Raw genomic sequence first — 56,689 nt, 5'->3', positions numbered from 1 at the left:
GCCCAGGCGCGTGGGGTGGTCGTAGCCATTGACCACGCCGGCCTCCTCGGCCGATGGCACGACCCAGCGCGCCGGCACGTCCCACAGCTCCATCTGCTCGGCCACGCGGCGCTTGGCCGCATCGCCCGCCACCACGCAGCCCAGCATGTGCTGGGGCGCGGGCAAGCCCGCCCAGGCGCCTTCGGCCAGGCGCTCGATATGGTCCAGGAATTCAACGCCATGGGCGCGCACCGCTGCACCGGGCTGCGCTGCGTCGAACAACGCCCACTTGAGACGTGTGTTGCCCACGTCGATGGCCAGGAAAGTCATGGCGTGAATTATCCCGAGTTTTGCCGCGGGCACCCGGCGCTCGCGCAAATGCGACAAATTGTCAATGATGGTGTCGAATGCCCCGTCCGCCATGCAGCACGGGGTCGCAGCCGCTACAGTCGGCCGCTGGATCAACCGTTTCTTGCAACCAGAAGGAGAAAGCCATGGGTCTGTTCAGTTTCATCAAGGAAGCCGGCGAAAAGCTGTTCGGCGGCAAGGAGGCCCAGGCCTCGACCGCAGCGGCTCCCACGCAGGCCGAGCTCAACGCCAAGGCGGGCCAGGCCATCGAGGCCTACATCGCCACGCAGAACCTGGGCGTGAGCGGGCTGCAGGTGAACTTCGAGGGGCCCGAGGGCAAGGTCACGGTCCAGGGCGTGGCCCCCACGCAGGCGGCCAAGGAGAAGGTGACCCTGTGCTGCGGCAACGTGGCCAGCGTGACCAGCGTGGACAACCAGATGTCCGTCACCCACCCCGAGCCCGAGGCCCAGTACCACGACGTGGTGCGCGGCGACACGCTGTCGGCCATCGCCAAGAAGTTCTATGGCAATGCCAACAAGTACCCGGTGATCTTCGAGGCCAACAAGCCCATGCTGAGCCACCCCGACAAGATCTACCCCGGCCAGAAGCTGCGCATTCCTCCGCTGGCCGAGTAAACCGGCGGCATCAGTAGCCAAAACGGCTGCCAGCGCTTGACACACAAGCGCTGGCAGCTATTTTTTTGGTAGCTTATTGCGACTCAGCCCTGGCGCCAGGGCAGGCCGTGGAAGCGCCAGCCGCCACAGCGGTTGCGCTGGCCGTTCTCGTCGGGGGCGCCCTCGAAGCCTTCGAGGATGTTGTAGGCCGCGATGCCCAGTTCGGTCGCGCGCCGGGCGGCCGCCACCGAACGCACGCCGCTGCGGCACAGCAGCACCACCTTGCCGCCGGGCGGCACGGCCGCGCGGATCTGCGCGTCGAAGTCCGGGTTCAGCGCCATGCCCGGCCACTGCTTCCAGGCCACGGCCACGGCGCCGGGCACGAAGCCCACCCAGTCGCGCTCGGCATCGGTGCGCACATCCACCAGCACGGCCTCGCCGGCCTGCATCCATTGCCAGGCCAGCTGCGGGCTCACGTCGCCCGCGTAGCCGTCCGCGGGGTAAGGGGTCATGGTCATCATGGCCGCATTGTCCGCTGCCGCGGGAGCCTGGTGCAACCCGATCCCGCGACGACCACGCCGGGGGTGGGCCCCGCCCCTAGTCCCAGGGCGGCGCGGGCTGCTCGCGCAGGCTGCGGCGCAGCGCGGCGTAGTCGGGCACCACGCTGCCCACCGTGTCCCAAAAGCGCGGGCTGTGGTCCATCACGCGCAGGTGGGACAGCTCGTGCGCCACCACGTAGTCAATGATGGCCGGGCGGTAATGCATGAGGCGCCAGTTCAGGCAGATGGAGCCGTCGGCGCGCGCGCTGCCCCAGCGCGTGGCGGCGCTGGACAGGCGCAGCCGCGTCCAGCGCACGCCCAGCAGCGGCGCGAAGTGGTCCAGCCGCGCGGTGAAGCGCCGGCGCGCGTCGCGCATCAGCCAGGCCTGCACGGCGTCGCGCACCTGGGCGGGCGTGGCGCTGCGCGCCAGGGCAATGTGCAGCTCGCGCCCCTGCGGCTGTTCCACCAGCGCGCCGCCGCCCACGAAGCGGTGCGCGGGGTCCAGCACCACCGTCAGCGGCTCGCCCAGGTAGGGCAGCACGGCCCGGTCGCCCCAGGCGATGCGCGCCGCCTCCAGCCGGTCGCGGCGCGCGCCCTGCTCGCCCAGCTTGCGCACGATCCAGTCGGCCTTGTCCTGCAGCGCGGCGTCCACCGCGCCCAGCGTGACCCAGGCGGGCGCGCGCACGGCCAGGCCGTCCGGCCCCACGGTGAAGCCGATGCTGCGCCGGCGCGCGCGCTGCAGCACATAGGCCACCCGCGCATCCCCCAGCAGCGCTTCGCGGTTGGCCTGCGGGTGGCGGAAGATGGCGGGCGCCAGCAGATCGCCCAGGGGCACTGGTTTTGCTATTTTTTTAGTAGCTACTGGCGCTTGATGGACGGGCGCCACTGGCTGTTTTGGCCGAATATCGGCGGCGGGCGCGGACCCTCCGCCCAGAAAGTCCAGCGCCAGCTGCACCAGCCGCTGCATGCTCAGTGCGACGTGGCCGCGTCCGCCGCCGGCGGGGCGGCGGGGTAGGCGTCGGGGTCGAGCCGGCGCATCTCGCCCTCGATCCAGGCCTCGACCTCGCGCATCAGCTCGTCGGGCTTGCGCCCCTCGGTGGGGATGGGCCGGCCGACGGATACATGCACCACCCCCGGGCGCTTGATGAAGGCCTTGCGCGGCCAGACCGTGGCCGAGGTGACGGCGATGGGCACCACGGGCACGCCGCCGTCGATGGCCAGGCGCGTGCCGCCGCTCTTGTAGTCGCCCTTCTCGCCGCGCGCGGTGCGCGTGCCCTCGGGGAACATGATGACCCAGGTGCCCTTGGCCAGCAGACGGCGGCCCTGCTGCAGCACCTTGGCGAACGCGCGCGCGCGCTGGCCGCGGTCGATGTGGATCATGTCCAGGCTGCCGATGGACCAGCCGAAGAAGGGCACGCGCAGCAGCTCCTTCTTGAACACGTAGGCCAGGGGGTGGGGCATGATGGCCGGCATGAGAAAGGTCTCGTAGGTGGACTGGTGCTTGACCAGCAGCACCGCGCCCTGCCGCTCGCCCTGGGGCAGATGCTCCATGCCCGTGATCTGCGTGCGGATGCCCAGCAGCCAGCGCGCGGAGTCGATGCACAGCGCCAGCCAGGCGCGCGCCACGCGGTAGCGCGCCGCGGGGCTGCCGCCCAGCAGGCGCACCAGCAGGATGGCGCAGGTGTAGGGGATGACGGTGACGAACATCACCAGCAGATGGAGGATGGAGCGGATCAGGGCCATGTACGGATCGGTCTCAAGTGTTTTATGCCGCCTGCGCCCTATGGTAAAGCGCCAACAGCTATTAATTAAATAGCAAACTGCGCTCTCACAGCGCCACGGGCAGCCCCGCCCCGTCCTGCGGCGCCACGGCATCGGCCAGCGCGCCCAGGCTGGCGTGCGCGCGCGTGCCCGGCGGCCAGCCCGGCGGCAGGGGCTGGCGCGCATCCAGGTGCGCCGAGCGGCCCGTGCAGACCATGTGGAGCTGCGCGCCCAGTTCGCTGGCGGCCTGCAGGTGGGCCGGGCAGCTGCCGACCACCAGGATCTCGTCGCCCTCCGCGCCGTAGCGGTCGCGGATCTGCTCCATGAGCCCCGGGGCCGGCATGCGGCAGTTGCACTGCTCGCCCTCGGCGTGCGGGCAGTAGAACACCGCGTCGATGCGCCCGCCGAGCGTGGCCAGCTGGCGGTGCATCTTGGCGTGGATGGCCACCAGCGTCTGCGCGTCGAACAGGCCGCGGCCCAGGCCCGGCTGGTTGGTGGCCACCACCACATGCCAGCCCGCATGGTTCAGGCGCGCCACGGCCTCCAGCGCGCCGGGCAGCGGCACCCAGTCGGCCGGCGAGGCGATGAAGCCGTCGCCCAGGGCGTTGAGGGTTCCGTCGCGGTCCAGGATGGCGAGTTTCATGGCGGCGATTATCGAAGCAAAGGGCCGGCGGCCTCGACCGTCTCCCAGCCCGTGACGAAGCGCCCGCCCAGCCGCCCCTGCGCCCAGTGCAGGCGCAGCTGCTGGCCGGCGTGCAGCCGGGCCGCCGCGGGGTCGTCGATCAGCACCTGCTGCGGCGCCGCCGCCGGCCCCGCCGCGCCCAGGCGCAGCACCAGCAGCGTGCCGCCGGGCCCGCGCGCCGTGGGCGGCTGAAAGCGGCTGCCCAGCACCTCGGCCGCCACGGGTGGCTGCGGCTGCAGCGCGCGCAGATTCAGGTGGCGCCCCAGCAGCGCGGCGCAGGCCGTCAGGCACAGCAGCACCCAGGCCGCGGCCAGCGCGCGCCGCACGGGACGGGCGCCGAAGCGCCGCCGCACCAGCCAGCCCAGGGCCAGCAGCACCAGCAGGCCCGCCGTGCCCCAGCCCAGGGGGCGCAGCCAGCCCAGCGGGTCCTGCACGCCCTCGAAGGGCGCCAGCGGCCAGGCCGGCGGCGCCGCGGCGCGGTCCGCCAACCAGGTCAGCACACAGCGCAGGCCGACGACGGCCGCCAGCGGCGCGAACAGCAGCCAGGCCGTGCGCTGCCGCTGCACCCCGGGGGCTGCGGGCAAGGTCATGGGGTTGCGGCGCGCCCGCTCAGACGGCCAGGCGCGAGAGGTCCGCCACGCGGTTCATGGCCAGGTGCAGGGTCTTGAGCAGGCCCTGGCGGTTCAGGCGCAGGTCCAGCTCCTCGGCGTTGACCATCACGTCGTCGAAGAACGCGTCCACGGGCGCGCGCAGCACGGCCAGGGTCTGCAGGCTGGCGGTGTAGTCGCCGCGCTCGAACTGGGCGTTGGCCTCGGGCACGAAGCGCTGCAGCGCGGCGTACAGGTCCTTCTCGGCCTGCTCGCGCAGCAGCCCCTCGTTCACATGCGCGTCCACCTCGCCCGCCTTCTTCAGGATGTTGGTCACGCGCTTGTTGGCCGCGGCCAGGGCCGGTGCCTCTTCCAGCGTGGCGAAGGCGCGCACGGCCTCCAGCTGGCGAGGCACCAGGGCCAGGCGCTGCGGGCGCAGGGCGATGACGGCATCCACCTCCTGGGCGCTGTAGCCCTGCTCGCGCAGGGAACCGGCCAGGCGGTCGTAGATGAAGTCGGCGAGCTGGGCGCTGGCGTCCTCGATCTTGTCGCCGAAGGCCGGCACGGCGCTGGCGAGCATCGCCTCCAGGTCCAGCGGCAGCTCCTTCTCGACCAGCATACGGATCACGCCCAGCGCGTGGCGGCGCAGCGCGAAGGGGTCACGGTCGCCCGTGGGCAGGTTGCCGATGCCGAACATGCCCACCAGGGTTTCCAGCTTGTCGGCCAGGGCCACGACCACGCCCACGTTCTCGCGCGGCAGCGCGTCGCCGGCGAAGCGCGGCTTGTAGTGGTCCTCGATGGCGTGGGCCACCTCGTCGGGCAGGCCGTCGTTGACGGCGTAGTAGCCGCCCATGATGCCCTGCAGCTCGGGGAACTCGCCCACCATGTCGGTCACCAGGTCGGTCTTGGCCAGCAGCGCGGCGTTGTCCACGCAGGTCAGCAGGTAGTCCTGGGCGATCTCGCCGTCGTGCGAGTCCAGCGCCGGGTTGTCCTGGGCAATGGCGTTAAACAGCGGGGTGGCAATGGCCTTGGCGATGGCGCGCACGCGCTCCACGCGCTCGCCCTGCGTGCCCAGCTTGTTGTGGTAGACCACCTTGGCCAGCTGCTCCACACGGCTGACCAGGGTCTTCTTGCGGTCCTGGTCGAAGAAGAACTTGGCGTCGGCCAGGCGCGGGCGCACCACGCGCTCGTTGCCCTGGGTGACGGCGCTCGCGTCCTGCGGGCTGATGTTGCTGACCACCAGGAACTGGTGGGTGAGCTTGCCCTCGGCGTCCAGCAGCGGGAAGTACTTCTGGTTGGCCTTCATGGTCAGGATCAGGCATTCCTGCGGCACGGCGAGGAACTCCTTCTCGAATTCGCAGACCAGCACGTTGGGGCGCTCGACCAGGGCCGTCACCTCGTCCAGCAGGGCCTCATCCTCGATCGGCCGCACGCCGCCGCCCACCCGGTCGGCCGCCGCCTGCAGCTGGCGCGCGATCTCGGCGCGGCGCTCTGCGAAGCTGGCGATCACCGCGCCCTCCTGGCGCAGCTGGTCGGCATAGCTGTCGGCGCTCTGGAGCAGCACCGGGTCCACGCTGGCTTCGAAACGGTGGCCGTGCGTGGTGTTGCCGGCCGTCAGGCCCAGGGCCTGCACGCCGACCAGCACCTGCGTGCCATGCAGCGCCACCAGGCCATGGGCGGGGCGCACGAAGTGCACGCTGGTCCAGCCGTCCTGCAGCTGGTAGCGCATCACCTTGGGGATGGGCAGCAGGCGGATCGCCTCGTCCAGGGCCTTTTGCAGGCCATCGGCCAGCTGCGCTCCCTTGGCCGTGCTCTCGTAGAACAGCACCTCGGCCTTGCCGTCGTTCACGCGCTGCAGGCCCGCCACGGCCGACGCATCGGCGCCCAGCGCGGCCAGCTTCTTGAGCAGCGCCGGCGTGGCCTGGCCGCTCGCGTCCAGGCCCACGGCCACGGGCATGAGCTTTTGCGACACGGCCTTGTCGGCGGCCGCGGGCAGCACCTCGGTGATGTGCGCGGCCAGGCGGCGCGGCGAGGCATAGGCCGTGAGGCGCGCGCCCGGCGACGCCAGGCCCTGGGCCTGGAGCTGCTCCAGCAGCACGCCGGCGAAGGCATCGCCCAGTTTCTGCAGCGCCTTAGGCGGCAGTTCTTCCACAAACAGTTCAACCAGCAGGTTGGAGGATGGTGCGGTCATGGTGTTCTCTCGCCTGCTCAGGCAGCCTTTTTGTTCTGTTGTTCCGCCGCCTTGGCCAGCTCGGCCAGCACTTCGTCGGCGTGCGCCTTGGGCGCCATGGGAAAGCCCAGGCGTGCACGGCTGTCCAGGTAGCTCTTGCCCACGGCACGCGCCAGGTTGCGGATGCGGCCGATGTAGGCGGCGCGCTCGGTCACCGAGATGGCGCCGCGCGCATCCAGCAGGTTGAAGGTGTGCGCGGCCTTGAGCACCTGCTCGTAGGCCGGCAGCGCCAGCTGCTCGGCCATCAGGTGTTGGGCCTGCTTCTCGTGCGCACCGAAAGCGGTGAACAAGAAGTCGGCGTCGGAATGCTCGAAGTTGTAGGTGGACTGCTCCACCTCGTTCTGGTGGTACACGTCGCCGTAGCTCAGGCCGTCGGTCCAGGTCAGGTTGTAGACGTTGTCCACGCCCTGCAGGTACATGGCCAGGCGCTCCAGGCCGTAGGTGATCTCGCCCGTGGCGGGCTTGCAGTCGATGCCGGCCACCTGCTGGAAGTAGGTGAACTGCGTCACCTCCATGCCGTTGAGCCAGACCTCCCAGCCCAGGCCCCAGGCGCCGAGCGTGGGGTTCTCCCAGTCGTCCTCGACGAAGCGGATGTCGTTCTTCTTCAGGTCGAAGCCCAGCGCCTCCAGGCTGCCCAGATACAGCTCCAGGATGTTGTCCGGCGCCGGCTTGAGCACCACCTGGTACTGGTAGTAGTGCTGCAGGCGGTTGGGGTTGTTGCCGTAGCGGCCGTCCTTGGGACGGCGGCTGGGCTGCACATAGGCGGCCTTCCAGGGCTCGGGGCCCAGCGCTCTCAAAAACGTAGCTGTATGCGACGTACCGGCGCCCACTTCCATGTCATAGGGCTGCAGTAGCGCGCAGCCCTGGTCGGCCCAGTAGGACTGCAGTTTGAGGATGATTTGTTGAAAAGTCAGCATGGCGGGAGATCCGTTGGGGCGGGCGGCAACGCGCGCGCGAACCGGACATTCTAGGTGCTGCTTCCGCCGGAGGCGGCCGTGCGGCCGCTGCGAGGGCCGCGCCCCGTCCCACAGCGCGGCGCTGCGGGACGGGGTGTTCCTCCCTCTGTCAGATATGCAGCGCCTGCCCCAACGCACGCAGCGCGGCCTCCTGCACCGCCTCGCCCAGCGTGGGGTGGGCGTGGATGGTGTGGGCCACGTCCTCCAGCCGCGCGCCCATCTCGATGGACTGGCCGAAGGCGGCCGCCAGCTCGGCCACGCCCTGGCCCACGGCCTGCCAGCCGAGGATCAGGTGGTTGTCCTTGCGCGCGACCACGCGCACGAAGCCGCCGGCGGCCTCCAGCGTCATGGCGCGGCCGTTGGCGGCGAAGGGGAAGGCGGCGTCGATGCACTCCAGCCCGGCGGCGCGCGCCTCAGCCGGCGTACGGCCGACGACCACGACCTCGGGGTCGGTGAAGCACACGGCGGGGATCGCCATGGGTTCGAAGCGGCGGTTGTGGCCCGCGACCTGCTCGGCCACGCATTCGCCCTGGGCCATGGCGCGGTGCGCCAGCATGGGCTCGCCGGTCACATCGCCAATCGCCCAGACATTGCGCATCGAGGTGCGGCAGTGCGCGTCGATGGCCACGTGACGCCCGGCCATGTCCAGTTGCAGCGATTCCAGGCCAAAGCCGCCGGTGCGCGGGCGGCGGCCCACGGCCACCAGCACGCGGTCGGCCGGCAGGGCGAACTCGTCGGCGCGGGCGTTGCGCACGTGCACGCCTTGGCTGCCGTCCCAGCCCTGCACGCTGCAGCCCAGGTGCAGCACCACGCCGCTTTTCTTGAGCGATTCGAGCACCGGCTGCGTCAGCTCCTCGTCGTAGCTGGGCAGCACGCGCTGCGCGGCCTCGACCACGGTGACCTCCACACCCAGCTTGCGGTAGGCGATGCCCAGCTCCAGCCCGATGTAGCCGGCGCCCACCACCACCAGGCGGCGCGGCAGCACGTCGGGCGAGAGCGCGTCGGTGGACGACCAGATGGCGCCGCCGAACGGCATGCTGGGCAGCGCCACGGGCTCGGAGCCCGTGGCCAGCAGCAGATGCTCGCAGCGCACGCGCACGGCCTCGCTGCCCTCGCCCGCCCGCACGGTGACGGTCTTGCCGTCCTCGATCTGCGCCCAGCCCTTGAGCACCTGCACGCCCGCCTTGCGCAGCAGGCCGCCGACGCCGCCCGTCAGGCGCTGGACGATGCCGTCCTTCCAGCGCACGGTCTGGGCAATGTCGATGGCCGGGTTTTGCACGCGGATGCCGGTGGCCGAGCCGCCTGCCTGCTGGCGGGCGCGCTCGAACTCCTGGGCCGCGTGGATCAGCGCCTTGGAGGGAATGCAGCCGATGTTCAGGCAGGTGCCGCCCAGGCTGCCCCCTTCGACCAGCACGGTGGGAATGCCCAGTTGCCCCGCGCGGATGGCGGCCACGTAGCCGCCCGGGCCGCCGCCGATGACCAGCAGCTTTGTTGAGAGTTCTTTCATATCAGTTGCTCTATCGCGCTGTGCGCCGCCCGCAGACCGTAAACCGCAAAGGAGCCAATGGCCGCGGAGCAGGCCAGGCCAGCGGACGCCGTGGAGCGGGCTTTGCCCGGCCACTGGCGTCGTTCCCCTTGAGGGGGAAGGCGCCGAAGGCGACTCAGGGGGTGTTTCATGTCATTCACTCCACGAACAGCAGGGCCGGGGTTTCGAGCAGGGCGCGCATGGCCTGGATGAAGCGCGCCGCGTCCATGCCGTCCACCACGCGGTGGTCGAAGGACGAGGACAGGTTCATGAGCTGGCGCGCCACCACCTGCCCGTTGCTGAACATGGGCCGCTCCACCATGCGGTTGACGCCGACGATGGCGACCTCCGGGTGGTTGATGACCGGCGTGCTGGCGATGCCGCCGAGCGCCCCGAGGCTGGTCAGCGTGATGGTGGAGCCGGAGAGTTCCTCGCGCGCCGCCTTGCCGGTGCGCGCCCCATCGGCCACGCGGGCGATGGCCGCGGCGCAGCCCCACAGGTCCAGCCCCTCGGCGTGGCGCAGCACGGGCACCATCAGGCCGGCGTCGGTCTGCGTGGCCACGCCCAGGTGCACGGCCTCGTAGCGCGTGACGGTGCCGGCCTCGTCGTCGTAGCGGGCGTTGATCTGCGGGAAGTCGCGCAGGGCCAGCACCATGGCGCGGACCAGGAAGGGCAGCAGCGTGAGCTTGCCGCGCGTGGCGCCGTGCAGTTGGTTCAGGCGCTGGCGCAACTGCTCCAGCTCGGTCACGTCGATTTCCTCGACGTAGCTGAGGTGCGGGATGCGGCGCTTGGCCTCCTGCATCTTCTGCGCGATCTTGCGGCGCAGGCCGATGACGGGGATCTGCTCCTCGCCGTGACGCTCCACGTACTGCGAGCCGCCCGGGGCCCCCGGCTGGCCGGCGCCGGCCGCGTAGGCGTCCAGGTCCTCGTGGCGGATCTGCCCGGCCGGGCCGCTGCCGTGCACGAAGCGCAGGTCGATGCCCCGGTCCTGCGCCAGGCGGCGCACGGCGGGCGAGGCCAGCGGGCGCTCGCCCGGGCTGCGCGCCACAGCGGCGCGGGTCGCGGCGGCGCGGACCGGCGCGGAGAGCGGCGGCGCTGCCTGCACGGGCACGGCAGGCGCAGATACAGGCACCGCTGCAGTTGGCACTTTTGCTACCGATTCGATAGCTGCTGGCGCTTGACTGGCGGTCTCAGGAGCCTGATTTTCCTTCCAATTTCCTTCGCCCTCGACCTCCAGCCGCACCAGCTCGGCGCCCACGGCCAGCACCTGTCCCACGGCGCCGCCCAGGGCCAGCACCTTGCCGTGCACGTGCGCGGGGATCTCCACCGTGGCCTTGTCGGTCATCACGTCGGCGATCGGCTGGTCTTCGGCCACCACGTCGCCCGGCTGTACATGCCAGGCCACCAGTTCCACCTCGGCAATGCCCTCACCGATGTCGGGCATGCGGATCACGTAAATACCCATGTCATGCCTCCTTGCCGACAGCGCGCTTCAAGGCCGCACCCACGCGGGCGGGGCCGGGGAAGTAGTCCCATTCCTGGGCGTGCGGATAGGGCGTGTCCCAGCCCGTCACGCGCTCGATGGGCGCCTCCAGGTGCCAGAAGCAGTGCTCCTGCACCAGCGCCACCAGCTCGGCGCCGAAGCCGCTGGTGCGCGTGGCCTCGTGCACCACGACGCAGCGGCCGGTCTTCTTGACCGAGTTGACGATGGTCTCCAGGTCCAGCGGCCAGATGGAGCGCAGGTCGATGACCTCGGCGTCCACGCCGGCCTCGCGCGCGGCGCACTCGGCCACCCAGACCATGGTGCCGTAGGTCAGCACCGTGACCTCCTTGCCGGGGCGAAAGACCGCCGCGCTGTCCAGCGGCACGCGGTAGTAGCCCTCGGGCACCCGCCCCAGCTCATGCTTGGACCAGGGCACGACCGGGCGGTCGTGGTGGCCGTCGAACGGGCCGTTGTACAGGCGCTTGGGCTCCAGGAAGATGACCGGGTCCTCGCACTCGATGGAGGCGATCAGCAGGCCCTTGGCGTCGTAGGGGTTGCTGGGCATCACCGTGCGCAGGCCGCAGACGTGGGTGAAGAACGCCTCGGGGCTCTGGCTGTGCGTCTGCCCGCCGTAGATGCCGCCGCCGCAGGGCATGCGGATGGTCATGGGCGCGGTGAAGTCGCCGTTGGAGCGGTGCCGCATGCGCGCCGCCTCGGACACGATCTGGTCCGTGGCCGGATAGAAGTAGTCGGCGAACTGGATCTCGACCACGGGCTTCAGGCCATAGGCCGCCATGCCGATGGCCGTGCCGACGATGCCGCCCTCGGAGATCGGCGCGTCGAAGCAGCGGGTCTTGCCGTACTTGGCCTGCAGGCCTTCGGTGACGCGGAACACGCCGCCGAAGTAGCCCACGTCCTGGCCGTAGACGATGACGTTGTCGTCGCGCGCCATCATCACGTCCATGCCCGAGCGCAGGGCCTGGATCATGGTCATGGGCACACTGCCCTCGGGGGCCTGCGCGGCCTGGGCGACGGTGGTAGGAATTGCGGTGTTTGCCATGGCCCTTACACCCCCATCTGCTGGCGCTGCCGGCGCAGGTGCTCCGGCATCTCGTGATAGACCCCCTCGAAGATGGTCGCGGCACTGGCGGCGCGGCCCTCCAGCAAGGTGCCGTGGCGCTCGGCCTCGCGCTCGGCGGCCAGCACCTCGGCCTCCAGTTCCTTGTGCGCGGCGGCGTGCTGCTCCTCGGTCCATTCGCCGATGGCGATCAGGTGCTGTTTCAGGCGCGCTATCGGGTCGCCCAGGGGGAAGCGCTGCCAGTCGTCGGCCGGGCGGTACTTGCTCGGGTCGTCCGAGGTGGAGTGCGGGCCGGCGCGGTAGGTCTCCCACTCGATCAGCGTCGGGCCGTTATTGGCGCGGGCGCGCTCGGCCGCCCAGCGCGAGGCGGCGTACACGGCCAGGAAGTCGTTGCCGTCCACGCGCAGCGAGGCGACGCCCACGCCCACGCCGCGCTGTGCGAAGGTCGTGCCCTCGCCGCCGGCAATCGACTGGAAGGTGGAAATCGCCCACTGGTTGTTGACCACGTTGATGATCACCGGCGCGCGGTACACATGGGCGAAGGTCAGCGCGGTGTGGAAGTCGGCCTCGGCCGTGGCGCCATCGCCGATCCAGGCGGAGGCGATCTTCGTGTCGCCCTTGATCGCGCTGGCCATGGCCCAGCCCACGGCCTGGATGACCTGCGTGGCCAGGTTGCCCGAGATGGAGAAGAAGCCCGCGCGCTTGTACGAGTACATGACGGGCAGCTGCCGGCCCTTGAGCGGGTCGCCCTCGTTGCTCATCAGCTGGCAGATCAGTTCGGACATGGGCACGTCGTCGCGCGACAGCAGCAGGCCCTGCTGGCGGTAGGTGGGAAAGCACATGTCGCCCTCGGCCAGCGCCTGCGCGTGCGCCACGGCGATCGCCTCCTCGCCCAGGCATTGCATATAGAACGACAGCTTCTTCTTGCGCTGCGCCATCAGCATGCGGGCGTCGAAGATGCGCGTCTTCATCATGGCGCGCAGGCCGCGGCGCAGCCGCTCGGGGTGGATGGCCGGCGCCCAGGGGCCCACGGCGCGGCCCTCTTCGTCCAGCACGCGCACCAGGCTGGTCGCCAGGTCGGCCGTGTCGGCGGCGGGGGTGTCGGTGGGGGGTCTGCGCACCTCGCCGGCAGGCGAGACGGAGAGATAGGAAAAGTCGGTGCTGCAGCCCGGCCGCCCAGTGGGCTCGGGCACATGCAGCCGCAAGGGGGCTGTGTGCGGGGTGGTCATCCACGGTCTCCTGGCGCGCGATTGTGTCGCGCGATCGTTGGGGAACAAGGACTGGAAGAAGCGCCAGATCGTGGCACCCCAGTCCCTTGAGCGCATTGGCGCTCGGAGGATTCTAGGAGGACGCGGCGTGGATGGGACTGAGGGGTTGCCCTGCGGCAGGCAGTGCGAATTTTGGATGTTTTTGGCCTCTACGCCTTACCCAACAAGCGCCAGAAGCTATCTTTTTTGAGTAACCCAATCGAAATCCCCCCATTGAGGGACAAAAAAAGAGCCCCTGGGCAGGGGCTCTTTAGCGGGCAAGGGCCGATCAGCCGCGCCAGCGCCGCAGCACCAGCGACGCATTCGTGCCGCCGAAGCCGAAGCTGTTGGACAGCACGGTGGTGAGCTGCGCGTCGCGCGTTTGCGTGACCAGGGGCATATTGCCCAGGGCCGGGTCGGGCGTTTCCACGTTGACCGAGCCGGCGATGAAGCCCTTGTTCAGCATGATCATGCAGTAGATCGCCTCCTGCACGCCCGTGGCGCCCAGCGAGTGGCCGGTCAGCGACTTGGTGCTGGAAAACGGCGGCACGGCGTCGCCGAACAGCGCCTTCATGGCGCGCACTTCCTGCATGTCGCCCACGGGCGTGGAGGTGCCATGGGTGTTGATGTAGTCGATGGGGGCGTCGAGCCCTTCCATGGCCTGCTGCATGCAGGCGATGGCGCCGTCGCCCGAGGGGGCCACCATGTCCTCGCCGTCGCTGGTGGCGCCAAAGCCCACCACTTCGGCCAGGATGGTGGCGCCGCGGGCCTGGGCATGCTCCAGGCTCTCCAGCACCACGGCACCGCCGCCGCCGGCGATCACGAAGCCGTCGCGGTTGGCGTCGTAGGCGCGCGAGGCCTTCTCGGGCGTCTCGTTGTACTTGCTGGACATGGCGCCCATGCCGTCGAACAGCAGCGACATGCCCCAGGACAGCTCCTCGCCGCCGCCGGCGAACATCACGTCCTGCATGCCCCAGGCGATCTGCTGCGCGGCCGCGCCGATGCAGTGGGCCGAGGTGGAGCAGGCCGAGGTGATGGAGTAGTTGATGCCCTTGACCTTGAAGTTGGTCGCCAGGCAGGCGGAGACGGTGGAGCTCATGCAGCGCGTGACCTGGTACGGCCCCACGCGGCGGATGCCCTTTTCGCGCAGCGTGTCGGCCGCCTCGATCTGGTTGGCCGGCGAGCCGCCGCCCGAGCCCATGATCAGGCCGGTGCGCGGGTGGCTCACCTGTTCCGGCGTCAGGCCCGACTGCGCGATGGCGTCTTCCAGCGCGATCTGGGCGTAGGCCGCGGCGTCGCCCATGAAGCGCAGCTGCTTGCGGTCGATGCGTGCCTCGATGTCGATCTCGGGCGCGCCACCCACCTGGCTGCGCAGGCCCAGCTCGGTGAACTTCGGCACGGCCTTGATGCCCGAGCGGCCCTCGCGCAGCGAGGCCTCCACGGTCTGCAGATCGTTGCCGATGCACGAGACGATGCCCGCGCCCGTGATCACCACCCGTCTCTTGGTCATGCTGCGCTTCCCTGTCCGTCGCCCTCGCGCAGGAACAGCCCCACGCGCAGGTCGTTGGCCACGTAGATTTCCTTGCCGTCGGCCAGCAGGCGCGCGTCGCCAATGGCCATGTTGAGCTTGCGCTTGATCACGCGCTTGATGTCGATCTCGTAGGTCACAAGCTTGACATCCGGCCCCACCTCGCCGGTGAACTTGACCTCGCCCGCGCCCAGGGCGCGGCCGCGACCGGGCAGGCGCAGCCAGGTCAGGTAAAAGCCGATGAGCTGCCACATGGCGTCCAGCCCCAGGCAGCCGGGCATGACCGGATCGCCCTGGAAATGGCAGGCGAAGAACCACAGGTCGGGCTTGACGTCGAGTTCGGCCACGATCTTTCCGAGCCCATGCGCACCGCCATCGCTGTCGATGTGGGTGATGCGGTCGAACATCAGCATGGGGGGCAGGGGCAGGCGCCCGCTGTCCGGCGTGAACAACCGGCCCTCGCCGGAGGCGATCAGTTGTTCGTACGAAAAGGAATCAGCCATTGTCAGTCGTGCTCCAGACGGCGCGTGCCGTCGCGGTGGTTTGTCGTCGTTGATGCTAAAACTGCGTGCGACCCGTGGCAACGGGCGGCAAAGGGTGCCTATTATCCCAGGGTCGGAGCCGGCCTATCACGCAACAGGGCCAAGGGAAAGCCCGCTGCCCACGGCGCGGGAATGACGTGGATCAACACTTTCCCCCGCATCACCCCTCCCGCCCAGGGCGCCGGCGCCGCAGCAGCCAGGCTCCGCCCACTATGGCCAGGCCCAGCCCCCACAGCGGCCACAGCCCCCAGCGCGCCACCCACCAGGCGTAGGGCGTGACGGCGCCGCTGCGGCCCTGCACCTCGGCGCGCAGCACGCCGCGCTGGTGCGGGGCCATGCGGTGCGTGACCTGCCCGCGGTGGTCGATGACGGCCGTGGCCCCGGTGTTGGTGGCCCGCACCATGGGGCGCTCGAACTCCAGGGCGCGCAGCCGGCTGATGGCCAGGTGCTGGTCGATGGCCACCGTGTCGCCGAACCAGCCGATGTTGCTCATGTTCACCATGATGGTGGGCGCGCTGCCCGCATCCAGGAAACGCGCGCCCAGCTCCTCGCCGAACAGATCCTCGTAGCAGATGTTGGGCGCCACGCGCTGCCCGGCCCAGGCCATGGACGGCTGCCCCACCGCACCGCGGTTGAAGTCGCCCAGGGGGATGTTCATCATCTCCGTGAACCAGCGGAAGAACGGCGGGATGAACTCGCCAAACGGCACCAGATGGTGCTTGTCGTACTGGTAGGGCCGCTGGCCGCCCGGCGAGAAGCCCAGCACCGAATTGGTATAGCCCCGCTCCAGGCTGCCCAGCGGTATGCCCAGCAGCAGCGCCTGGCCGCCGGTGGCGTAGCGCTCGGCAATACTCTCCAGGTAGCCGGGCGCGAGCTGCTGCGGCAGCAGCGGGATCGCCGTCTCGGGCGCCACCACCAGGTCGGCCCGGGCCGCGCGCAGCTGATCGTGGTACCACTGCAGCGCCAGCGGCACGCCGCTGCCCGGCTGGAATTTCTCGTCCTGCGGAATATTGCCCTGCAGCAGGGCCAGCGACAGCGGCGCACCTGCCTGCGCCGGGGCCCCGCAGCCCTCGACGGCGCAATGCCGCTGCACCGCCAGCCCCGCCCACACCGCCAGGACCAGCGCCAGCCCGGCCCACCAGCGCGGGCGCCGCAGATCCGCCGGGCGCCACAGCGCCAGCCCCATGGCGATGGCCGCGGCCGCGAAACCCAGGCCGTACACGCCCACGGTGCGCGCCAGCACGGCCAGCGGGCCGTCGGCATGCGCATAGCCGCCCGCGCCCCAGGGGAAGCCCGTCCACCAGATACCGCGCGCCAGCTCCGCCAGCAGCCACAGCCCCGCAAAAACGATAGCTGCCAACGCTTTATGGACGGGCGCTAGAGCCCAAAAACATGCCGAAGCCACCGCATAGTAGCTGCCCAGGAACGCCGCCAGCCCCAGCACGGCCAGCACGGCCAGCGGCGCGGCCAGGCCGCCATAGACATGCATGGAGATGAACAGCCACCAGAAGGTGCCCGCCAGCCAGGCCGTGGCGAACAGCCAGCCCAGCAGCCCCGCGCGGCGCGCGCCGGGCGCGGCCAGCAGCACCCGCGCCAGCAGCGCCAGCGACAGGATCTGCAGCCACCACAGGGGCTGGCCGCCCCCGCCGCCCGGCCCGGGCCAGGCCAGCGACGCGGCCTGCGCCAGGCCGGCGCACAAGGCCAGCAGCCAGGGCGCCATGCCCTGGCGCAGCGCCATGGGGGCCGGGTGACGGACGGCCGACGGCATCAGCGCGGCGGCTCGGCCTGGGAAGCGTCGGACGGCACCGGCGTGACCTTGAACCAGCGCACCGCCCCGCCCTTGGTGTGCAGCACCACGAACTGCAGGCCGCCCAGCGCCACGCTTTCGCCCTTGCGCGGCATGCGGCCGAGTTCGTGCGCGATCAGCCCGCCGATGGTGTCGAAGCTCTCGTCGGGGTCGCTGCCCTGCAGCGCCACGTCGAAGGCCTCGGCCACGCGCTCCACGGGCGTGTCGCCGCTCACGCGGAAGGTGCGGTCGGCCAGGCCGAAGATGTCGCCCTCGTCCTCGGGAATGTCGAATTCGTCCTCGATCTCGCCCACGATCTGCTCGATCACGTCCTCGAAGGTCACCAGGCCGGCGATGCGGCCGAACTCGTCGATGACGATGGCCATGTGGTTGCGCGTGCTGCGGAACTCGCGTCCCAGGTCGTTCAGCCCCTTGCTCTCGGGCACGAACAGCGCCGGGCGCACCAGGGTACGCACGCTCAGCCCCGGCGAGCGCCAGAGCTTGAGCAGGTCCTTGGCCAGCAGGATGCCGATGATGTTGTCACGCCCGCCCTGGTACACCGGGAAGCGCGAGTGCGCCGTGTGCAGCACCTGGTGCATGAGCTCTTCGAGGGGGGCGTCGATGTCCAGCAGGTCCATGCGCGTCGCGGGCACCAGCACGTCGTTGGCCGTCATCTCCGACATGCGCAGCACGCGCTCGAGCATCACGCGCGCGTCGGCATTGATGACCTCGTTGTCTTCGGCTTCCGCCAGGGTGGCGATGAGTTCGGCGGTCGAGTCCGGCCCGGGGTTGATGAACTCGATGAGGCGCTGCAGAAACGTGCGCTTGTCCTCCTTCTCGGAGGAGCGCGCAGGGTGGGGATCGGACACGGTCGCGGTGCAGGACGTGCAGAAAGTAAAACAGGCCCCAAGGATAGCGGATCGCCCCGGCGGCCCGATGACAGGCCGCGGGGGCCACGGCCCGTGGCCGGCGCGGCCTTTTATTCGGCGGCCTGATGGCGGCCTTCGCGCACGCCCTGGCGGATTTCCTGCAGGTCGGCCAGGAAGCTCCAGAACTGCCGCGCCTGCTTCTTGAGGTGGTAGTCCACCTCGGCGAAATGCTCGGCCATGATCTCGGACACGCGCGTGTCCAGGCCCGCGGGCGGCAGCTGCAGATAAGCCTCGGACTCGGAACCGTCGCGGCGCACGGTGGCGCCGGCGTTGCGGGCGATCTTCAGCATGGCCGTGTTTTCGGTCAGCGCGTGGATGAACATCATGCTCACGCCCCGGTTGCGCGCCAGCATCACGGCGCGCTCGAACAGCCGCGCGCCGTAGCCGCGCCCGCGCGCGCTGGACGCGACGGACACGCCGAACTCGGCGCAGCTCTGGTATTCCTGCGACGGGGCGAAGGCCACATGGGCCATGGCGATGAGTTCCAGCCGGCGGTTGAAGATGCCGAAGACCTCGTCGCGCTCGAAATCGAGCAGCTCCGCATAGCGCCGCACCTGGTCGTCGTTGGCGGCATAGCCGAAGCGCAGGTAGCGGTCGTGCGCCTCCAGGCGCAGCAGGTGCGTGACGACGCGCTCGCGGTGCTGCGCTCCCAGGGCGCGGATGGGCACCAGCCCAGTGTTCATGGCGAAACCCCGGTGGACGCGCCGCCCCGCGGGGCGCAGCATCTGTCGCCCAGCGTCCCAGGAAGCGCGAAGCCAATTCTTGGTGGATAGCATGATGCCGCCGATTCTAGGGTTTTCCCTAGGAATCCGCAGCGGTTATGTTGCAATGCAGCAAATTCGTAGGGGCTTTGACCATTGAAGCCAAAACCCCGTTCAGCGCCCGTGGAATAAGCGTAATAAGCTATATTTATCATAGCAAACCTCTTCGCATGGCGACGCGCCGGGCTCATACCGGGATGGCCGTGGTGGCCTTGACCCGGTCCAGCACGAAGCTGGTCTTGCAGTCCTGCACGCTGGGGTGCTTGAGCAGCGTGTCCATGATGAAGCGGCTGTAGTGCGCCATGTCGGCCACCACCACGCGCAGCAGGTAGTCCATCTCGCCGGTCAGCGCCGCGCATTCCACCACCTCGGGCCAGGCCTGCACGCTGGCGCGGAACAGGTCCATGGGATTGCGCTTGTGGCTCTCGGTGTGCTTTTCCAGGCGCACGTTCAGGTAGGCGGTCAGCCCCAGGCCCACGCGCTCGGGGCGCACCAGCGCCACGTAGCGGTCGATGATGCCGTCCTCCTCCAGCCGCTTGGCGCGGCGCAGCACGGCGCTGGGCGACAGGCCCACCTGTTCGCCGATCAGGTCGTAGGTTTCGCGGCCGTTGTCCTGCAGGCGGCGCAGGATGGCCCGGTCCAGTTTGTCGAGTGCGATGGTGCGTTCGCTCATGGCGGCGGATTCTAGGCAGGCGCCACCACATGCGCACCCGCATGTTCCCTAACGCCAGATGACTGCACACCGCATTGACTGCGCGCAACATTCCTGCATATCTACGGTCAAACCGAGATGCATTCGCCAGAAACATGAGGCCCCTGCCCCCTACAGTGGAGCGTTGCATCCCCCAGAACACCCGGAGACACCACCATGACCGCCGCCCTGCCCACGCCGACCGCCCAAGAAACCGCCGCCTGGGAGAACCCCATGGGCCTGATGGGCTTCGAGTTCGTCGAATTCACCTCGCCCACGCCGGGCGTGCTGGAGGCCGTGTTCGAGAAGCTGGGCTTCACGCTGGTGGCCAAGCACCGCTCCAAGGACGTGCTGCTGTACCGCCAGAACCAGATCAACTTCATCCTCAACCGCGAGCCCCGCAGCGAGGCCGCCTACTTCGGCGCCGAGCACGGCCCCTCGGCCTGCGGCCTGGCGTTTCGCGTGAAGGATTCGCACAAGGCCTACCAGCGCGCGCTGGAGCTGGGCGCCCAGCCCATCGAGATCCGCACCGGCCCCATGGAGCTGCGCCTGCCCGCCATCAAGGGCATCGGCGGCGCGCCGCTGTACCTCATCGACCGTTTCGAGGACGGCAAGTCCATCTACGACATCGACTTCGAGTTCATCGAGGGCGTGGACCGCCGTCCCGTGGGCCATGGCCTGAACGAGATCGACCACCTCACGCACAACGTGTACCGCGGCCGCATGGGCTTCTGGGCCAACTTCTACGAGAAGCTGTTCGGTTTCCGCGAGATCCGCTACTTCGACATCCAGGGCGAGTACACCGGCCTGACCTCCAAGGCCATGACCGCGCCCGACGGCAAGATCCGCATCCCGCTGAACGAAGAGTCCAAGCAGGGCGGAGGCCAGATCGAAGAGTTCCTGATGCAGTTCAACGGCGAGGGCATCCAGCACATCGCGCTGATCTGCGACAACCTGCTGGAGGTCGTGGACAAGCTGGGCCTGGCCGGCGTGCCGCTGGCCACCGCGCCCAACGACGTCTATTACGAGATGCTGGACACCCGCCTGCCGGGCCATGGCCAGCCCGTGCCCGAGCTGCAGGCGCGCGGCATCCTGCTGGACGGCACCACGGCCGACGGCACGCCGCGCCTGCTGCTGCAGATCTTCTCCACGCCCATGCTGGGCCCGGTGTTCTTCGAGTTCATCCAGCGCGAAGGCGACTACCGCGACGGCTTTGGCGAGGGCAACTTCAAGGCGCTGTTCGAGTCGCTGGAGCGCGACCAGATCCGCCGCGGCGTGCTGGACACCAAGCCGGCCTGAGCCGCCGGCATCGACATCCCGACTCCAATGGTGCGGCGCAACAATCGGTTCCTATACTGAGCGCCCTTTCAAGAGATCCGGGAGATTTTCAATGTTGCTTCGCCGTCACCTGGTGGGTTCGTTCGCGCTGTGCATGGCCTTCGCCGTCCATGCACAGAACGCCTCGGCCCCCCTGTCCCTCATCGTGCCCTACCCCGCCGGCGGCCCGCTCGACAAGAGCGCGCGCATCCTGGCGGACGGCGCGCGCGCCCAGCTGGGCGCCATCCAGGTGCAGAACAAGCCCGGGGCGGGCGGCAACCTGGGTGCGGACATGGTGGCCAAGGCCCCCAAGAGCGCCAACCTGCTGGTGATGGGCGCCGTGGCCACGCACGCGGTGAATCCGTGGCTGTACAAGAACTTCCCCTACGACCCGATCAAGGACTTCACGCCCATCGTGCTCGTGGCCCGCACTCCCAATGTGCTGGTCATGAGCGCGGACAAGGCCAAGGCGCTGAACATCGTCACCACCACCGACCTGGTGAAGTACGTGAAGGCCCACCCCGACCAGCTCCCGTACGGCTCGGGCGGCAACGGCAGCATCGGCCACATCGCCGGCGAGATGTTCAAGTCGCTCACCAACACGCGCATGCCGCACGCCCCCTTCCAGGGCGCGGGGCCGGCGCTCAAGGCCTTGCAGGAGGGCCGCGTGGCGGTGCTGTTCGACAACCTGGCCTCGTCGCTGCCGCTGATCCAGTCCGGCAAGCTCAAGGCGCTGGGCGTGACCTCGCTCGCCAGCGACGAGGCGCTGCCCGGCGTGCCCAGCATCAACAGCGAGGTGCCCGGCTTCAATGTCTCCACCTGGTTCGGCCTGTTCGCGCCGGCCTCGCTGCCCGCCGCCGATGCGCAGAAGTACGCGGCCGCATTCAGCGCCGCCATGCAGTCGCCGGCCGGCAAGGAACAGTTCAAGAAGATGGGGCTGACCCCGGAAGAGCTCACGCTCGGCGGCTTCGGCAGCTTCGTGCGCTCGGAGCATGGCAAGTACGAGTTCCTGATCAAGGCCGCCAAGATCAGGATCGAATAGGCGCCGTCCTGCACCTCCCAAGCCGCCATTTCCCCACAAGGGCAGAGCGGCGCAGACGACGGCATGGTTCACCAAAGGAGACTCATCATGGGACAGACCCCCGTCGTCTACGGACAATCCAGCCGCCCGCCGCGCGGCGACTATTCCCGCGCGGCCGACGACTACACCTGCGCGCAGAACTTCGCGGCCTACACCGAGGCCGACCACGACACCTACCACCGCCTGTACCAGCGCCAGTCGGCCCAGCTGCAGGGCCTGGCCAGCGAGGCCTTCATCGCCGCCCTGCCCTCGCTGGGCGCCAAGGAGCGCATCCCGCGCTTCGATGACGTCAACGAGCGCCTGCACCGCGCCACGGGCTGGGAGCTTGTGGCCGTGCCGGGGCTGATCCCCGAGGTGCCGTTCTTCACGCTGCTGGCCAACCGCAAGTTCCCCGTGACGGACTGGATCCGCACGCCCGAGGAATTCGACTACATCGTCGAGCCCGACGTGTTCCACGACCTGTTCGGCCATGTGCCGCTGCTGTTCAACCCAGTGTTCGCCGACTATGTGCAGCGCTACGGCGAGGGCGGCCTGAAGGCCGCGCGGCTGGGCGCCTGCGAAATGCTGTCGCGCCTGTACTGGTACACCATCGAGTTCGGCCTGATCCGCGAGGCCGGGGGCCTGCGCGCCTATGGCGCGGGCATCCTGAGCTCGCGCGGCGAACTGCCCTACGCCGTGCGCAGCCCCGAGCCGCAGCGCCTGCCGCTCTCGCTGGAGCGCACCATGCGCACGCGCTACAAGATCGACACCTACCAGCAGACCTACTTCATCATCGACAGCTTCGAGCAGCTGTTCGATCTCACGGCGCAGGACTTCGAGCCGATCTACGCGCGCCTGCGCGGCCTGCCCGAATTCGCGGCCGACGAGCGCGAGCCCCGGGTGGCCTGAGCCGCCGGGCCGGCGCGGCCCCGTCAGCCCGCGGGGCCGTCCTGCAGCAGCTCCAGGCAGGCATGCACCACCCGCGGGTGGAAGGCCATCTCCACATGGGCCACCCCCTCGATGAAGCGGTTGTCCGCCCCGTCCAGCATGGCCGTGGCGGGCGGGTAGACCACGTTGTCGCAGTTCGAGTACCAGCACACGAAGCCCGCCGCGCGGCCCGCCGGCTCCTGCGCGCGCAGCGCCCGCACCCAGGGGCCGTCCAGCCGCATCTGCCGGCCGTTGGTGCTGCGGCTGCCACACGCGGGCCAGGTGCCGCCATGGGGCGAGCCCAGCGTGACGACGCGGTGCACGCGCGCGGCGCCGTCCGGCATGGCGCGCAGCCAGGCCCGCGCCGCCAGCCCGCCCATGCTGTGGCCCACGATCACCGGCGCGCGACCCGTGGCCTGTTCAACCTGGCGCACGGCCGCGTCGATGGCGCCGCAGTAGTCGTCGATGGAGCCGAAGGCCGGCTCCAGCGTCACGGCCACGAAGGCATGGCCGCGCGCGCGCAGCAGCGGCAGCCAGGGCGTCCAGAAGCCCCGGTTGCACAGAAAGCCGTGCACCAGCACCACGCCGCGCGGACCGGGCGCGCCGGCGGCGCGCTGTGGCAGCCAGTCGGCCACGGCACTGTGGCGAAAGGGCTGCCACCAGCCGAAGACCAGCCCGGCCCAGCGCGATTCGGCCCACCAAGCGCGCGCCAGCTGCGCCAGGCGCGGGCGCGGCGCGGGGTCGCGGCGGCTGACCCGGGCCATGAGCAGGAACTGCGGCGCCATGCCCAGCCGGAACAGCAGCGGCACCGCCACCACGCCCGCCAGGGCCAGCCATGGCGACCGCTCCCAGAACCAGGCCATCCAGCCCGCGATCAGCAGCAGGTGGGCGGCCACCAGCCAGCGTTGCCAGCGTGCATTGGTCACGATTCGCTTCTTCCTTTCATGGTGGGTGGCGTGCGCCCCGTCATGTCTCCTGGGCGACCAGTTCGGCGCCCGGGCTAGGACAAGCCCGGTATTGCGTGCGCGGGGCCGCTTCCACAATCGCGGCCATCTTGCACACCCTACCGCAGAGGAAACCGCATGGACCGCATCTGGCTCAAGAACTACCCCCCCGGCGTGCCCCATGACGTGGACCCCGACCAGTATCCCTCGGTGGCGCAAATGCTCGAGGAGTCGTTCCGCCGCCATGGCGACGCACCGTTTTCCGTGTGCATGGAGCGCTGGATGAGCTACCGGCAGCTGGACCAGCTCTCCGCCCGGCTCGGCGCCTGGCTGCAGGGCCTGGGGCTGGCGCCCGGCGCGCGCGTGGCCATCATGCTGCCCAACGTGCCGCAGTTCGCCGTCACCATGGCGGCCGTGCTGCGCGCGGGCTACACCTGCGTGAACGTGAACCCGCTGTACACCGCGCGCGAGCTGGAGCACCAGCTCAAGGACTCGGGTGCCAGCGCCATCGTGATCCTGGAGAACTTCGCCCGCACGCTGGCCGAGGTGATCGACCACACCGCGGTGCAGCATGTGGTGATCGCCTCCATGGGCGACCTGCTCGGCCCCTGGTACGGGCGCTGGATCACCTTCGCCGTGCGCCACCTGGCCAAGATGGTGCCAGCCTACGAGCTGCCGCTCACCCACGGCCGCCAGGTGGTCAGCTTCAAGCGCGCCCTGGCCCTGGGCGCGCGCCGCACGCTCAGCCCCGCGCGCGTCACGCCCGACACGCCCGCCTTCCTGCAGTACACGGGCGGCACCACCGGCCTGTCCAAGGGTGCGGTGCTGACGCAGCGCAACATCGTGGCCGCCACGCTGCAGGCCGAGGCCTGGTTCACCCCCGCGCTCGCCAAGGTGGGCGACCTGCGCAGCGCCAACAGCATCGCGGCGCTGCCGCTGTACCACATCTTCGCGCTCACGCTGTGCCTGCTGGCCATCCGCCAGGGCGCGCGCCTGACGCTGATTCCGAACCCGCGCGACATCCCGAAGTTTGTCGAGGTACTCAAGAAGCGGCCCTTCCACATGCTGCCCGCCGTGAACACGCTGTTCAACGCCCTGTTGCAGAACGCGCAGTTCCGCCGGCTCGACTTTTCGCGCCTGTGCGTGTCGCAGGCGGGCGGCATGGCGGCCACGGAGGCCACGGCCCAGCAATGGCAAAAGACCACGGGCAGCACCATGATTGAGGGCTGGGGCATGAGCGAGACCTGCGCCATCGGCACCAACAACCCGGTGAACAACCCGGCGTTCACCGGCAGCATCGGCCTGCCGCTGCCGGGCATCGACATCGCCATCAAGGACGACGCGGGCCAGAGCCTGCCCGTGGGCACGCCGGGCGAGCTCTGCATCAAGGGCCCGAACGTGATGCCCGGCTACTACAACCAGCCCGCGGAAAACGCCCGCACCTTCACGCCGGACGGCTTCATGCGCACGGGCGACATCGGCGTCATGGACGAGGACGGCTACACCCGCATCATCGACCGCAAGAAGGACATGATCCTGGTGAGCGGCTTCAACGTCTTCCCCAACGAGCTGGAGCAGGTGATCACCCTGTGCCCCGGCGTGCTGGAATGCGCCGCCGTGGGCGTGGCCGACGACAAGCAGGGCGAGGCCATCAAGGCCTTCATCGTGCGCAGCGACCCCTCGCTCTCCGAGGACGACGTGGCGCGCCACTGCAACGAACACCTCACGGGCTACAAGCGGCCAAAATACATCGAGTTCCGCGACGAGCTGCCCAAGACCAATGTGGGCAAGATCCTGCGGCGCGAGCTGCGCGACGGCAAGTGACGCGGCGCACCCTACACCTCAAATTTGATAGCTGATGACGCTTATCCCACCTGCCCTACCGCCCGAAATCACTGTTTTTGAACGCGGCTGGCTGTCGGCCAACAACGCGCTGTTCATCGGGCGCGACGCCACGGCCCTGGTGGACAGCGGCTACTGCAGCCATGCGGCCCAGACGGTGGAACTGGTGGAGTCGGCCCTCGGCGGGCGGGCGCTGGGCCGGCTGCTCAACACCCACCTGCACAGCGACCACTGCGGCGGCAACGCCGCGCTGCAGGCCCGCTGGCCGGGGCTTGTCACGCAGATTCCGCCGGGGCAATGGGCCCAGGTGCGCGACTGGGACCCGGTGGCGCTGAGCTACGTGCCCACGGGCCAGGACTGCCCGGCCTTTCGCGCCGACGGAGTGCTCACGCCGGGCGCTGATGTGGTGCTGGGCGACCGCGCCTGGCAGGTGCACGCCGCGCCGGGCCACGACACCCATGCGGTGATGCTGTTCGAGCCCACGCTGCGCCTGCTGATCTCCGGCGACGCGCTGTGGGAAAACGGCTTCGGCGTGGTCTTCCCCGAGCTGGACGGCGAGCATGCCTTCGCCGACGTGGGCGCCACGCTGGACCTGATCGAAACGCTGGCGCCGCTCACCGTGATTCCGGGCCACGGCGGCGTCTTCGGCGACGTGCCGGCCGCGCTGGCGCGCGCGCGGCGCAGGCTGGCCGGCTTCGAGGCCGACCCGGTCAAGCACGCGCGCCACGCCGCCAAGGTGCTGCTCAAGTACAAGCTGCTCGAATGGCAGCAGGCCCCCCTGGCGCAGGTGCAGGCCTGGCTGGCGGCCACCCCCTACTTCGGCCAGTTGCACCTGCGCCACTTCGCCGACCGGCCCGCCGACCAGTGGGCCGCCGAGCTGGTGCAGGAACTGGTGAACGGCGGCGCCGCCCGGCGCGAGGGCGACACGCTGCACAACGCCTGACGGCGGCCCCGGGCCACGGCCGCCGCTGGGCGCCACCATCGCGCATCGGTGGCGCATCTGTTGCCAGCAGACAACAGATCGGACGCGCCCCCCCCTTCTTTACACGCCAAAAGAAGGAGTTTGCGGGACATTGATGCAAACAAGATTGATTCGCAACAATAATCCATGTGAACTCAATCCTGTCCCAAAGCATGTCTGTCTCTCCCTCCCTCAAGAAACCCAAGAGCCTGCGCCTGGTCGACGGCCTCGCCGCCGCCGCCCTGCTGCCCCTGAGTGCCATGGCCCAGACGCCGGCCACCCCGGCCCCGGCCCACACCCTGCCCACCGTGACGGTGCAGGAGCAGGCCATCGACCCCAACCCCAACGCCGAGGTGGGCGCGCCCTACAAGGCCAAGACCTCGGCCGACACGCGCCACACGCGCCCGATTGCCGAGACGCCGACCACCATGTCGGTGATCACCAAGTCGGCCATCGACGACTCGGGCCAGACCGACCTGAAGCAGATCCTGCAGGCCCAGCCCGGCATCACCCTGGGCACGGGCGAGAACGGCAACGCCTTCGGCGACCGCTACATCATCCGCGGCCAGGAGGCGCGCTCCGACGTGTTCGTGGACGGCCTGCGCGACCCCGGCATGACCACGCGCGAGAGCTTCGCCCTGGAGCAGCTGGAGATCACCAAGGGCCCGAACTCCTCGTTCGCGGGCCGCGGCTCCGCGGGCGGCGCCATCAACGGCGTGACCAAGCAGGCCACCATGGACTACAGCTTCACGCGCCTGTCCGGCGCCGTGGGCTCGGACGACCACTACCGCGTCACCGGCGACGCCAACAAGGTGTTCAGCGAGACCTTCGCACTGCGCGTCAACGGCCTGCTGGCCGGCGAGGACGTGCCCGGCCGCAGCCCCGCCGAGCGCCAGCGCCGCGGCCTGGCCCTGTCGGGCCTGTGGAACGTGAACGAGGACCTGGCGGTCACGATCGACTACTACGGCCTGCGCGCCAAGGACCAGCGCGCCGACCTGGGCGGCTACCTGGTGGGCACGGGCGCGGACCGCCGGCCCGCGCGCAACGTGCCCGTCTACGCGCAAAACAACGACTTCATCCAGTCCGACGTGGACACCCTCACGGCCCGCATCGCCTACCGCTTCGCGCCCGACCTGCGCCTGACCAGCCTGACGCGCTACGGCCAGAGCGACAACCGCTATGCCACCACGGGCGCCTCCATGCGCACGGTGCTCGACGCCGCCAACAACCCCATCGGCACGGCCGCCGCCCTGGACAACGGCCACACCGGCTGGCAGGACGTGAGCTACTTCGCCCACCAGAGCAACCTGCGCTGGGACAAGCAGATCGGCGGCCTCAAGCACGAGTTCATCTTCGGCCTGGAGTACACCGACCACCAGGTCAAGTCCGGCAACTACGGCATCACCAACACCGGCGCCTTCAACTGCCGCGTCTCCGGCCGCACCGGCCCCGCCGACGGCTGGTGCATCACCGACCTGAACGGCAACGCCGTCGCCGACCTGGGCTCCCTGGCCGGCCGCAGCTATGACAAGCGCGGCTGGAACCGCGACTGGCGCGTGAAGACCTTCGCGCTGTCCGCCATGGACACCGTGGACCTGACCGACAAGTGGACGCTGTTCGGCGGCCTGCGCGCCGACCACTACAAGCTGTCGCTGGACACGCGCAACAACCAGACCGGCGCCATGACGGGCGACTACGGCTTCAGCGACACGCTGCTCAACGGCCACCTGGGCGTGACCTACAAGATCAACCCCCTGGGCATGGTCTACGCCAGCTACGGCACGGCGCAGGACATCAACGGCGGCGAATCCGACACCGGTACCAGCAGCGGCTACGGCGGCCTGGTGATCCACCAGGACGACGCCGCGGGCGCCAAGCCCGAGACCGCGCAGAACATCGAGCTGGGCACCAAGTGGAACCTGCTGGACGACAAGCTGCTGGCCACGGCCGCCCTGTTCCAAACCACCAAGAAGGACGTGATGGAGGGCGCCGACTACGACGCCAACGGCACCTTCAACACCGGCCGCAACCGCGTGCGCGGCATCGAGTTCGGCCTGGCCGGCAACGTGACCCGCGACTTCCAGATGCAGGCCGGCGTGGCCTTCATGAAGTCCAAGGTGCTGCGCTCGGCCACGGCCGCCAACGTGGGCCTGCCGCTGAGCAACTTCGCCGACCGCTCCTTCTCCGTCCAGGGCAAGTACCAGCTCACGCCCAACTTCTCGGTCGGCGCCACCGCGCGCTACGAAAGCTCGCGCTGCGGCGGCCAGCCCGACACCGGCGCCGGCTTCTCCAACGGCATGTGCTCGCAGCCCGTGCCCTCGTTCACCGTGTACGACCTGTTCGCGTCCTACCGCATCAACAAGCAGGCCGACCTGCGCCTGAACGTGCTGAACGCGGCCGACAAGGACTACTACACGGCCGTGTACCGCTCGGGCGCCTTCCTGTACAAGGGTGACGGCCGCGCAGTGCGCCTGACGCTGAACCTGGACTTGTAATCAAAAATGGCTCCAGCGCTTGCGGGTCAAGCGCTGGCAGCTATTGATTTTGATGAACCCTTCGATCCCCCCGGGCGTGTGGAACGCCATCGACTACGAGCGGCTCGCGCCCCAGCACATGGACGCGGGCCGCCTTGCGTATGTGGCCGGCGGCTGCGGCTGGGACCAGACGGTGGCCGCCAACCGCGCCGCCTTCGCCGACTGGGCCGTGGTGCCGCGCCTGCTGCGCGACCTGCGCGCCGGCCACACGCGGCTGGCGCTGGGCGGCCTGGAGCTGCCCCACCCGCTGCTGCTGGCGCCCGTGGCGCACCAGCGCCTGGCGCACCCCGACGCGGAAGCCGCCACCGCCCGCGCCGCGCAGGCCACGGGCACCTGCCTGGTGGCCAGCACGCTGTCGTCGTGCACGCTCGAAACCATTGCCGCCGCCAGCGGCCCCGCGCGCTGGTTCCAGCTGTACCTGCAGCCCGAGCGCGCCCACACGCTCGACCTGCTGCACCGCGCCGAGGCCGCCGGCTACCGCGCCATCGTGCTCACGCTGGACGCCAGCATCCAGATGGCCAGCCGCAGCGCGCTGCAGGCCGGCTTTGCCATGCCCGCCGACTGCGTGGCCGCCAACCTGGGGCATTACCCAGCGCCCGCGCCCGGCACCCTGGCCGAGGGCGACAGCCGCATCTTCCAGGGCGCCATGCGCCACGCCCCCACCTGGGACGACCTGCACTGGCTGCTGCACGCGTCCCGCCTGCCCGTCTGGGTCAAGGGCGTGCTGCACGCCGACGACGCCCGCGCCCTGCAGGCGGCCGGGGCGGCCGGCGTCATCGTCTCCAACCACGGCGGGCGCAGCCTGGACGGCGCGCCCGCCGCCCTGCACCGCCTGTCCGCCGTGCGCGCCGCCGTGGGCCCGGGCTATTCCGTGCTGCTGGACGGCGGTGTGCGCAGCGGCAGCGACGCCTTCAAGGCCCTGGCCCTGGGCGCCGACGCCGTGCTCGTCGGCCGGCTGCAGGTCTACGCCTTGGCCGTGGCCGGCGCCCTGGGCGTAGCCCACATGCTGCAGCTGCTCACCGAGGAGCTGCACGCCTGCATGGCGCAGGCGGGCTGCGCCCGCCTGGCCGACATCACCCCCGAAGCCCTCACCCCCGCGCGACCATGCTGATCTCCATCGACCAGGTACTCACCCCGGACGAAGTCCGCCAATTCCGCCAGGCGCTGGATGCCAGCGACTGGGACGACGGCGCCGCCACCGCCGGCACGCTGGCCAAAAGCGTCAAGCGCAACCAGCAGTTGCCCGACGGCAGCGAGCCTGCCCGGCGCCTGGGCCAGCACATCCTGCGCCGGCTGGCGGCCACGCCGCTGTTCATCAGCGCCGCGCTGCCGCGCACCATCTACCCCCCGAAGTTCAACCGCTACGCCGACGGCGGCACCTACGGCGCGCATGTGGACAGCGCGCTCATGTTCCTGCCGGGCAGCAGCCAGCAGATGCGCACCGACCTGTCGGCCACGCTGTTCCTGGCCGAGCCCGAGGAATACGACGGCGGCGAGCTGGAGGTGGAAGGCCCCTTCGGCGTGCAGTGCGTGAAGCTGGCCGCGGGCGACATGGTGCTCTACCCCTCCAGCAGCCTGCACCGCGTGACGCCCGTGACGCGCGGCGCGCGCGTGGCCGCGTTCTTCTGGATCGAGAGCCTGGTGCAGGATGAGGCCGACCGCACGCTGCTGTTCGACCTGGACCAGTCCATCCAGCAGCTCACGCCGCTGACGGCGCCGGACGACCCGCGCCTGGTGCAGCTCACGGGCGTGTACCACAACCTGCTGCGCCGCTGGGCCAGGCCTTGAATGAAAAGAGCCGCTAGCGCCCGTCCATCAAGCGCCATAAGCTCTTATTTCAATAGCAAAATATTGCCACCCGCTCAGGGCAGGTCCTTGTTCGGCGCGGGCTCGCGCGCGTCGCGCGGGCCCACGGTGCCCAGGCGGCTCTTGAGCGACTGCGGCTGGCCGGTGAGGATGGCGGCGTAGTTCACCGTGTTGGCCAGCACCTTCTTCACGTAGTCGCGCGTCTCGGAGAAGGGCACGTTCTCGGCCCAGATCGCCGCGTCGATCACCGGGCCGTTGCGCCAGTTGCGCGGCCGGCCCGGGCCGGCGTTGTAGGCCGCGGCGGCCAGCGCCATGGAGCCGTCGAAGTCGTCCAGCGCCAGCTTGAGGTAGGCCGTGCCGATGGTGATGTTGGTGTCGCGGTCGTTGATCTGGTCCTGCGTGAAGCCGGCCAGGCCGATCTTGCGCGCCGTCCAGCGCGCCGTGGCCGGCATCACCTGCATCAGGCCCGAGGCGCCCACGCCCGAGCGCGCGTCCATGATGAAGCGGCTTTCCTGGCGGATCAGGCCGTAGACATAGGCTGGGTCCAGGCCGATGCCCTGCGCGCGCTGCACCACGGCGGCCTGGTGCGGCATGGGAAAGCGCTGCGCGGTGTCGATCTCGCTCTTGGTGCGCTCGCTGGTGTTGATGCAGCGGTCCCACACCTCGCGCTGGCAGGCGAAGTCGGCGGCGGCCAGCAGCTCGCGCTCGCCCATGCCGCCGGGCTGGTGCAGGTTGGTGGTGTAGTTCCACTCGCGCACGCCCTCGCTGCGCAGGCCCAGCAAGATGGCGTACAGGGCGCGGTTCAGGCCAGGGTTGGCGCGCGCGGCGGCCTTTTCCTCGCTGGTCAGGGGCGCGGGCGCGGGCGGCGGGGCCACGCGCGAACCCAGTTCCTCCAGCGCCAGCTGTTCATAAAAACCCGTGGTGCCGGCGATGCGCTCGTAGAGCTGGCGCGCCGCGGCGCGGTCCTCGTCCCCGGGCCGGTGGGCCATCAGGGCGCGCGCCTTCCAGTAGGTCCAGGCGCTGTCCTGGCGCGCGGAGGGGCTCATGGCGTCGATGCTGCGGCCCACCTGCTTCCACTGGCCGGCGCGCAGCGCGGCGCGCACACGCCAGCCCAGCATGTCGTCGGTCAGGTCGGTTTCGCGGGTCACGTTGCCGAAATAGTCCAGCGCGTCGGGCGACAGCGCCATGGCCGCCTGCTTGCCGATCAGGCCCCAGAGCCAGTTGCGCTCCTCGGCCGAGAGCTGCACGCCCCATTTGGCGTCCAGCAGGCGCGCGGCGCCCGCGGTGTCGCTCATGGCCATGCGCACCAGGGCCAGCACCACCAGTTCCTGGCGCTCCTTGCCGCGCGCCGTGGCGCGGCCCGCCAGGTATTTGGCGGGCGAATCCAGCGCCTCGCGCAGCTGCCCCAGCGCCTCGGGCGCGACGATCTCCACCGCCTTGCGCACCACGCGCAGGCGGTTGGCCTCGGCGCCCAGGCGCGCCTTGCGCCAGACGTCGATGGGCTTGATCTTCTTGGCGGCCAGCATTTCGGCGGCGGCGTTGGAGCAGCCGTCGTCCACCTCGCGCATCGCGTACCAGTTGCGCAGCACCTCGGCGCCCGCGTCCTCGCCGGCCTTGCCCCGGATCTGCTCGATCGCCAGCGCGTAGCAGCGCACCTCGCGGTCGTCGCCCATGCGGAATTGGGGGTGCAGCTCGGCGAACTGCTCCCAGTCGCGGCGCTGGCCCAGCAGCAGCAGCCAGTCGTTGCGCAGGCGGTCCTCCTGGTAGGTGCCGGCCCAGCGCTGCAGGAAGGCGTTCACCTCGGCGGGCGAAGCCTCCTCCAGCCGCGCTCGCAGTTCCCAGTAGGCGGCCCAGGGCTCCAGCGCGTGTCCGCGCGCGGCCGGCAGCAGCGTGGCCAGCCGCTGCTTGTCGCCCTTGCGGAAGGCCTTCTGCATTTCCAGCAGGGTGTCATCGCCGCGGTTTTGCGCCCCAGCCTGCGGCGCCACCGTGGCCAATGCGGCAATCGCGACCAGCGGTGTCAGAATCTTGAGCCATTGCATGGGGGAATTATGTGATGGACAAAGCAGCCCTGCGCCGCACTTTGGTAGAGCAACGCCTGAATCTTCCCGATCGTCTGCTGCGGGCCGACCAGCTCCAGCGCGTGATGCGCATCTGGCTGGTGGACCGCCCGGACACCATCATCGGCGCGTACTGGCCCATCAAGGGCGAGTTCGACCCGCTGCCCGCGCTGCACCGCTGGAAGGAAGACGGCGAGCTGCTGGACGAGCCGCAACTGCGCCGCATCGGCCTGCCCGTGGTGGACAAGGTGCACAAGACCCTCACCTTCCACGCCTGGTACCCGGGCTGTCCCATGGAGGAGGACGCCTACGGCATCCCCAAGCCCAAGGACACCGAGGTCATCCACCCCACGCTGCTGTTCGTGCCCTGCGTGGGCTACGGCCCCGGCGGCTACCGCCTGGGCTATGGCGGGGGCTTCTACGACCGCACGCTGGCCAGCCTGCAGCCCCCGCCCGTCACCGTGGGCCTGGGCTTCACCCTGGGCTACCTGGACGAGTTCGAGCCCGAGCCGCACGACATGCCGCTGGACGCCATCCTCAACGACAACGGCGTGGTCTGGCCGGTGTGACACCATCAAACACCAGAGCAGCTTGCGCTTGATACACGGTGCTTTCAGGCGCAAAACAATCCACAAACCAATCACGGATTGCGTGAACAGCTCTTTTTAACGTAGCACCACAGCGCCAAGGAACGCCCCCATGCTCCAGCTCTACATCGGCAACAAGAATTACTCCTCGTGGTCCATGCGACCCTGGGTGCTGCTGCGCCAGGCCGGTATCGCGTTCGAGGAAGTGCCCGTGCGCTTCGACAGCTTCGACGCCAACTCGCAGTTCAAGCGCCAGCTCAAGGCCGTCAGCCCCGTGGCCAAGGTGCCCGTGCTGGTGGACGGCGGCGTGACCGTGTGGGACAGCCTGGCCATCGCCGAATACCTGGCCGAGAAGTTTCCCGACAAGCAGCTGTGGCCCCAGGACCCGGTCGCCCGCGCGCGCGCCCGCAGCGTGGTGGCCGAGATGCACAGCGGCTTTGGCGCGCTGCGCAGCCACTGCGGCATGAACATGGAGGCCCACCTGCCCGAGGTGGGCGAGATCGTCTGGCGCGACCAGCCCGGCGTGCGCGCCGACGTGCAGCGCCTGGTGGAGATGTGGAGCGAACTGCTCGCCCAGCACGGCGGCCCGATGCTGTTCGGCCCGTTCAGCATCGCCGACGCCTTCTACGCCCCCGTGTGCTCGCGCATCACCACCTACGCGCTGCCGGTGCCGCCGGCCATCCAGGACTACGTGCAGCGCGTGCTGCAACTGCCCGGAGTGCGCGCCTGGACCGACGGCGCGCTGGCCGAGCAGGACTTCGTGGCCTTCGACGAGCCCTACCGCGCGCGGCGCACCTGAGCGCCGGGGAGCCCGCGCCATGAAGCTGCACATCCTGTCCGACCTGCACCTGAGCGTGCAGGGCCTGGAGCACCCGCGCACGGACGCCGACCTGGTCATCCTGGCCGGCGACATCGCCCGCCCGCAGGCCGCCGTCGCCTGGGCCCAGGGCTTCGGCAAGCCCGTGCTCTACGTGCCGGGCAACCACGAGTTCTACGGCGGGAGCCTGCAGGACACGGCCCAGACGCTGCAGCGGCTGTGCGCGGGCAGCGCCGTGCAGCTGCTGGACAACCGCAGCCTGGTGCTGCAGGGCGTGCGCTTCGTGGGCAGCACGCTGTGGAGCGACTTCCGCCTGGCCGACGAGGGCGCCCCGCGCGCCGAGGCCATGGCCCAGGCGCAGCAGCTGCTGCGCGACTTCAGCCGCATCCGCACCGGCGCGCCGCCGCACGACGCGCTGTTCACCCCGCAGGACGCGGCCGCCCTGTTCGACGCGAACGCGCAGTGGCTGGCGCACGAGCTGGCCCAGCCCTTCGACGGGCCCACCGTGGTCATCACCCACCATGCGCCCTCGCAGCGCAGCGTCCACCCGCGCTTTGCCGGCTCGCCGCTCAACGCCTGCTTCGCCTCCAACGCCGACCACCTGGTCGCCGCCAGCGGCGCCCGCCTGTGGGTGCACGGCCACATGCACGACAGCTCCGACTACCTGCTGAACGGCACGCGCGTGCTGTGCAACCCGCGCGGCTACGCCCGGGACGGCACGCCCGAGAACCCCTTGTTCGACCCGCTCCTGGTGGTCGACGTGACCTAGCCGCGACGGCCCACGCCATGCCCCCGCCGCCGCCCCTTCGCCGCATCGCCGCCGCGCCGTTCCTGGCGCTGGCGCTGGCGGCTTGCCAGGACCAGGCCGCGCCCGGCTGGTCCGGCTACGCCGAAGGGGACTACATCTACATCGCCGCGGCCCTGCCGGGCCGGCTGGAAACACTGGCCGTGCAGGCGGGCCAGCAGGTGGTGCAGGGTGCGCCGCTGTTCACGCTCGACAGCGAGAGCGAGCGCGCGGCCCACGATGAGGCCCTGGCCCGCCTGGCCGCGGCCCGCGCCCAGAGCGCGAACATCGCCACCGGCAAGCGGCCCGACGAAATCGCCGTGCTCACGGCGCAGCTCGCCCAGGCACGCGCCGCCGCGCAGCTGGCGCACAGCAACCTGGCGCGCCAGCGCCAGCTCGTGGCCCAGGGCTTTATCTCGGCCGCCACGCTCGACAGCCTGGAGGGCGGCGCGCGCCAGGCGCAGGGCCGCGTGACCGAACTTGAGGCCGCGCTGCGCGTGGCACGCCTGCCGGGCCGGCCCGCGGAGCGCGCGGCCGCCGCCGCCCAGGCCCAGGCCGCCGGCGACGCCCTGCGCCAGTCGGACTGGAGCCAGCGCCAGAAGCAGCAGGCCGCGCCGGCCGCGGGCCAGGTGGCCGACACCTTCTTCCGCGCGGGCGAATACGTGGGCGCCGGCCAGCCCGTGCTGGCGCTGCTGCCGCCCGGCCACATCAAGGCGCGCTTCTTCGTGCCCGAGGCCGAGGTCGCCACACTGTCGCCGGGCGATGCCGTGCAGCTGTCGTGCGACGGCTGCGGCGCGCCCATCGCCGCGCGCATCAGCCGCATCGCCACCCAGGCCGAATACACGCCGCCCGTGATCTATTCCAACGCGCAGCGCGCCAAACTCGTGTTCCTCGTCGAGGCCCGCCCCGACGCGCAGGACGCGACGCGCCTGCACCCGGGCCAGCCGCTCGACGTGCGGCGCGCGCCCAGGCCCTGACCGGAGGCACGGTGAACGCCGCCGCCTGGGCCATCGACGTGCAGGGCCTGACCAAGCGCTACGGCGGCCGCGCCGTGGTGGACAACGTGTCGCTGCAGGTCGCGCCCGGGCGCATCTGCGGCTTTCTGGGCCCCAACGGCAGCGGCAAGACCACCACCATCCGCATGCTCTGCGGCCTGCTCACGCCGGACGCGGGCCAGGGCCACTGCCTGGGCCTGGACATACGGCGCGAGGCGGCGGCCATCAAGCGCCAGGTGGGCTACATGACGCAGCGCTTCGGCTGGTACGAGGACCTGTCGATCCGCCAGAACCTGGACTTCGTCGCGCGCCTGTTCGCCGTGGCCGGGCGGCGCGCGGCCGTGGACGCCGCGCTCGCGCGCCTGGGCCTCACGGACCGCCAGCACCAGCTGGCCGGCACGCTGTCGGGCGGCTGGAAGCAACGCCTGGCGCTGGCCGCCTGCCTGATCCACCAGCCGCGCCTGCTGCTGCTCGACGAGCCCACGGCCGGCGTGGACCCGAAGGCGCGGCGCGACTTCTGGGACGAGATCCACCGCCTCGCCGCCGAGGGCATCACGGTGCTCGTGTCCACGCACTACATGGACGAGGCCGAGCGCTGCCACGAGCTGGTCTACCTGGCCTATGGCCGCGTGCTGGCGCGCGGCACGCAGGCCCGCATCATGGACGCGGCCGGCCTGGCCGTGTGGCGCATCGAGGGCGATGGCGCGGCCGCGCTGATCGCGCCGCTGCAGTCCGCTCCGGGCGTGCAGAGCGTGACCGCCTTCGGCAACGCCGTGCATGTGGCCGGCACCGACGCGGCGCTGCTGGCCCGGGCCGTGGCGCCCTGGCAGGCCCACCCGGGCCTGCGCGTGCGCCCCGTGGCGCCCACGCTGGAGGATGTGTTCATCCACCTGATCCACGGTGCGCAGGACAACTTTGCAGCCCCCGCCGAGGCCCGGCCATGAGGGGCTTTTCGGCCGCGCGCATGGCCGCCGTGTTCCTCAAGGAATTCCAGCAGATGCTGCGCGACCGGCTCACCTTCGCCATGGCCGTGGGCATTCCGGTGCTGCAGCTGGTGCTGTTCGGCTACGCCATCAACACCGACCCCAAGGGCCTGCCCACGGCCGTGGTCGCGGCCGAGAGCGGGCCGCTCACGCGCAGCCTGGTGGCGGCGCTGCAGAACACCGGCTACTTCCGCATCACGGCCCAGCCCGCGAGCGAGGCCGAGGGCGACGCCCTCATGGCCCAGGGCCGCGTGCAGTTCATGGTGGTGATCCCGCCGCAGTTCGAGCGGCGACTGCTGCGCGGCGAGCAGCCCGCCCTGTACGTGGCCGTGGACGCGACGGACCCCGCGGCGTCTGGCAACGCGCTCGCGGCGCTGAACCTGGTGGCCACGCAGGCGCTGGCGCACGACCTGCGCGGGCCGCTGGCCGCGCTGCAGCCGCGCGCGCCGCCCTACGAGCTGCGCATCCACCGGCGCTACAACCCCGAGGGGCTGTCGCGCTACAACATCGTGCCGGGGCTGGTCGGCACCATCCTGACCATGACCATGGTCATGCTGACCTCGCTGGCCATGACCCGCGAGCGCGAGCGCGGCACCATGGAAAACCTGCTGGCCACGCCCGTGCGGCCAATGGAAGTCATGGCGGGCAAGATCCTGCCCTACGTGCTCGTCGGCTACCTGCAGCTGGCCGTGATCCTCGCGGCGGCCTGGTGGCTGTTCGAGGTGCCCATGGCCGGCAGCTTCGCGCTGCTCATGGCCATGATCGGCGTGTTCATCCTGGCCAATCTGGCCGTGGGCTTCACCTTTTCGACGCTGGCGCGCAACCAGCTGCAGGCCATGCAGATGACGTTCTTCTTCTTTCTGCCCTCGATCCTGCTGTCGGGCTTCATGTTCCCGTTCCGCGGCATGCCGGGCTGGGCGCAGATGCTGGGCGAGGTGCTGCCGCTCACGCATTTCCTGCGCATCGTGCGCGGCATCCTGCTCAAGGGCAGCGGCTTCACCGAACTCGCGCCCGAGCTCTGGCCCATGCTGGCCTTTCTCGTGGTGGCGGGTGGCCTGGCGCTGGCGCGTTATCGGCAGACGCTGGACTGAGTGCCGGATACCGGCGGCGCACCTCAACCCTGGCGGAACTGCTTGCGCAGATAGGCCTTGTGGCGCGCGATATGCGCCAGCTGCGCCGGGGCGACGGAGCCGCCCAGGTCCTCATCCTCGCTGTTCAGGACCGCGTTGGCGTGCGCCATGGCGCGGGCCACCACCGCCGCCTCGTCCACGCCCAGCTGCGCACCCAAGTCCACGGCCACGCGGCGCATCGCGCGCTGGGCCAGCAGCCACTGGGCGCCAAAGGCATCCCAGGCGGCGGCCGACTCCAGCGCCTTGTCATGCTCGGCCAGGATGGCGCTCAGCGGCTTGTCGAGCAGCGCCTGCAAATCCTGCAGCTGCTGCTGCAACGCCTCGGTCTGCTGCTGCAACTGCGTCTGGGCCCGCTCGGCCGCGCTGGGTTCGGGGGGCACCGGAATGGGCAGGCTGCCATCAGGGTTGGGCTGGACGATGGTGATGTGGCTGGACGACATGGGCGGGCTCCGGGGGCAAGGGCCATGAATTTACACTCGCGGCCATGAAGATTTACATGGTGGGCGGCGCCGTGCGCGACCGGCTTCTGGGCCGCCCCGTCAATGACCACGACTGGGTCGTGGTGGGCGCCACGCCCGAACAGATGGTGGAGCAGGGCTACCTGCCCGTGGGGCGCGACTTCCCCGTGTTCCTGCACCCCGACACCCACGAGGAGTACGCGCTGGCGCGCACCGAGCGCAAGAACGGGCGCGGCTACCGGGGCTTCGTGGTGCAAACCTCGCCCGACGTGACGCTGGAGGAAGACCTCTCGCGCCGCGACCTCACTATCAATGCGATAGCTGCCAGCGCAGACGGGACGGGCGACAAGGCCCTTTTTGACCCTTACGGCGGGGCGCGCGACATCGCGCAGCGCGTGCTGCGCCACGTCACGGACGCCTTCCGCGAAGACCCCGTGCGCATCCTGCGCGTGGCGCGCTTCGCGGCGCGCCTCACCGACTTCACGGTGGCGCCCGAAACGCTGCAGCTGATGCGCGAGATGGTGCAGGACGGCGAGGCCGACCACCTGGTGCCCGAGCGCGTCTGGCAGGAGCTGTCGCGCGGGCTGATGGAGGAGCGCCCCTCGCGCATGTTCGAGGTGCTGCGCGACTGCGGCGCGCTGGCCGTGGTGCTGCCCGAACTGGACCGCCTGTGGGGCGTGCCCCAGCGCCCCGAATACCACCCCGAGGTGGACACCGGCGTGCACATGATGATGGTGCTGGACATGGCCGCGCGCCTGCACGCGCCGCTGGCCGTGCGCTTCGCCTGCCTGGCGCACGACCTGGGCAAGGGCACCACGCCGCAGGACATGCTGCCGCGCCACATCGGCCATGAGCAGCGCAGCAGCCGCCTGCTCAAGGGCGTGGCCGAGCGCCTGCGCGTGCCCGTGGACTGCCGCGAGCTGGCCGACGTGGTGGCGCGCGAGCACGGCAACATCCACCGCAGCGGCGAGCTGGGCGCGGCCGCGCTGGTGCGGCTGCTGGAGCGCTGCGACGCCATCCGCAAGCCGGCGCGGCTGGACGAGATTCTGCTGGCCTGCGAATGCGACGCGCGCGGGCGGCTGGGCTTCGAGGAAGCGCCCTACCCCCAGCGCGCGCGCCTCGGCGCGGTGCTGACCGCGGTGCAATCGGTTGCTACCAGTGTGATAGCTGCTCACGCAGCATCCAAGGGCATTACAGGCCAAAAAGTGGGTGAATTGATCCACGCCGCGCGCGTGGAGGCCGTGGCCCGCTGGCTGGGTCAGCCCCCCACCTGACTACCAGCGCAGCACGCGCGGCCCCAGCCAGGCGCCAGCCAAAGTGGGCAAGGCCATGCCCGCCAGGTACCACACCGCCAGAAAGGGCGCAGCCATTTCCGGGCAGTGCAACGCATAGGCCAGCGCGCCCAGCGCGCCCGCCAGCAGCCCCGCCCCGGCGCCCGCCCAGGCCAGGCGCGTGGGCGCCGCACCGCGCAGGGCCCACAGGCTGGCCGCCAGGGCCGGCAGCGACAGCGCCGCAATGTTGAAGGCGCAGGTGCGCCAGGTGCTGCCCAGCACCAGGGGCAGGCGCTCGCCGGGATGGGCCTGGCCCAGCGCCACGGCGGCCAGGCCCCACAACACCAGCGGCGGCAGCGCCAGCAGCACCAGGCTGGGCCCCAGGCCCATGCCGGGCCGCGCCAGGCGGCGCAGCACGGCCAGGCTGCCGGCGGCCAGCAGGGCGGCAAACACCAGCTTGCCCCAGAACATGGGCAGCGCCATGTCCTGCGCCAGCGTGGGCCGCAACCCGAACAGCGCCAGCATCAGCACCAGGGCACTCAGCCAGCCCCCCGCCATGGCGAGGGCAAAGCGCCGCTCGATGCCATGGCGCGGCACCGGGCCGGGGTCGTCGGCCAGCATGGCAATCAAATCATCGGTTTTCATGTCGTCCCCCTGATACGGGCGGCCAGGGCCTTGAGCCCCCGGTGCACACCCACCTTGACCGCCGATTCCGACAACCCCGTCAGGCGCGCCGTCTCGGCCACCGACAGCCCTTCGAGCTTGACGTGCACGATGGGCAGGCGCTGGCGCTCGGGCAGCGTCCGCAGCAACTGGCCCAGGTCGCGCCGGGCCTGCGCGGCCTCGGCATCGCTGCTGGAAAACAGCTCCTGCACGTCGTCCAGCGGCACGTCGAGCGCGCCCTTCACCGCGTGCGAGCGCAGCCAGTCGATGAGCTTGTAGCGCGCAATGGCGTGCGCCCACGCCGTCACCGGCAGATCGGGCCGGTAGGTGTGGCGCTGGTTGTGCACGGCAAGCAGGGTTTCCTGCACCAGGTCCTCCACTTCATCGGGCCGCTGGGCCAGGCGGCGGCGCAAAAAGGCCCGCAGGTGCGCGCTCAGCTCCTTCAGGAAGCGCTGGTAGGCGTCGGTGTCGCCCCCCAGGCCCTGCAGCAGCAGCGGGCGCAGCCGCTGTTCTATCTCCATGGCGTCTCCCTGGCTGGTATTCGGGGCCGGTGCGCGGCCGGTTACACCGGGGCTGAAAAAAATAATTTCGACCGCAGCGTAACCCGGCCCGCCGCGCCCACGAATTACCGAGCAGACCGGCCGGTTGCGCAGGCACCACCGGCAGAGGTCTGACGCTTTTCTTCACCCCTCAAGGAGCAACCACCATGACTTCCCGCACCCTCACCCTCGGCGCCCTGGCCCTTGCCGCCCTCGCTTCTGGCGCCGCCATGGCCCAGTCCGACAGCATGAACAAGTCCGGCGACACGGCCAAGCCCGCCATGGAGAAATGCTACGGCGTCTCCATGGCCGGCAAGAACGACTGCGCCGCCGGCCCCGGCACCACCTGCGCGGGCACCGCCAAGGTGGATTACCAGGGCAACGCCTGGAAGTACGTGCCCGCGGGCACCTGCACCAGCATCAAGACGCCCAAGGGCATGGGTTCGCTGCAAGCCATGAAGTGAACACCCCCCTGTGTCGCTTCGCTCCTTCCCCCCGCTCTCGCAGCGCTGCGCGCGGCGGGCAGGGGGACGCTCCCAGCGCGGCGGGGCGGCCCTTGCGCGGGAGCCCTGGCCTTCACCGCGCCAGATTCAAACGGAGCGGGCGAAGCGCGACCGAGCCACCGACATGACACAGGAACACGCCATGAAGCCTCTTCTCACTGCGGGCCTGGGCCTCAAGCCCCAGCACTATGACGAGGCCCTGCACTGCACCGCCAGCGGGCTGTGGTGGGAGGTGCACCCCGAGAACTACCTGGCCGACGGCGGCCCGCGCCTGGCCTGGCTCGAAGCCATCCGGGCGCGGCATCCGGTGTCGCTGCATGGCGTGTCGCTCTCGCTCGCGGCCGATGCGCCGCCCGATGCGGAGCACCTGCGGCGCCTGGCGCAACTGGCGCGGCGCATCGAGCCGGCGCTGGTGTCCGAGCACCTGGCCTGGTCGGCCTGGCGCGGGCGCTACCACCCGGACCTGCTGCCCTTTCCGCGCACGCACGAGGCGCTGGCGCGCATTGCGGCCAACATCGGCGCCACGCAGGACGCCCTGGGCCGCACCATCGCCATCGAGAACCCCACGCACTACCTGCACATCGAGGGGCACGACTGGAGCGAGACCGACTTCCTGGCCGCGCTGGTGCGCCGCACCGGCTGCGGCCTGCTGCTGGACGTGAACAACGTGTACCTCAGCGCCCACAACCTGGGCACCTGCGCCCACGACTACCTGGACGCCTTTCCGGTGCAGGCCATCACCGAGATCCACCTCGCGGGCCACCACGCCGACCCGCGCCTGGGCGACGCGCTGCTCATCGACAGCCACGACGCGCCCGTGGCCGAACCCGTGTGGGCGCTGTACGAGCGCCTGATCGCGCGCACCGGCCCCCGGCCCACGCTGATCGAGCGCGACGACGCCATTCCGCCCCTGCCCGAGCTGCTGGCCGAGCGCGAGCGCGCGCACCGCATCCTCACCACCCCGAAGGCCCTGCCATGCACCTGAGCGACTTCCAGGACGGCCTGGCCGGCGCCCTGCTGCCCCCGCCCGGCGCCGGCGCACCGCCGCCCGCCTGGCTGGATGCGCTGCTCGCCCAACCCGGCTTTGCCGTGTACCGCAACACCGTGGCCAAGGGCTGCATCGACGCACTGCAGGCCAACTACCCGGCCGTGCACGCCCTGGTGGGCACCGACTGGCTGCGCGCCGCGGCGCATGCCTTCGTGCACCGGCACCCGCCGCAAGACGGGCGGCTGATGGGCTATGGCGCGGGCTTTGCCGATTTCCTCGACCAGTTCGCGCCCGCCGCCCACCTGCCCTACCTGGGCGCCGTGGCGCGGCTGGACCGCTGCTGGACCGAAGCCCACCTGGCCGCCAACGCCCCCGCACTGCAGGCCGCGTGGCTGGCCCAGCAGCCGCCCCAGGCACTGGCGCCGCTGCGCCTGCAGCCCCACCCGGCCGCCCGCTGGCAATGGTGCGCGGAACACCCGGCCTACCGCCTGTGGCACTGCCAGCGCGAGGGGCTGCCCTGGGACGCCAGCCTGCCGTGGCAAGGCGAAGGCGCGCTGCTGACGCGCCCGCACGACGCCGTGCAATGGGCGCCGCTGCCGCACGCGGGCTGCACGCTGCTGGACGCCTGCGCCGCGGGCGCCCCCTTGGCGGACGCCGCCGCCCAGGCACTGCAGGCCGACCCTGCCGCCGACCTGGCCGCGCTCATGGCGCTGCTGCTGCGCACCGGCGCCCTGCGCGCGCCCGACATTCCGTTGAACTAGGAGAGCACCATGCACACCGCCCACACCCCCACCGGCACGGCCACCGCGCCCCCCTCCGGCTTGCGGGGGCGGTGGAACGGCCTGGCCCAACGGCTGGAGCAGTTCACGCCGCACGGCCTCATCGCGCTGGCCGCACGCCTGGCGCTGGCGGGCATTTTCTGGATGTCGGGCCGCACCAAGGTCGAAGGCTGGTTCACGATCACCGACACCACCTACCTGCTGTTCCGCGAGGAATACCAGCTGCCGCTCATCCCCCCGGAATGGGCGGCGCCCATGGCCACCGTGGCCGAGCATCTGTTCCCGGTGCTGCTGGTGCTGGGGCTGGCCACGCGCCTGTCGGCCCTGGCGCTGCTGGGCATGACGCTGGTGATCCAGGTCTTCGTGTACCCCGACGCCTGGCCCACGCACCTGTCGTGGGCGGCGTTGATGCTCTACCTGGCCGGGCGCGGCGCGGGCGCGGCCTCGCTCGACCGCTGGCTGGGCCTGCGCTGAACCCCGCGCATCACAGCACCGAGCGCACCCAGCGCTCAATGTCCGCCGCCCCCAGGGCTCCCGAAATGCGCGCGACCTCGCGCCCGCCCTTGAACAGCACCATGGTCGGAATGCTGCGGATGTTGTAGGGCGCCGCCACCTGCGGGTGCGCCTCGGTGTCGAGCTTGGCCAGCCGCACCTGCGGCTCCAGCGTGCGCGCCGCCTGGGCAAAGGCCGGCGCCATCTGGCGGCAGGGCCCGCACCAGGGCGCCCAGAAGTCCACCAGCACCGGGATGTGGTTGCGGCCCACATGCCGGTCGAAGCTGGCTGCGTCCAGGGCCAATGGCGCCCCGGTGAACAAGGGCTGGTGGCAACTGCCGCAGTCGGGCTGGCTGCCCAACTGCGCGGCCTGCACGCGGTTGGTGGTGTGGCAATGGGGGCAGACGATGTGCGGCGCGTCGGGAGTGTTCATGGGCGGAGCCTTGGAAGGTGATTCCCCTGCACCTGCGGCCCACCGGCCGGTTTTCAATGCCCGTGGCCGCGCAGGCCACCCGTGCCGCCCCCTTCGGCGCCCGCAGCCGCCCAATGGATGGCAGGCCCGGGGCACCCGCCGTACCCCTTGGGGGAATGGCGCGCGCGCCGCCTTCTTCGAACAATCGCGCGGCCCCCATTCCCAACCCACCGCGCATGAAGATCGCCCGCCCCCTCCTCCTGGCCGCCCTGCTGGCCGCCGCCACGGCCGCCCAGGCCGACACCCTCACCTTTCCCCAGGCTGCAGCGCCATGCAACACCACGCTGCAGGCCTGCGTGAACGCCGCCGCCAGCGGCGACACCATCGAGCTGGCCACCAACGCCCTGATCGACGAGAGCGTCACCATCGACCAATCGCTGACCGTGCGGGCGGCGCCCACCTACAGCCCCGGCGTGCGCGCCCTGGTGGCCCTGGCCGGCGCGGCCGACCTGCAGGTGGCGTTCGGCGGCCTGCATGGCAGCACCCGGCTGATGGGCATCCTGGGCCCCGGCGGCGGCAGTTTGGACTTCACGGCCACGGGCAACCAGCTGGAGAACGACTTCGGCTCCTCCATCGAAGTGCGCCACAGCACCCACGACGGCACTTATGGCACGCTTACGGCCGTGATCACCGACAACACCATCATCCAGCGGCGCGGCGGCGGCTCGTGCGCGAACCCGATCATGGTGCATGCCCACCAGGCCAGCGCCGTCTCCGCCACCATCGCCCGCAACCGGATCACGGCGGTGAACCTGACGGAATGCGCCCTGGTCGACCTGTACACCACCGCCGGCCCGTTCCACCTGCTGGCCCAGCACAACTACCTTCGGGGCACCGGCGGCTTCAACAACGGCATCTCCCTGCGCAGCCTGGGCAGCGCGGTGACGGCGGCCATCCTCAACAACGTCATCAGCGGCCAGAAGAACCACGCCGGCGGGCCCGCCGCCATCATGCTGAACGCCGAAGACAACGGCGCCCACATCGCCGCGCAAGTGCTGCACAACACCATCGCGGGCAACGACGTGGGCCTGATCGCCAACGCCCGCACCGACCTGGGCGCGCGCCTGACGGGCCGGCTGGCCAACAACATCTTCGCCCACCATGCCCGCCACGCCTTCTGGCTGGACGACGAGCGCGTGCCCGGCTTTCTGGACAGCCACAACCTGGTGTTCGCCGCGCCGCCGCTGCCGCCCGCGGGCGGCCCGCGCCCCTACGGGCCGGGCACGCGCACGGGCGATCCCCGCTTCGCCGACCCCGAGCCCGGCGACTTCTCCCTGCTGCCCGACTCCGACGCCATCGACTACGGCAGCGACGCGCTGGCCGACGCCCGCGTCACGCAGGACCTGCTGGGCCGGCCGCGCCGGGTGCGCACCGTGGACATGGGGGCCTATGAATTCCAGGGCACGCCGCTGCCCCAGGTGCACATTGCCAGCGCCTCCGTCACCGAGGGCCGCGCGGGCGGCACGGCGCAGCTGCGCTTCACCGTCACGCTCTCGGCCGTGCCCGCCGCGCCCGTCAGCCTGAACTGGCGCACCGCCGACGGCACGGCCACCGCACCCGCCGACTATGCCAGCGACCTGGGCACGCTCACCTGGGCGGCGGGCGACAACAGCCCGCGCACCATCAGCATCAGCGTGCGGGGCGACGACGACCCCGAGCCCAGCGAAACCATGCAGGTGCTGCTGGAGGCCATCGCCGGCGCCACCGCCGCCACGGCGCAGGCCCGCGGCACCATCGTCAGCGACGATGGCCCCTCTGGCGCGGTCGCCGTGCCCGCGCTGGGCGCTGCAGGGCTGGCCGCCATCAGCACGCTGCTGGCCGGCGGCGGCGCCCTGGCCGCGCGGCGCCGCCGGGGCCGCAGGCAGGACTGACGCCATGTCCACGCGCCCCCGCCTGTGGCACGAACTGGACATGCTGTGCCGCCTGGGCCTGGGCCTGGCGCCCATCGCGCCCGACGTGTGCCGCCTGCTGTGCGCGCTGGTGGGCGCTGACGAGGCGGCGCTGTTCTGGGTGGACGAACACGGCCTGCCCGAGGGTTTCTTCCACGAGGGCGCGCCCGCCGCCGTGCAAGACCTGTTCCTCAACGAGTTCGAGCGCCTGTTCCAGGGCGCGGGGGAGACCAACGTCGTCGCCCTGGCCCAGGCCGACGGCCCCGCCGTGGGCCGCCTGCTGTCGCCCGATGCGCGGTACTTCCGCTCCAACACCTACAACCTGCTCATCCGCGCCTGCGGCCACCACCACACGCTGGACCTGCGCGTGGAGGCCCAGGGCCGCACGCGCGCGGTGGCGCTGCTGTTTCGCACCCAGGGCCGGGGCTTCGGGCCCGAGCACGTGGCGCTGCTGTCGCGCGCCTCGGCCAGCCTGCAGCGCGCCTTCGCCCGCGCCCCCGCCCCCTGCAACGCCAGCAAAGACGGCCCCGAGGGCCATGTGCTGCTGGACGCCACCAGCTTCCGCCCCGTGCTGGCCGACGCCACCGCCATGCAGCTGCTGCAGGATGCCAACCTGCGCGGCCTGGGCCTGCGCGGCCCCGCGGGCGGGCCACTGCCGCCCAACCTGGCCTGGCAGCTGGGCCTGCGGCTGCACCCGCGCCATGGCTTCCAGCCCAGCGAGGCGCGCATTCCCGTGCCCCACGGCCTGCTGGCCGTGCGCGTCCATGCGCTGCGCTCCCCGGCCGTCGCCCCCACGGCCCCGCCCGCGCAATGGCTGCTGACCCTGCAGCTGCAGCGCCCGCAGCAAATCGACGTGGTGCGCCGCGTGCTGCAGCTGCCCCTGTCGCCCCTGCAACGCGAGATCGCCGCCCTGGCCGGCCTGGGCCACGCGCGCGCCGAGGCCACCACGCTCACCGGCGTGGGCAGCGCCGCGCTGAAGAAGCACATGCGCCTCATCCTGGAGGCCACAGGCGCGAGCGACTGGGAGGAGCTGGCAAGCCGCCTGCAGCACAAAAATGCAGCAAAACAAGGCCATAGCCCTTATACGCCAAGCGCCAATAGCTATTAAATAAATAGCAAACCTGCCGCAATGGCAGGCCCGGTGGGCGGCACCCCGCGCGGAAGGATTGAACCCCTTGGGGGAATGGCATGGCCGGGGGCGCGGCCAAAGAATCCGGGGCTCCTGCAACCCCAGAAGCTCCCCCATGAAACCCTGGATACTCGCCGCGTTCGCGGCCCTGGCCTCGGCCCACGGTCCTGGCGCGCATGCCGACGTGGCCTACCGCTTCCTCTCGGGCACGTACAGCGCCATCGACAACTACAACCCTCCTTGCAGCGCCGGCACCTGCATCGCCCTGCCCACCGACGGGCAGGTGCAGGGTTACTTCGTCACCGCATCGCCGCTGCCGCCCAACCATTCGATCGCCACCGACATCAGCGCACAGGTCACCCGCTGGTCGTTCAGCAATGGCGCCATCGGGCTGAGCAGCACCCCCGCGCGCCCGGACATGCGCGTGCATGGCTTCAAGGTCGCCACCGATGCCAGCGGCAACATCACCCAGTCCATCATCACCGTGAGCCGCTGGGCCAACGGCCTGGCCGGCCCGCACGCCGACGGCGACCTGGTGGAGTACATCAACGTCAACACCCACGGCGGCGGCACCACCATGCTCAACACGCCCTGCCTGGGCCGTGCCACGGTGGGTGGCGTGAGCGACGTGTGCGTGATGTTCGGCAGCACCGCCACCGCCCCGGCCGCCTCCGGCGCCGCCTACCCCGACGGCGGCGCCTGGACGCTGGACGCCCCGCGCCCGGCCTTCAGCGCCACCACCATCAGTGCCGTGGAGGGCTTTGCGGGCACCCAGGTGCTGGTGTTCACCGTCACGCCGGACAAGCCATCCGCCACCGAGCCCATGCGCCTGGACTGGCGCACCGTGAACGGCACGGCCAGCGCCGGCAGCGACTACACCGCAGCCAGCGGCACGCTGACCTGGGCCCCCGGCAACAGGGACCCCCAGCGCATCGAAGTCACCATCCACGGCGACACGGTCCCCGAGGCGAACGAGAGCTTCACCGTCGAGCTGTCGAACTTCGTCGGCATGGCGCCCGGGGCGGTCACCACGGCCACCGGCACCATCGTCACCGACGATGCGGCGGCGCCCACCGTGACCCTGGGCAACGCCAGCCTGGCCGAAGGCCACATGGGCACGGCGCTGATGAGCTTCACCGCCACCCTCTCGGCCACGCCCACGGCCACCGTCACCATGGACTGGAGCACCGCCAACGGCACGGCCAGCGCCGGCAGCGACTACACGGCGGCCACGGGATCGCTGCACTGGGACGCGGGCGACGACCTGGCCAAGACCTTCACCGTGGCCATCCACGGCGACACCACGGCCGAGGCGAACGAAACCTTTACCGTCACCCTGTCCAATCTGTCGGGCGCCACCGCCGGCGCCGCCACCACGGCCACGGGCACCATCACCAACGACGACGCGGCCCTGCCGCCGCCTGCCGGCGGCGTGCAGGCGGTGCCCACGCTGTCGCAGTGGGGCATGCTGGTGCTGTCCGCCGTGCTGGCGCTGGGGGCGGTGCTGCGCCTGCGGCGCAGGGCCTGAGCGCCGTCAGGCGCGCGCCAGCACCGGCGCCAGCGCCCGGCCGGTGTGCGTGCCCAGGCGCACCACGTCCTCGGGCGTGGCGGCGGCGACGATGGTTCCGCCGTCCTTGCCGCCCTCGGGACCGAGGTCGATGATCCAGTCGGCCTCGGCGATCACGTCGAGGTCGTGCTCGATCACCACCACGCTGTGGCCGCCATCCACCAGGCGGTGCAGCACCTGGATGAGCTTGTGCACGTCGGCCATGTGCAGGCCCACGGTGGGCTCGTCCAGCACGTAGAGCGTGTGCGGGCTTTTCTGCCCGCGCCGGCCCACGTCGTCGCGCACCTTGGTCAGCTCGGTCACCAGCTTGATGCGCTGGGCCTCGCCGCCGGACAGCGTGGGGCTGGGCTGGCCCAGCGTGAGGTAGCCCAGGCCCACGTCCTTCAAGAGCTGCAGCGGGTGGGCGATGCTGGGCATGCTGGCGAAGAACTCCACGGCCTCGTCCACCTCCATCTGCAGCACGTCGCCGATGCTCTTGCCGCGCCAGGTGACGGCCAGCGTCTCGGGGTTGAAGCGCGCGCCGTGGCAGACCTCGCAGGGCACCTTCACGTCGGGCAGGAAGCTCATCTCGATGGTGCGCACGCCCTGGCCTTCGCAGGCGGGGCAGCGGCCCTCGCCGGTGTTGAAGCTGAAACGGCCCGGCGCGTAGCCGCGCGCCTTGGCCTCCAGCGTTTCGGCGAACAGCTTGCGGATGGTGTCCCAGAAGCCGATGTAGGTGGCCGGGCAGCTGCGCGGCGTCTTGCCGATGGGGGTCTGGTCCACCTCCAGCACGCGGTCGATGGTCTCGAAGCCCTGCAGCCCGGTGCAGCCGGCCAGCGCGGGCGCCTGGCCCGCGTCCATGGCGTCGCGCCCGGCCTTGGTGGCGCGCTGGCCCACCCAAGCGGCCACATTGGCCAGCAGCACGTCGCGCGCCAGCGTGGACTTGCCCGAGCCGCTGACGCCGGTGACGGCCACCAGGCGCTTGAGCGGCACACGCGCCGTGACGTCCCGCAGGTTGTGCAGCCGCGCGCCCAGCACGGTCAGCCAGTGCTGGGCTTGCGAATCATTTTGGCCTGCGGCGCTTTGTGGTCGAGCGTCTGAAGCTATGTTTTCAATAGCATTTACCGCGCGCCGGGGCTGCAGCGGATGGCGCATGGCGTGCAGCAGGTAGCGGCCGGTCTGCGAGTCCGGCGCGGCCTGCAGATCGGCCACCGAGCCCTGCGCCACCAGGCGGCCGCCGCGCTTGCCGGCGCTGGGGCCGATGTCGATGATGTGGTCGGCGCGGCGGATGGTGTCCTCGTCGTGCTCCACCACCACCAGGGTGTTGCCCTTGTCGCCCAGCTTGTGCAGGGCGTTCAGCAGGATCTGGTTGTCGCGCGCGTGCAGGCCGATGGTGGGCTCGTCCAGCACGTAGCACACGCCCTGCAGGTTGCTGCCCAGCTGCGCGGCCAGGCGGATGCGCTGCGCCTCGCCGCCGCTGAGCGTGGGCGCGCCGCGGTCCAGCGTGAGGTAGGACAGGCCCACCTCCTCCAGGAATTCCAGGCGGCTCTGGATCTCGGGCACCAGGTCGCGGGCGATCTCGGCCTCGCGCCCGGACAGCTGCAGCCCCGCGATCCACTGGCGCACCTCGGCCACGGACAGGCGCGCCACCTCGGTGATCGGCGTGCCCGCGAACCGCACGGCGCGCGCCACGGGGTTCAGGCGCGTGCCCTGGCAGCTGGGGCAGGCGACGTCGGCCACGTCCTCCACCTCGGGCTCGGCAAAGGTCTGCTCGCGCCCCTTGTCCTTGTCGCCCAGCACCGAGTCGTCGAGCTGCTTGCGCTGCTCGCGCGTGAGCTGCACGCCCGTGCCCACGCAGTCGGGGCACCAGCCATGCTTGCTGTTGTAGGAGAACAGGGAAGGCTGAAGCTCGGCATAGCTGGTGGCGCACACGGGGCAGGCGCGCTTGGTGGAAAACACCTGCAGCCGGCCGATGTGCGCCGTGGGCGTGCCCTCCTGCAGCGCCTGTTGCAGGCCGTCCAGGCCGCTGAGCACATGCACCACGCCCTTGCCCAGCTCCAGCGCCTTGGCCAGCTGCGTGCGCAGCTCCGCCTCGTGCTGGGGCGACACGTCCAGGCTGGCCACGGGCAGCTCAATGGTGTGCTCCTTGAAGCGGTCGATGCGAGGAAAGCCCGAGGTCGGCAGGAAGTTGCCGTCCACGCGCAGGTGGGTGTAGCCGCGCGGGCGGGCCCAGTCGGCCAGCTCGGTATAGACGCCCTTGCGGTTCACCACCAGCGGCGCCATCAGCCCGATGTGCTGGCCCTTGAACTGCGTCAGCAGCTGGGCGGCGATGCTCTCGGCCGTCTGCGGCTGCACGGCCGCGCCGTCGTGCACGCAGTGCTGCACACCCAGCTTGACGTACAGCAGGCGCAGGAAATGCCAGACCTCGGTGGTCGTGCCTACCGTGCTCTTGCGGCCGCCGCGCGACAGGCGCTGCTCGATGGCCACCGTGGGCGGGATGCCGTAGACGGCGTCCACCTCGGGCCGGCCCGCGGGCTGCACGATGGAGCGCGCGTAGGCGTTCAGGCTTTCCAGGTAGCGGCGCTGGCCCTCGTTGAACAGGATGTCGAAGGCCAGCGTGGACTTGCCCGAGCCGCTCACGCCCGTGACCACGTTGAAGCGGCCACGCGGTATGTCCAGCGTGAGCTGCTTCAGGTTGTGTTCCTTGGCGTTGATGATTTCAATGGCATTTTTGGCATGTGGCGCGCTTCCACCCTGCGCAAGCAGCTTCTCTTTTCGTAGCACGGCCTGCCGCTCGTGCACCGAATGGCCGCCCTCGCCCAGCGCCTGCTCGTATTCGCGCAGGGCCTGCGCGGTGTGCGATTGCGGGTGGTGGCGCAGGTCCTCGGGCGCGCCCTCGGCCACCAGCTGGCCGCCGGCGTCGCCGCCCTCGGGGCCCAGGTCGATGATCCAGTCGCTGGCGCGGATCACGTCCAGGTTGTGCTCGATGACGATCAGCGAGTGCCCCGCGTCCAGCAGCTTGCGCAGCGCGCGCATGAGCTTGGCGATGTCGTCGAAGTGCAGGCCGGTGGTCGGCTCGTCGAACAGGAACAGCGTGCCCTTGCGCGCGATGGGCTGGCGCGACTTGGCCTGGCTGCGCGCCGCCTCCGCCAGAAAGCCCGCCAGCTTCAGGCGCTGCGCCTCGCCGCCGGACAGCGTGGGCACGGGCTGGCCCAGCTTCACGTACTCCAGGCCCACGTCCACGATGGGCTGCAGCGCGCGGATCACGTCGCGGTCCTTGGCGAAGAGCAGCGCGGCCTCGTGCACGGTGAGTTCCAGCACGTCGGCCACGTTGAGCAGATGCCCGCCGCGCTCGATGCGCACCTCCAGGATCTCGGGCCGGTAGCGCCTGCCGTCGCAGTCGGGGCAGCGCAGGTACACGTCGGACAGGAACTGCATCTCCACATGCTCGAAGCCCGAGCCGCCGCAGGTGGGGCAGCGCCCGTCGCCCGAGTTGAAGCTGAACTTGGCGGCCGTGTAGCCGCGCTCGCGGGCCAGCGGCGCGACGGCGAACAGCTCGCGGATGGTGTCCCACGCGCCCACGTAGCTCACGGGGTTGGAGCGCGCCGTCTTGCCGATGGGCGACTGGTCCACGAACACCACGTCGCTCAGGTGGTCTGCGCCCAGCAGCCGCTCGTGCGCGCCGGGCGAGTCCGTGGCCTTGCCGAAGTGGCGCATGAGCGCGGGCGCCAGCACGTCCTGGATCAGCGTGGACTTGCCCGAACCGGACACGCCGGTGATGGTGACCAGGTGCTGCAGCGGGAACTCGACGTTCACGTCCTGCAGGTTGTGCTCGCGCGCGCCTTCCAGGATGAGGCGCGGCGTGGCCTGCGTCACCAGGCGCTTGAGGCCGGTGCCGATCTGGCGGTGGCCGCCCAGGTACTGGCCGGTGAGCGTGGGGGCGCGGCGCAGCTGGCCCACGGTGCCGTCGAACACGATCTCGCCACCGCGCTCGCCGGGGCCGGGGCCGAAGTCGATGATGCGGTCGGCCGCCAGCATCACGGCCGGGTCGTGTTCCACCACCACCAGGGTGTTGCCGGCGTCGCGCAGGCGCAGCATGGCCTCGGTGATGCGGTGCATGTCGCGCGGGTGCAGGCCGATGCTGGGCTCGTCCAGCACGAACAGCGTGTTGACCAGCGAGGTGCCCAGCGCCGTGGTGAGGTTGATGCGCTGCACCTCGCCGCCCGACAGCGTGCGGCTTTGCCGGTCCAGCGTGAGGTAGCCGATGCCCACGTCGCACAGGTACTGCAGGCGCGTGGCGATTTCCCCGTGCAGCAGCTTCAGGGCCTGGGCCTCGCCGCTCTTCAAGCCATTTTGGCCCTCTGTGCCCGCTCCATAAGCGTCAGCAGCTATTGAATCAATAGCGCCCGATGGCGCCGCCCAGCGCGCGAAGAAGCGCCGCAGCCGTTCGATGGGCAGCAGCATCAGGTCGTGCAGGCACAGGCCCGGCAGGGCCTCAAGCTGCGCGCGGCTCCAGGCCACGCCCTGCGGCATGAAGCGCTGCGCGGGCGGCAGCACGGCGTCGGCATCGTCCTTGCTGCCCACGCGCCACAGCAGGCTCTCGGTCTTCAGGCGCGCGCCCGCGCACACCGGGCAGGGCGTGTAGCTGCGGTACTTGGACAGCAGCACCCGGATGTGCATCTTGTAGGCCTTGCTCTCCAGGTACTCGAAGAAGCGGCGGATGCCGTACCACTGCTTGTTCCAGTTGCCGCTCTTGAAGCCGGGCGTGCCCTCGATCACCCAGTGCTTTTGCTCCGCAGTGAGCTTGTACCAGGGCGTGTCGCGCGGAATGCCCGCGGCCTCGGCGTAGCGCATGAGGTCGTCCTGGCATTCCTTCCAGGCCGGCGTCTGGATGGGCTTGATGGCGCCGGCGCGCAGGGTCAGCCGCTCATTCGGGATGACCAGGCCCCAGTCCACGCCGATCACCCGGCCAAAGCCGCGGCAGGTGTCGCAGGCGCCCACGGCGGAGTTGAACGAGAACATCGAGGCGATGGGCTCGGCGTAGCGCAGGTCGCTGTCGGGGCAGTGCAGGCCCGTGGAGAAGCGCCACAAGTCCCAGGCCCCCGCGCTTCCCGCCGCGCCCTGGGATGGCCCAGCGCCGCCGCCAGGCTCGCCTTCTTCCCGCAGGCGGTAAACGGTCAACCGGCCGCTGCCGCGCTTGAGCGCGATCTCGATGGCCTCTACCACGCGCGCACGCTCGGCGTTGCCGAGCCGAAAGCGGTCGGCCACCACGTCGAGCAGCTTCTTGCCCTCCTGCTCGCGCTCGGCCTGCACCTTGGTGAAGCCGCTGGCGGACAGCCATTGCGCCACCTCGTCGGGCGTGGTGTTGGCGGGCAGTTCCACGGGAAAGGTGACGACCAGGCGCGGATCGCCCTCGGCGGCGCTGCGCCGCTGCAGCTCGCCATAGATCGTGTCGGGCGAGTCGTGGCGCACGGGCTGCGCCGTCTGGCGGTCGAACAGCTGGCCCGCGCGCGCGAACATCAGCTTCAGGTGGTCGTTCAGCTCCGTCATCGTGCCCACGGTGGAGCGGGAGCTGCGCACGGGGTTGGTCTGGTCGATGGCGATGGCCGGCGGCACGCCCTCCACCTTGTCCACGGCGGGCTTGTCCATGCGGTCGAGGAACTGGCGCGCGTAGGCGCTGAAGGTTTCCACGTAGCGGCGCTGGCCCTCGGCGTACAGCGTGTCGAACACCAGGCTGGACTTGCCCGATCCGCTGGGGCCGGTGACCACCGTCAGCTCACCCGTGCGGATGTCCAGATCAAGGTTCTTGAGGTTGTGCTGGCGCGCGCCGTGGATACGGATCAGTCCCTGGGTCATGAACGGCTCTTTCTGCAGTGAGGCGGAACATTCTAGGTGCCGTCCTCGCCATGTCCGGCATGCGGGGGCTCCGCGTCGCCCGGCAAAAGACAGGCTGCGCGTTGTTCGGCGACAACGATCGTGCACACACCGTGCAGGCGGCATCTGCAGGCGCCGTCGAGGGGAAGCCCCGTCCACGCACGCGCGGACCATCACATCCATGCAGATGACCGCTTGCCACGAAGGGAAGGCCGCGCAATAGTGCTGGGTCTTGTCCGTCCGCCGCCCCAGGCGGCAGTGCAAACGGTACGCACCACCGGACAGGAGCGGCCCCGGCCGCCCGCCATCAACGGCACCACAACACCATCCATAAAAATCGGAGGCAATTCAATGAGGAACTGGCAGAGGGCCACAGCGCTGGCCGCGCTCGTAGCCACCATGGGCATGTCCGCCCAGGCGCAGGTACTGATCGGGCAAACCGCTGGGTTCAGCGGCATCGTCGCCTCGGGCGTGCAGGAAACAACCGACGGCGCCCGCCTGTACCTGGACATGGTGAACGCGCGCGGCGGCGTGCATGGCCAGAAGATCGAGCTGATCTCTCTGGACGACAAGTTCGATCCCAAGCTCGCAGCCGAGAACGCCCGCAAGCTCATCGAGGAGCAGAACGTGACCGCCATGTTCCTCACCCGGGGCACGCCCCACAACGAGGCCATCGTGCCGCTGCTAGACAAGCATGGCGTGGCCCTGGTGGGCCCGTCCACCGGCGCCATGGTGCTGCACAAGCCGGTGCGCAAGCATGTCTTCAACGTGCGCGCCACCTACCAGCGCGAGGCGGAAAAGGCCATCACCCACCTGGCATCGATGGGCATCACCCGCATCGGCGTGGTGCTGGCCGACGACAGCTTCGGAGCCGACGGCCTCGCGGGCGCCCAGCGCGGCCTGGAGCAGGCCAAGCTGCAGCCCGTGGTGCTGGAGAAGTTCAACCGCGCCAAGCCGGATTTCGCGCCGATCGCGGCCAAGGTGGTCCAGTCCCAGGCGCAGGCCGTGCTCATGCTCGCCTCCGGCTCCGCCGTGGTGGACGGCTATACGGCATTCCGCAACGCGGGATCGGGCACACAGATCGTCACCCTGTCGAACAACGCCTCCTCGGGATTCGCCAAGAGCCTGGGCAACAATGCCCGCGGCGTGATCGTCACCCAGGTCTTTCCCAACGAACGCTCCAGCCATTTCCCCCTGGTGCGCGAAGCCCATGATCTGGCCAAGTCCAAGGGCAAGGAGATCAGCCCGGCCATGCTGGAGGGCTACGCCGCCGCCAAGGTCTTGGTGGAAGGACTGCGCCGCGCCGGCGCCAAGCCTTCGCGCGAAAAAGTGCAGACGGCGCTCGAATCCATCCAGAAGTTCGACCTGGGCGGCCTCGACATCACCTACGGCCCCGACGATCGCACGGGCCTGGACTTCGCCGACCTGTCCATCATCGGCACGGACGGCAAGTTCCGCCGCTGAACGCGGTCGCACACTTGCAGTAGTGGGGCAATCCCGCCCACCCGACACCGACCGGCGTCGGGTGGGGTTGCGGGAGTTATCTTGACGAAGGGCTGAAATCCGGACCCCAGAGAGGGGCCGTTGAGTTGCTTCGGCCTTGTGTAAAAGTTATCCAGCAAGGCCCCCGAGTACCTCACTGCATCGAATTGATCGGCCGTGCCTCTTGAGGCTTCATCGCAAGGCCTTCCCAGCCGACCGGAAGCTGCCCTTCATCAGAATATCGCGCACACGCTGCGCATTTCTGTTTCCCCGATCCCCCAAGCAAAACGCCCCCCAACTCGATAGAGCTGGAGGGCGGTTTGGGCTGTAATAGCCTGACGATGACCTACTTTCACACGGGGATCCGCACTATCATCGGCGCGAAGTCGTTTCACTGTCCTGTTCGGGATGGGAAGGAGTGGTACCAACTTGCTATGGTCATCAGGCATAACTTGTTGCGGCGCAGGTTTGATGTCTGCGCTGCGAATTCATAGAGTCTTGGAATCAGGGTTTTGTATTTGATTGCGTGCTTGGCATAACAGTCTTGACTGCATTAGTCAAAGTTATAGGGTCAAGCCGCACGGGCAATTAGTA

General features: G+C 70.4%; 49 protein-coding genes and 1 rRNA gene (1 of these 50 cut by a window edge). 24 read left to right on the top strand and 26 right to left on the bottom strand.

Features of this window, described 5'->3' with window-relative positions; genetic code table 11:
• Positions 1–309, bottom strand: the 5' portion of a protein-coding gene (locus tag BP68_RS12475) for a type III pantothenate kinase (protein WP_496372195.1). Its footprint begins 468 nt before the window's first position; the window shows 309 of its 777 coding nt (coding positions 1–309); its start codon is at positions 307–309; its stop codon lies beyond the left edge, outside the window.
• 164 nt (positions 310–473) lie between these two features.
• Between BP68_RS12475 and lysM the strand changes: the two genes are divergently transcribed.
• Positions 474–962, top strand: coding sequence for a peptidoglycan-binding protein LysM (gene lysM / locus BP68_RS12470; RefSeq protein ID WP_496372193.1), 489 nt, complete (start codon positions 474–476; stop codon positions 960–962).
• A gap of 83 nt (positions 963–1,045) precedes the next feature.
• On the opposite strand, the gene BP68_RS12465 is transcribed toward lysM, so the two are convergent.
• The 17 genes from BP68_RS12465 to BP68_RS12385 form a co-directional block, all read right to left on the bottom strand.
• Positions 1,046–1,453: a rhodanese-like domain-containing protein gene (locus BP68_RS12465; protein ID WP_496372191.1), complete on the bottom strand. Its 408-nt coding sequence runs from the start codon at positions 1,451–1,453 to the stop codon at positions 1,046–1,048.
• An 85-nt stretch (positions 1,454–1,538) separates the two neighbouring features.
• On the bottom strand, positions 1,539–2,447 hold the full coding sequence (locus BP68_RS12460) for a M48 family metallopeptidase (RefSeq protein WP_496372189.1): 909 nt from the start codon (positions 2,445–2,447) through the stop codon (positions 1,539–1,541).
• Between the two features lie 2 nt (positions 2,448–2,449).
• Positions 2,450–3,223 carry a lysophospholipid acyltransferase family protein gene (locus BP68_RS12455; protein WP_496372187.1) on the bottom strand — a complete coding sequence of 258 codons (774 nt, stop codon included), beginning with the start codon at positions 3,221–3,223 and terminating at the stop codon, positions 2,450–2,452.
• Positions 3,224–3,308: 85 nt separating this feature from the next.
• Positions 3,309–3,884: a D-glycero-beta-D-manno-heptose 1,7-bisphosphate 7-phosphatase gene (gene gmhB, locus BP68_RS12450; RefSeq protein WP_496372185.1), complete on the bottom strand. Its 576-nt coding sequence runs from the start codon at positions 3,882–3,884 to the stop codon at positions 3,309–3,311.
• 8 nt (positions 3,885–3,892) lie between these two features.
• On the bottom strand, positions 3,893–4,513 hold the full coding sequence (locus BP68_RS12445; protein ID WP_496372183.1) for a hypothetical protein: 621 nt from the start codon (positions 4,511–4,513) through the stop codon (positions 3,893–3,895).
• A 19-nt stretch (positions 4,514–4,532) separates the two neighbouring features.
• On the bottom strand, positions 4,533–6,701 hold the full coding sequence (gene glyS, locus BP68_RS12440) for a glycine--tRNA ligase subunit beta (protein WP_496372181.1): 2,169 nt from the start codon (positions 6,699–6,701) through the stop codon (positions 4,533–4,535).
• Positions 6,702–6,718: 17 nt separating this feature from the next.
• Positions 6,719–7,657, bottom strand: coding sequence for a glycine--tRNA ligase subunit alpha (glyQ, locus tag BP68_RS12435; RefSeq protein ID WP_496372179.1), 939 nt, complete (start codon positions 7,655–7,657; stop codon positions 6,719–6,721).
• A gap of 148 nt (positions 7,658–7,805) precedes the next feature.
• Positions 7,806–9,203, bottom strand: a complete 1,398-nt coding sequence (gene lpdA / locus BP68_RS12430) for a dihydrolipoyl dehydrogenase (protein WP_496372177.1) — start codon at positions 9,201–9,203, stop codon at positions 7,806–7,808.
• 175 nt (positions 9,204–9,378) lie between these two features.
• Positions 9,379–10,686 (bottom strand): dihydrolipoamide acetyltransferase family protein, encoded by a 1,308-nt coding sequence (locus BP68_RS12425; RefSeq protein WP_496372175.1) that lies wholly within the window; start codon positions 10,684–10,686, stop codon positions 9,379–9,381.
• Position 10,687: 1 nt separating this feature from the next.
• On the bottom strand, positions 10,688–11,698 hold the full coding sequence (locus BP68_RS12420) for an alpha-ketoacid dehydrogenase subunit beta (protein WP_496372441.1): 1,011 nt from the start codon (positions 11,696–11,698) through the stop codon (positions 10,688–10,690).
• Positions 11,699–11,769: 71 nt separating this feature from the next.
• On the bottom strand, positions 11,770–13,011 hold the full coding sequence (locus tag BP68_RS12415; RefSeq protein ID WP_496372173.1) for a 3-methyl-2-oxobutanoate dehydrogenase (2-methylpropanoyl-transferring) subunit alpha: 1,242 nt from the start codon (positions 13,009–13,011) through the stop codon (positions 11,770–11,772).
• A gap of 307 nt (positions 13,012–13,318) precedes the next feature.
• Positions 13,319–14,539, bottom strand: coding sequence for a beta-ketoacyl-ACP synthase I (gene fabB, locus BP68_RS12410; RefSeq protein ID WP_496372171.1), 1,221 nt, complete (start codon positions 14,537–14,539; stop codon positions 13,319–13,321).
• Positions 14,536–15,060 (bottom strand): bifunctional 3-hydroxydecanoyl-ACP dehydratase/trans-2-decenoyl-ACP isomerase, encoded by a 525-nt coding sequence (fabA, locus tag BP68_RS12405; protein ID WP_496372169.1) that lies wholly within the window; start codon positions 15,058–15,060, stop codon positions 14,536–14,538. Before fabA ends, fabB begins: the two co-directional genes overlap by 4 nt.
• Before the next feature lie 199 nt (positions 15,061–15,259).
• A complete protein-coding gene (gene lnt / locus BP68_RS12400) occupies positions 15,260–16,837 on the bottom strand; it encodes an apolipoprotein N-acyltransferase (RefSeq protein WP_496372167.1) in 1,578 nt (525 codons plus the stop codon).
• A 29-nt stretch (positions 16,838–16,866) separates the two neighbouring features.
• On the bottom strand, positions 16,867–17,754 hold the full coding sequence (locus BP68_RS12395) for a CorC family transporter (RefSeq protein WP_496372165.1): 888 nt from the start codon (positions 17,752–17,754) through the stop codon (positions 16,867–16,869).
• A gap of 110 nt (positions 17,755–17,864) precedes the next feature.
• Positions 17,865–18,590 carry a GNAT family N-acetyltransferase gene (locus tag BP68_RS12390; protein WP_496372163.1) on the bottom strand — a complete coding sequence of 242 codons (726 nt, stop codon included), beginning with the start codon at positions 18,588–18,590 and terminating at the stop codon, positions 17,865–17,867.
• Positions 18,591–18,762: 172 nt separating this feature from the next.
• The gene (locus BP68_RS12385; RefSeq protein ID WP_496372161.1) at positions 18,763–19,248 is read right to left on the bottom strand and encodes an Lrp/AsnC family transcriptional regulator; all 486 of its coding nucleotides are present in this window, start codon (positions 19,246–19,248) and stop codon (positions 18,763–18,765) included.
• A gap of 195 nt (positions 19,249–19,443) precedes the next feature.
• On the opposite strand from BP68_RS12385, the gene hppD reads away from it, so the two are divergent.
• From hppD to phhA, 3 genes are all read left to right on the top strand, one after another.
• Positions 19,444–20,565 (top strand): 4-hydroxyphenylpyruvate dioxygenase, encoded by a 1,122-nt coding sequence (hppD, locus tag BP68_RS12380; protein WP_496372159.1) that lies wholly within the window; start codon positions 19,444–19,446, stop codon positions 20,563–20,565.
• Positions 20,566–20,656: 91 nt separating this feature from the next.
• On the top strand, positions 20,657–21,625 hold the full coding sequence (locus BP68_RS12375; protein ID WP_496372157.1) for a Bug family tripartite tricarboxylate transporter substrate binding protein: 969 nt from the start codon (positions 20,657–20,659) through the stop codon (positions 21,623–21,625).
• A gap of 87 nt (positions 21,626–21,712) precedes the next feature.
• The gene (gene phhA, locus BP68_RS12370; RefSeq protein ID WP_496372155.1) at positions 21,713–22,552 is read left to right on the top strand and encodes a phenylalanine 4-monooxygenase; all 840 of its coding nucleotides are present in this window, start codon (positions 21,713–21,715) and stop codon (positions 22,550–22,552) included.
• Positions 22,553–22,575: 23 nt separating this feature from the next.
• On the opposite strand, the gene BP68_RS12365 is transcribed toward phhA, so the two are convergent.
• Entirely contained in the window at positions 22,576–23,496 is a 921-nt protein-coding gene (locus BP68_RS12365; protein WP_496372153.1) for an esterase/lipase family protein, read from the bottom strand.
• 156 nt (positions 23,497–23,652) lie between these two features.
• Between BP68_RS12365 and BP68_RS12360 the strand changes: the two genes are divergently transcribed.
• From BP68_RS12360 to BP68_RS12340, 5 genes are all read left to right on the top strand, one after another.
• On the top strand, positions 23,653–25,338 hold the full coding sequence (locus tag BP68_RS12360) for an AMP-binding protein (protein WP_496372151.1): 1,686 nt from the start codon (positions 23,653–23,655) through the stop codon (positions 25,336–25,338).
• Positions 25,339–25,372: 34 nt separating this feature from the next.
• On the top strand, positions 25,373–26,299 hold the full coding sequence (locus tag BP68_RS12355; protein ID WP_496372149.1) for an MBL fold metallo-hydrolase: 927 nt from the start codon (positions 25,373–25,375) through the stop codon (positions 26,297–26,299).
• A gap of 191 nt (positions 26,300–26,490) precedes the next feature.
• Positions 26,491–28,812 carry a TonB-dependent receptor gene (locus tag BP68_RS12350; RefSeq protein WP_496372147.1) on the top strand — a complete coding sequence of 774 codons (2,322 nt, stop codon included), beginning with the start codon at positions 26,491–26,493 and terminating at the stop codon, positions 28,810–28,812.
• 52 nt (positions 28,813–28,864) lie between these two features.
• Positions 28,865–29,962: an alpha-hydroxy acid oxidase gene (locus tag BP68_RS12345; protein ID WP_496372145.1), complete on the top strand. Its 1,098-nt coding sequence runs from the start codon at positions 28,865–28,867 to the stop codon at positions 29,960–29,962.
• Entirely contained in the window at positions 29,956–30,639 is a 684-nt protein-coding gene (locus BP68_RS12340; RefSeq protein ID WP_496372143.1) for a Fe2+-dependent dioxygenase, read from the top strand. The genes BP68_RS12345 and BP68_RS12340 overlap by 7 nt, the downstream gene beginning before the upstream one ends.
• 74 nt (positions 30,640–30,713) lie before the next feature.
• Here BP68_RS12340 and BP68_RS12335 read toward each other — a convergent pair whose 3' ends face one another.
• Positions 30,714–32,696, bottom strand: a complete 1,983-nt coding sequence (locus tag BP68_RS12335; RefSeq protein WP_496372141.1) for a lytic transglycosylase domain-containing protein — start codon at positions 32,694–32,696, stop codon at positions 30,714–30,716.
• Between the two features lie 14 nt (positions 32,697–32,710).
• Here BP68_RS12335 and BP68_RS12330 point away from each other — a divergent pair, with 14 nt between their 5' ends.
• The 6 genes from BP68_RS12330 (at position 32,711) to BP68_RS12305 (ending at position 37,971) form a co-directional block, all read left to right on the top strand.
• Positions 32,711–33,283 (top strand): 5-formyltetrahydrofolate cyclo-ligase, encoded by a 573-nt coding sequence (locus BP68_RS12330; RefSeq protein WP_496372139.1) that lies wholly within the window; start codon positions 32,711–32,713, stop codon positions 33,281–33,283.
• 130 nt (positions 33,284–33,413) lie between these two features.
• Complete coding sequence (locus BP68_RS12325) at positions 33,414–34,100, top strand: glutathione S-transferase family protein (protein WP_496372137.1); 687 nt, start codon at positions 33,414–33,416, stop codon at positions 34,098–34,100.
• A gap of 19 nt (positions 34,101–34,119) precedes the next feature.
• The gene (locus BP68_RS12320; protein WP_496372135.1) at positions 34,120–34,887 is read left to right on the top strand and encodes a metallophosphoesterase; all 768 of its coding nucleotides are present in this window, start codon (positions 34,120–34,122) and stop codon (positions 34,885–34,887) included.
• Positions 34,888–34,904: 17 nt separating this feature from the next.
• Entirely contained in the window at positions 34,905–35,879 is a 975-nt protein-coding gene (locus BP68_RS12315; RefSeq protein ID WP_496372133.1) for an HlyD family secretion protein, read from the top strand.
• Between the two features lie 11 nt (positions 35,880–35,890).
• A complete protein-coding gene (locus tag BP68_RS12310) occupies positions 35,891–36,841 on the top strand; it encodes an ABC transporter ATP-binding protein (protein WP_496372131.1) in 951 nt (316 codons plus the stop codon).
• Positions 36,838–37,971 (top strand): ABC transporter permease, encoded by a 1,134-nt coding sequence (locus tag BP68_RS12305; RefSeq protein WP_496372129.1) that lies wholly within the window; start codon positions 36,838–36,840, stop codon positions 37,969–37,971. Before BP68_RS12310 ends, BP68_RS12305 begins: the two co-directional genes overlap by 4 nt.
• Before the next feature lie 23 nt (positions 37,972–37,994).
• On the opposite strand, the gene BP68_RS12300 is transcribed toward BP68_RS12305, so the two are convergent.
• Positions 37,995–38,450, bottom strand: a complete 456-nt coding sequence (locus tag BP68_RS12300) for a hypothetical protein (RefSeq protein ID WP_496372128.1) — start codon at positions 38,448–38,450, stop codon at positions 37,995–37,997.
• A gap of 44 nt (positions 38,451–38,494) precedes the next feature.
• On the opposite strand from BP68_RS12300, the gene BP68_RS12295 reads away from it, so the two are divergent.
• Entirely contained in the window at positions 38,495–39,742 is a 1,248-nt protein-coding gene (locus BP68_RS12295) for a multifunctional CCA addition/repair protein (protein ID WP_496372126.1), read from the top strand.
• On the opposite strand, the gene BP68_RS12290 is transcribed toward BP68_RS12295, so the two are convergent.
• Positions 39,743–40,384, bottom strand: coding sequence for a DUF1109 domain-containing protein (locus BP68_RS12290; protein WP_496372124.1), 642 nt, complete (start codon positions 40,382–40,384; stop codon positions 39,743–39,745).
• Complete coding sequence (locus BP68_RS12285; protein ID WP_496372122.1) at positions 40,381–40,923, bottom strand: sigma-70 family RNA polymerase sigma factor; 543 nt, start codon at positions 40,921–40,923, stop codon at positions 40,381–40,383. The genes BP68_RS12290 and BP68_RS12285 overlap by 4 nt, the downstream gene beginning before the upstream one ends.
• A 185-nt stretch (positions 40,924–41,108) precedes the next feature.
• On the opposite strand from BP68_RS12285, the gene BP68_RS12280 reads away from it, so the two are divergent.
• The 4 genes from BP68_RS12280 (at position 41,109) to BP68_RS12265 (ending at position 43,685) form a co-directional block, all read left to right on the top strand.
• Positions 41,109–41,405 carry a BufA1 family periplasmic bufferin-type metallophore gene (locus BP68_RS12280; protein ID WP_496372120.1) on the top strand — a complete coding sequence of 99 codons (297 nt, stop codon included), beginning with the start codon at positions 41,109–41,111 and terminating at the stop codon, positions 41,403–41,405.
• Positions 41,406–41,586: 181 nt separating this feature from the next.
• Positions 41,587–42,429, top strand: a complete 843-nt coding sequence (gene bufB / locus BP68_RS12275; RefSeq protein WP_496372118.1) for an MNIO family bufferin maturase — start codon at positions 41,587–41,589, stop codon at positions 42,427–42,429.
• Positions 42,420–43,193, top strand: coding sequence for an HvfC/BufC family peptide modification chaperone (locus BP68_RS12270; protein ID WP_496372116.1), 774 nt, complete (start codon positions 42,420–42,422; stop codon positions 43,191–43,193). The genes bufB and BP68_RS12270 overlap by 10 nt, the downstream gene beginning before the upstream one ends.
• A gap of 9 nt (positions 43,194–43,202) precedes the next feature.
• Positions 43,203–43,685: a DoxX family protein gene (locus BP68_RS12265; RefSeq protein WP_496372114.1), complete on the top strand. Its 483-nt coding sequence runs from the start codon at positions 43,203–43,205 to the stop codon at positions 43,683–43,685.
• 10 nt (positions 43,686–43,695) lie between these two features.
• Here BP68_RS12265 and trxC read toward each other — a convergent pair whose 3' ends face one another.
• A complete protein-coding gene (trxC, locus tag BP68_RS12260; protein ID WP_496372112.1) occupies positions 43,696–44,136 on the bottom strand; it encodes a thioredoxin TrxC in 441 nt (146 codons plus the stop codon).
• 215 nt (positions 44,137–44,351) lie between these two features.
• On the opposite strand from trxC, the gene BP68_RS12255 reads away from it, so the two are divergent.
• The 3 genes from BP68_RS12255 to BP68_RS12245 all read left to right on the top strand — a co-directional run bounded on the left by BP68_RS12255 (position 44,352) and on the right by BP68_RS12245 (position 48,721).
• Positions 44,352–46,046 (top strand): Calx-beta domain-containing protein, encoded by a 1,695-nt coding sequence (locus BP68_RS12255; protein WP_496372110.1) that lies wholly within the window; start codon positions 44,352–44,354, stop codon positions 46,044–46,046.
• A 4-nt stretch (positions 46,047–46,050) separates the two neighbouring features.
• Positions 46,051–47,172 carry a hypothetical protein gene (locus tag BP68_RS12250; protein ID WP_496372108.1) on the top strand — a complete coding sequence of 374 codons (1,122 nt, stop codon included), beginning with the start codon at positions 46,051–46,053 and terminating at the stop codon, positions 47,170–47,172.
• A gap of 136 nt (positions 47,173–47,308) precedes the next feature.
• Positions 47,309–48,721 carry an IPTL-CTERM sorting domain-containing protein gene (locus BP68_RS12245; protein WP_496372106.1) on the top strand — a complete coding sequence of 471 codons (1,413 nt, stop codon included), beginning with the start codon at positions 47,309–47,311 and terminating at the stop codon, positions 48,719–48,721.
• Between the two features lie 6 nt (positions 48,722–48,727).
• Here BP68_RS12245 and uvrA read toward each other — a convergent pair whose 3' ends face one another.
• Positions 48,728–54,595 carry an excinuclease ABC subunit UvrA gene (gene uvrA / locus BP68_RS12240; protein WP_496372104.1) on the bottom strand — a complete coding sequence of 1,956 codons (5,868 nt, stop codon included), beginning with the start codon at positions 54,593–54,595 and terminating at the stop codon, positions 48,728–48,730.
• 369 nt (positions 54,596–54,964) lie between these two features.
• Here uvrA and BP68_RS12235 point away from each other — a divergent pair, with 369 nt between their 5' ends.
• Positions 54,965–56,077 carry an ABC transporter substrate-binding protein gene (locus tag BP68_RS12235; RefSeq protein ID WP_496372102.1) on the top strand — a complete coding sequence of 371 codons (1,113 nt, stop codon included), beginning with the start codon at positions 54,965–54,967 and terminating at the stop codon, positions 56,075–56,077.
• Between the two features lie 351 nt (positions 56,078–56,428).
• Here BP68_RS12235 and rrf read toward each other — a convergent pair.
• A 5S ribosomal RNA gene (gene rrf, locus BP68_RS12230) occupies positions 56,429–56,541 on the bottom strand.
• Positions 56,542–56,689 lie beyond the last annotated feature (148 nt).

It is taken from the genome of Diaphorobacter oryzae DSM 22780, from assembly GCF_059568935.1.
This window is presented reverse-complemented; position numbering and strand designations above follow the sequence as displayed.

Bases quoted from the DNA above. Each gene is read 5' to 3' on its own strand.
- lysM (WP_496372193.1), top strand. From the start codon at position 474: ATGGGTCTGTTCAGTTTCATCAAGGAAGCCGGCGAAAAGCTGTTCGGC.
- BP68_RS12465 (WP_496372191.1), bottom strand. From the start codon at position 1,453: ATGACCCCTTACCCCGCGGACGGCTACGCGGGCGACGTGAGCCCGCAG.
- BP68_RS12460 (WP_496372189.1), bottom strand. From the start codon at position 2,447: ATGCAGCGGCTGGTGCAGCTGGCGCTGGACTTTCTGGGCGGAGGGTCC.
- BP68_RS12455 (WP_496372187.1), bottom strand. From the start codon at position 3,223: ATGGCCCTGATCCGCTCCATCCTCCATCTGCTGGTGATGTTCGTCACC.
- gmhB (WP_496372185.1), bottom strand. From the start codon at position 3,884: ATGAAACTCGCCATCCTGGACCGCGACGGAACCCTCAACGCCCTGGGC.
- BP68_RS12445 (WP_496372183.1), bottom strand. From the start codon at position 4,513: ATGACCTTGCCCGCAGCCCCCGGGGTGCAGCGGCAGCGCACGGCCTGG.
- glyS (WP_496372181.1), bottom strand. From the start codon at position 6,701: ATGACCGCACCATCCTCCAACCTGCTGGTTGAACTGTTTGTGGAAGAA.
- glyQ (WP_496372179.1), bottom strand. From the start codon at position 7,657: ATGCTGACTTTTCAACAAATCATCCTCAAACTGCAGTCCTACTGGGCC.
- lpdA (WP_496372177.1), bottom strand. From the start codon at position 9,203: ATGAAAGAACTCTCAACAAAGCTGCTGGTCATCGGCGGCGGCCCGGGC.
- BP68_RS12425 (WP_496372175.1), bottom strand. From the start codon at position 10,686: ATGGGTATTTACGTGATCCGCATGCCCGACATCGGTGAGGGCATTGCC.
- BP68_RS12420 (WP_496372441.1), bottom strand. From the start codon at position 11,698: ATGACCATGATCCAGGCCCTGCGCTCGGGCATGGACGTGATGATGGCG.
- BP68_RS12415 (WP_496372173.1), bottom strand. From the start codon at position 13,011: ATGACCACCCCGCACACAGCCCCCTTGCGGCTGCATGTGCCCGAGCCC.
- fabB (WP_496372171.1), bottom strand. From the start codon at position 14,539: ATGACCAAGAGACGGGTGGTGATCACGGGCGCGGGCATCGTCTCGTGC.
- fabA (WP_496372169.1), bottom strand. From the start codon at position 15,060: ATGGCTGATTCCTTTTCGTACGAACAACTGATCGCCTCCGGCGAGGGC.
- lnt (WP_496372167.1), bottom strand. From the start codon at position 16,837: ATGGCGCTGCGCCAGGGCATGGCGCCCTGGCTGCTGGCCTTGTGCGCC.
- BP68_RS12390 (WP_496372163.1), bottom strand. From the start codon at position 18,590: ATGCTATCCACCAAGAATTGGCTTCGCGCTTCCTGGGACGCTGGGCGA.
- BP68_RS12385 (WP_496372161.1), bottom strand. From the start codon at position 19,248: ATGAGCGAACGCACCATCGCACTCGACAAACTGGACCGGGCCATCCTG.
- hppD (WP_496372159.1), top strand. From the start codon at position 19,444: ATGACCGCCGCCCTGCCCACGCCGACCGCCCAAGAAACCGCCGCCTGG.
- BP68_RS12375 (WP_496372157.1), top strand. From the start codon at position 20,657: ATGTTGCTTCGCCGTCACCTGGTGGGTTCGTTCGCGCTGTGCATGGCC.
- phhA (WP_496372155.1), top strand. From the start codon at position 21,713: ATGGGACAGACCCCCGTCGTCTACGGACAATCCAGCCGCCCGCCGCGC.
- BP68_RS12360 (WP_496372151.1), top strand. From the start codon at position 23,653: ATGGACCGCATCTGGCTCAAGAACTACCCCCCCGGCGTGCCCCATGAC.
- BP68_RS12355 (WP_496372149.1), top strand. From the start codon at position 25,373: ATGACGCTTATCCCACCTGCCCTACCGCCCGAAATCACTGTTTTTGAA.
- BP68_RS12350 (WP_496372147.1), top strand. From the start codon at position 26,491: ATGTCTGTCTCTCCCTCCCTCAAGAAACCCAAGAGCCTGCGCCTGGTC.
- BP68_RS12345 (WP_496372145.1), top strand. From the start codon at position 28,865: ATGAACCCTTCGATCCCCCCGGGCGTGTGGAACGCCATCGACTACGAG.
- BP68_RS12340 (WP_496372143.1), top strand. From the start codon at position 29,956: ATGCTGATCTCCATCGACCAGGTACTCACCCCGGACGAAGTCCGCCAA.
- BP68_RS12335 (WP_496372141.1), bottom strand. From the start codon at position 32,696: ATGCAATGGCTCAAGATTCTGACACCGCTGGTCGCGATTGCCGCATTG.
- BP68_RS12330 (WP_496372139.1), top strand. From the start codon at position 32,711: ATGGACAAAGCAGCCCTGCGCCGCACTTTGGTAGAGCAACGCCTGAAT.
- BP68_RS12325 (WP_496372137.1), top strand. From the start codon at position 33,414: ATGCTCCAGCTCTACATCGGCAACAAGAATTACTCCTCGTGGTCCATG.
- BP68_RS12320 (WP_496372135.1), top strand. From the start codon at position 34,120: ATGAAGCTGCACATCCTGTCCGACCTGCACCTGAGCGTGCAGGGCCTG.
- BP68_RS12315 (WP_496372133.1), top strand. From the start codon at position 34,905: ATGCCCCCGCCGCCGCCCCTTCGCCGCATCGCCGCCGCGCCGTTCCTG.
- BP68_RS12305 (WP_496372129.1), top strand. From the start codon at position 36,838: ATGAGGGGCTTTTCGGCCGCGCGCATGGCCGCCGTGTTCCTCAAGGAA.
- BP68_RS12300 (WP_496372128.1), bottom strand. From the start codon at position 38,450: ATGTCGTCCAGCCACATCACCATCGTCCAGCCCAACCCTGATGGCAGC.
- BP68_RS12295 (WP_496372126.1), top strand. From the start codon at position 38,495: ATGAAGATTTACATGGTGGGCGGCGCCGTGCGCGACCGGCTTCTGGGC.
- BP68_RS12290 (WP_496372124.1), bottom strand. From the start codon at position 40,384: ATGAAAACCGATGATTTGATTGCCATGCTGGCCGACGACCCCGGCCCG.
- BP68_RS12285 (WP_496372122.1), bottom strand. From the start codon at position 40,923: ATGGAGATAGAACAGCGGCTGCGCCCGCTGCTGCTGCAGGGCCTGGGG.
- BP68_RS12280 (WP_496372120.1), top strand. From the start codon at position 41,109: ATGACTTCCCGCACCCTCACCCTCGGCGCCCTGGCCCTTGCCGCCCTC.
- bufB (WP_496372118.1), top strand. From the start codon at position 41,587: ATGAAGCCTCTTCTCACTGCGGGCCTGGGCCTCAAGCCCCAGCACTAT.
- BP68_RS12270 (WP_496372116.1), top strand. From the start codon at position 42,420: ATGCACCTGAGCGACTTCCAGGACGGCCTGGCCGGCGCCCTGCTGCCC.
- BP68_RS12265 (WP_496372114.1), top strand. From the start codon at position 43,203: ATGCACACCGCCCACACCCCCACCGGCACGGCCACCGCGCCCCCCTCC.
- trxC (WP_496372112.1), bottom strand. From the start codon at position 44,136: ATGAACACTCCCGACGCGCCGCACATCGTCTGCCCCCATTGCCACACC.
- BP68_RS12255 (WP_496372110.1), top strand. From the start codon at position 44,352: ATGAAGATCGCCCGCCCCCTCCTCCTGGCCGCCCTGCTGGCCGCCGCC.
- BP68_RS12250 (WP_496372108.1), top strand. From the start codon at position 46,051: ATGTCCACGCGCCCCCGCCTGTGGCACGAACTGGACATGCTGTGCCGC.
- BP68_RS12245 (WP_496372106.1), top strand. From the start codon at position 47,309: ATGAAACCCTGGATACTCGCCGCGTTCGCGGCCCTGGCCTCGGCCCAC.
- uvrA (WP_496372104.1), bottom strand. From the start codon at position 54,595: ATGACCCAGGGACTGATCCGTATCCACGGCGCGCGCCAGCACAACCTC.
- BP68_RS12235 (WP_496372102.1), top strand. From the start codon at position 54,965: ATGAGGAACTGGCAGAGGGCCACAGCGCTGGCCGCGCTCGTAGCCACC.